This window comes from Streptomyces sp. NPDC004542 (assembly GCF_040610035.1).
Taxonomy (GTDB): domain Bacteria; phylum Actinomycetota; class Actinomycetes; order Streptomycetales; family Streptomycetaceae; genus Streptomyces.
Genome location: NZ_JBEXLP010000042.1, coordinates 1 through 56,154 on the forward strand (window position 1 = coordinate 1; position 56,154 = coordinate 56,154).

Here is a 56,154-nt window from a genome sequence, read left to right on the forward strand (position 1 = left end):
CACCGCCGCGTTGTCGCATCACCCGAGTACGTCCAGTACGCGGGCGATGCTCCGCCTTGCGAGGCACCGCACCGGACGCCGCGAGCTTCCCGGCACACCTTTCCGGCCACAGCACTAGCTAGCCGAGCGCCGACTTCACCGCGTCGGCCAGCCGGCCGGCGACCGAGCGGGCCTGGTCGATGTCGGCGGCCTCGACCATCACGCGCACCAGCGGCTCCGTGCCCGACGACCGGAGCAGTACGCGGCCGGTCGAGCCCAGCTCCCGCTCGGCCTCGGCGACCGCGGCGGCGAGGTCGGCGGAGGTCTTCACCCGGGACTTGTCGACGTCGGGCACGTTGATCAGCACCTGCGGCAGCCGTTCCATGACCGAGCCGAGGTCCCGGAGCGTGCGGCCGGTCTGCGCGACGCGGGCGGCGAGCAGCAGGCCGGTCAGGGTGCCGTCGCCGGTGGTGGCGTGGTCGAGGATGATGACGTGGCCGGACTGCTCGCCGCCGAGGGCGAAGTCGTGCTCCTTCATCTCCTCCAGGACGTACCGGTCGCCGACAGCCGTCTGCACGAGGCGGATGCCCTCGCGCTCCATGGCCAGCTTGAAGCCCAGGTTCGACATCACGGTCGCGACGACGGTGTCGGAGCGCAGTGCGGAACGCTCCCGCATCGCCAGCGCGAGCACGGCCAGGATCTGGTCGCCGTCGATCTCCTCGCCGGTGTGGTCCACGGCGAGGCAGCGGTCGGCGTCACCGTCGTGGGCGATGCCGAGGTCGGCGCCGTGTTCGACGACGGCGGCCTTGAGTGTGCCGAGGTGGGTGGAGCCACAGCCGTCGTTGATGTTCAGGCCGTCCGGCTCGGCGCCGATCGTGACGACCTCGGCACCGGCCCGCGCGAAGGCCTCGGGCGAGACGCGGGCGGCGGCGCCGTGCGCCTCGTCGAGGACGATCTTCAGCCCGTCGAGGCGGTTCGGGAGCACGCCCAGCAGGTGGCTCACGTACTGCTCACCCCCCTCGTCGTACGGCCGTACGCGTCCCACCCCGGCGCCCGTCGGCCGCTCCCAGGGCTCGCCGTGGCGGTGGGCGTCGTACACGGCCTCGATCCGGTCCTCCAGCTCGTCGGCGAGCTTGTGGCCGCCGCGGGCGAAGAACTTGATGCCGTTGTCGGGCATGGCGTTGTGGCTGGCGGAGAGCATGACACCGAGGTCGGCGCCGAGCGCCCCGGTGAGGTACGCCACCGCGGGCGTCGGCAGCACGCCGACGCTCAGGACGTCCACGCCGGCGCTCGCGAGGCCGGCGACCACGGCGGCCTCCAGGAACTCCCCGGACGCACGCGGGTCCCGTCCGACCACCGCCTTCGGCCTGTGCCCCTCGAAGGTGCCCGCCTCGGCCAGTACGTGCGCCGCGGCGACGGAGAGGCCGAGCGCCATCTCGGCGGTCAGATCCGCGTTGGCGACGCCGCGCACACCGTCCGTGCCGAAGAGTCGTCCCACTTGTCCTCCTGAGGAAGCGTCAGTTGCGATGGCGGTCGCCGCCTGAACATCCGGTCACACTAGCCTTTGAGCGTCTTGTGTCGTTATACGCCGTTGGCTGGAATAAACGAACGCCCCGACGGCACATGTGGCGTGCCGCCGGGGCGTTCGGAGTACGAGCAGGCAGCTGCTGGTTAGCGCTTGCTGTACTGCGGGGCCTTGCGGGCCTTCTTCAGACCGGCCTTCTTGCGCTCGACCGCGCGGTCGTCGCGCTTGAGGAAGCCGGCCTTCTTGAGCGGGCCACGGTTGTTGTCGACGTCGGCCTCGTTCAGCGCGCGGGCGACACCGAGACGGAGCGCACCGGCCTGACCGGAGACACCGCCACCCGCGATGCGGGCGATGACGTCGTAGCGGCCCTCGAGCTCGAGCACCTTGAAGGGCTCGTTCACTTCCTGCTGGTGCACCTTGTTCGGGAAGTAGTCCTCGAGGGTGCGACCGTTGATCTTCCACTTGCCGGTGCCCGGGACGATCCGGACGCGGGCGATGGCGTTCTTGCGGCGGCCCAGGCCGGCGGCGGGCTGGGGCTCACCGAAGCGCGAGGCGAGGGACTCGGAGGTGTACTCACCCTCCACCGGAACCTCGGACTCGGTGGTGTAGCTGTCGATGTCAAGCTCTTCGAGCGGCTGCTCGGCAGTGGTCTCGGCCACGATTCTCCTCAGATTCTGTTCAGTCTTAGGGGGTGGCCGGACTTACTGCGCGACCTGGGTGATCTCGAACGGCACCGGCTGCTGGGCGGCGTGCGGGTGCTGGTCACCCTTGTAGACCTTCAGCTTCGAGAGCATCTGACGGCCCAGGGAGTTCTTGGGGAGCATGCCCTTGACGGCCTTCTCGATGGCCTTCTCGGGGTTCTTGTCGAGGAGCTCGTCGTAGCGGACGGAGCGCAGACCACCCGGGTAGCCGGAGTGGCGGTACGCCATCTTCTGGGTCCGCTTGTTGCCGGAGAGGTGCACCTTGTCGGCGTTGATGATGATGACGAAGTCACCAGCGTCGACGTGCGGCGCGTAGATCGGCTTGTGCTTGCCCCGGAGAAGGGTCGCTGCGGTGGTGGCGAGACGACCCAGGACAACGTCCTGAGCGTCGATGACGTGCCACTGGCGCGTCACATCGCCGGGCTTGGGGCTGTACGTACGCACGGTTCGTAGCCTTCGCTTCGAGTGAATGGTCCTGAACAGGTCACCGAAACGATCACGACAGCCTAGACCGCACGGCGGCGACGCATACCGCGTACGTGGGGTCGCTGGTCATCGGCCCGGTGGACCGGTGTAAGGGCCCGTCCCGTGAGAATGAGCAAGCCAATACACAACGAACAGGCAGGATACCCGCGGCGCGGCACCGGGGTCAAAACGGCCCCGCCCGCCACCGCGCGGCTCCGCCGGTTCTCACCCCCAGTGTAGGCGCCCCCACCACGGGGCTGCCGCCCCCGAACGGGCTGGGGCGGAGCCCCAGGGTGGGCCACGTCCCCGTCGGCCCGCGCGAGCGGGTGGGTGGGAAACCCCCCGGGGCCAGGGCCGGCGACCTCCCAGCCCGCCGAAACGGCTGGCCAGGGCAGGAAACCCCCGCGCCGGAGGCGGAGCCCGGGGAGGGAAAACAAGGCCCCGCGACCGAGCCGGTCGTGCGTGGAGTTGCGCCGAAAGGTGCCCTATCGCACCTGGTAGAGCCGCACCAGCACCCCCCGCCGCCCGTCTAAGATGCTCCCCCATGAGCTATGGGCAGGGGGGACCCCAGTCCCAGTGGGATCCCTGGAAACCGAACTCGCAGCAGCCCTGGAACAGCGGCGGTGGCGGCCAGACCCCGGACTGGGCCGCGCTCGCCGAGGCCTCGGAGACGCGGAACAAGCGGCGCAAGGTGCTGTTCATCGGCGGCGGCGTGGCCGCCACCGTGGCGATCGGCACCGCCGTCGCCATGGGCGTCATGTCGGCGAACGGGGACGACAACGCCTCGAACCAGCCGTCCAACCTGCCCGCGAGCGCCTCGCTGCCCAGCGACTCCGCACCGGCGCCGTCCTTCGAGCCCACCAGCGCCCCGCCGCCGCTGGACCCGAAGGACTTCATAGCCAGCGCGACGAAGGACAAGGCCCCGCTCAGCGCCGAGACGCTCTTCCCCGGCACCCAGCTGACCATGGGCGAGACGGTCTACAAGAAGGGCCCCACGGCCGACACCACGAACTGCGCCTCGGCCGCCGGCGGCACCCTCCCCAAGGTGCTCACCGCCAACGGCTGCACCCGGCTGCTGCGGGTGAGCTACGTCAAGGACGATGTCGCGGTGACCGTCGGCGTCGCCGTCTTCGACACCGAGGCCAAGGCCACCAAGGCCAAGGGCGAGGCCGACACCAAGAGCATCGTGAAGTCGCTGGCGGGCGGGGGCGTCAAGGCGTTCTGCAACGCAGCCGTCTGCCGCTCCACGACCAACACCCTCGGCCGCTACGCCTACTTCACGATCGCCGGATTCACCAACGGCAAGAACGTGACCACGAAGGACACCACGGTCTTCCGGACCGGTGACGACCTGGCCGAGTTCACCTTCCGGCAGATCCGCCGCCGGGGCGAGGCACAGGCCTCCGCGGCGGCCCAGTAGCCCGGCAGCCGGCCGTCACCGCCATCTCAGGCGCAGCCTGATCGGTACCACCGCCGACTCCAGCTGCGGCGCAGGGTCGTCTTCGAGACGCCCTCCGTGCCCTCCTCGAAGTGGATCGGGACCTCGACGGCGCGCTGCCCCGCCCGCACGGCCTCGTACTTCAGCTCCACCTGGAAGCTCGCCGACCGGACACCGGCCCCGGGACGACCGTACGCACCTCTGCTCCCCGGCGGCCGTGCGCCACGCTCAGACGTGCACCTTGCGGCGGGCCGGGTCCTCCTTGCCGGCCGGGTCGCCGCTCGTCCCGCGCGTCCGCTCCAGCAGCAGGAGCCGCAGGCCGGTCAGCTCCCGGGTGCTCACCGTCCGGAAGTCCCTCCGGATCGTCCGGGCGGTCGCCTTGGGCATGCCGCTCAGCGGCTGACCACCGGACGGGGACACCAGCCACAGCCGGCGCGCCCTCGCCAGGCACGTCGCGGGGCGCGGGCACTCCTGCGCATCGTACGAGCCCAGCCGCTGCGGCGTGCGGTACATGAGCACGTCCCGCGGGCGGCCCGGGTCGTCACGCAGCTCGTAGGCCATGGCCCGCCGCGCCGCCGTCACCCCGCTGAACACGACCCCGTCACCCGTGCGCTGCCCGGCCTCGACGATCCGTGCCGCGCCCCGGAAGTCGGGCTCTCCCCGCTGGTCCGCGCGGGCCTCGCGAAGACCGGGCAGCGCCTGCCAGGTGAGTCCGGCGACCGCCGCCGCGGCGAGCACCCAGCCCATGCCCCGCCGGGCCGCCGCCCCCGCCCCGGCCCGCGGTCCGGCGACCGGCCCGGCGAGCCGGCCCACGGCGACCGCCGCGAGCAGCAGCCAGGCGGGAACGGTGCACAGCAGCGGGCCCGCCGGCAGCGGGAGACGCTGCTCCGGCGCGGTCACGCAGGCCGCCAGCGGAGGCAGTGCGATCCACACGATGGCCGGGAGCGCGTGCCGGCCGGCGAAGCACAGGCCGGTCAGGCCCAGAGCCAGCACCGGCACGGCCACCGCCCACGACCCGAAGAGGTCCTCCGGGAACGTCCCGGCGCCGGGACCGCGCACCGCGCCCGGCGTGCCCTGTCCCGCCCCCTGGACGGCCGTCGGGATGACGAAGCACAGGCCCGGCACGACGGCCGCCGTGTAGGCCCAGCCCGCGATCCGGTCGCCGGAGCGCCGGGCGGCCAGCACCATCGCCAGGTGTGCGCCGAGCACCGTGACCGCGGTCAGATCGCTCCAGCCGATCAACGGCACGGTCAGGGCGTAGCCGGCCCACACCTTGAGGCCGGGCTGTCGCAGCGCCCTGGCGAGCAGCAGGGTCGACAGAAGAACGGCGGCCACCGCGAAGGCGTACGGCAGGATCTCCTGGCCGTAGCGCGTCACCGAGGGCACGACGGCGAACGCGAAGCCGGCGAGGAGCCCGGTTCGCGTGGTGAACAGACGCCGCCCGAGGAGGGCGGTCAGCCCGGCCGCGGAGGCCATGGCCAGCGCGGCCGGGAGCCGCATGGCGGTCGGCGAGTCCCCGGCGACGGCGATCCAGGCGTGCATCAGCACGTAGTACGGGGTGCGGACCACGTCCTCGGTGCGGATCAGCAGGCTCAGGTCGTGGAGGGAGAGCGTCGCCGCCCACCAGGTGGCGTGCTCGTCCCGCCACAGCTGCCGTTCGCCGATCCCGCGCAGGACCACCGCCAGGGCGGCGGCCGCGGGCGGCAGGAAGACCAGCAGGGCCGCGAGGCGCCCGCCCCGGGCACCCGCGCGCCGCTCGGCCTCCCGCCGGGCGCGCCGCCCGGCGGGGGCGGCCTCGGGCGGGTCGGGGGCGTACCCGGCCGTCGTACCGCTCATCGCCTGACCCAGACCCGGTAGGCGTCGTCACCGTTGCTCGTCGTGAACGGCAGCACGGCGGCCAGCCGGTAGTGGGCGTTGTTCTCGAGCCCCTCCTTGACCGCCCGGTACGTGTCGGGCGTCACGCCGGCGCGCATGACGATCGCGTCGAAGCGTCCGTCGCGCACCGCCTGCCGGAAGGCGTCCGGTCCGCCGTACTGCCTGCCGTCCTTGCCCCGGTAGTCCATGTAGTAGGGGTTCTGCCACTGGTTCCAGCCGGTGACGTCGCGCAGGTAGTACGCGGGTACCTCCTGCTCCACGGCCAGGTAGTGGCCCGTGCGGTCGACGACGTTGCGCAGATAGGCGGTGAGCCGGGAGGAGTCCGGGAAGCTGTACACCCGCTGCGCCTGCACCATGCCGAACACCAGCGTGAGGACGTACAGCATGATGCCGAGCTGCGGGTGCCGGAAGTGCGGGCCGACCAGGCGGGCCATGCCCAGGCCCGCCATGGGCGCGGCGAAGAGCAGGCCGAAACCGACGTGCTTGAAGAGGGAGACCTCGGTCTGGAGGTGGACCTGGTACGCGGGAGCCAGCAGCGCGGTCCCGGTGAGCGTCAGCCCGAGCGCGGCACGCCGCCGGCGCCCCGGGGTGGTGGTACCGCCGATCCACGGCATCTCGCCCATGCGCCCGCGCAGCACGTACGCGACGGAGCCGCCGAGTGCCGCGAGGAAGAGCAGGCCGCCCCACTGGCCGCTGTCCCACAGCAGGGTCATGGCGGAATCGGTGCCGTGCGCGCGGCCGGTGGTGGTGGAGCCGATCCCGCCCAGCGGCCCGGACAGGGAGTAGCCGGCACCCAGCAGGGCCGCGGTGCCCGCTCCCAGCACGGTCCCCCGGCCCAGGGCCCTGGGCCCGCGGTGGCGGTGGGCGGTGACCACCGCGAGCACCACCAGGGTCGGCAGGTACAGGCCGGAGGCGTACTTCACCGCGACGGCCAGCGCGGCGGGCGGCGCGGCGAGCAGGACGGCGGCCGATCTCATCCGGTCGGTGCGCACCACCGCGTACATCGACAGCGCCAGCAGGAAGATCGCGGCCGCGTCGTAGGTGGCGAAGTTGCCGAGCACCGTCGTCGACTGCACGACGGAGAACAGCGCGGCCGCGCCGAGGGCCGCCCGCAGGTTGAACAGCCGCCTGGTCGTGGCGTACAGCAGCCCCGTGGCGCCCAGCATGAACAGCAGGCTGAGGATCCGGACCCCGGTCAGTCCGAGCCGGGAGTCCACGACGGCCGCGAGCACCGGGTACAGCTTCGGGTGGCCCGAGAAGTAGCCCGCGAAGTCGGCGGGCAGCCGCGTGCCGTGCAGCAGGTTGTCCAGTTCGTAGTGCCCGGACGCCACGTACAGGGCCTCGTCCTCGAACGCGGTCCCGTGCAGCCGCAGTGACAGCCCGGCCTGTACGAGCAGCAGCACCAGCAGCACGCCGCGTCCGAGCAGCTTGCCGCGGCGGGTGTCCACGGCCCAGGAGGCCTCGGGGACGGCGGGCAGCCGGTAGCCGGGCCGGGGCTCCGGCGCGGGGTCGGGTGCGAGCGCGACCGGATGCGGTGCGGGCTCCGGTGGGGGGTCGGCGTACGGGTCGTAGGGGTACGTCTCGTAGTACTCCGGGAGCGCCTGCCCGGCGGGCTGCGGGTACGGCCCCTGCGGCCACGGGTACGCCTGGTGCCCGTACAGCTGCTCGTACGGCTGCTGGGCGTATGCCTCGCGGTCGTACGGCTCCTGGCCCTGGGCCTGCTGGTCCCACGGAAGTGGCTGGAAACTGCTCATGGCTTGGTCACGTCGAATCCGAAGCGGCGGCCGGCGGCCTGTTGGCGGAACGTTTCAGCAGAGGCTGATCCGCTGGTGACTCGCCAGTCCGCCTCCTTGTCGAAGTCGAACCACACGAAACCGATCACGTCGTCGTGCGCGGCCGTGCCCCGGAAGAGGTCGGTGATGTCCGCGGGCTTGCGCGGACCGGCCTCGGCGGCCGTCTCCGCGATGATCACCGGTTTGCGTGTGAAGGCGCGGACCTGGTCCATGGTCGGCCCGTACAGGGTGTCGAAGGTGGCGGGTCCGTGGGCGGCGTAGTAACCGATGACACCCACCCAGTCGACGTACTCGTCACCCGGCCAGTACGGCTTCAGGCGGACGTCGGGCATGGGGTTGACGACGTTCGGGCTCCACACCCAGATGACCTGGGTGGCACCCACCTCGTCGAAGACCTCGTGGACGTGCCGGAACGCGGCGACGAACTGCGCGGCGGTGGCCTTCTTCGTCCCCCACGGGTACCAGAAGCCGTTCATCTCGTGCCCGAAGCTGATCGCCACCGGCAGGTCGAGGTCCCTGACGGCACGCGCGTAGGCGCGGATGTACGCGTCGCTCCCGCCCGCCGCGATCTCCTTCAGGCTCTTCTCGAAGGGCTCCCAGGCGATGTACGCGAGCGCTCCGTAGCGCCAGGCGTTGCGCACGGACCGCGTCTCGTACCGGTCGCCCCAGGCGGAGTAGAACTCGACCACGTTGGGCTTCTTGCCGGCGGTCTTCGCGAACGCCTCGACGTTCTTCATGCTCGCGGGAGCGCCCCTGGCCGCCAGGCCCAGGTACTTCTTCCGCCCGGCCGGCACCAGCAGCGGCAGCACGTCGTACGGGGCGGCGGGCTTCGCCGACTCCACGGCCGCCACACTGGGGTCGGCCGCCCCGCCCCGGGCCTGCTCGTACTGCGCCCGGCCCTTCGCGGAGAAGGTGGCGCAGCCCGCGAGGAGCGCGCAGGCGAGCAGCAACGCCGCCGTCGCGGCGATCCGGCGCGTCATGCGGTCCGCTCCCGGGGCCGCACGAGCACGCGCCCGACGACCAGGGCGTAGAACAGGCCCGCGGACAGCATCAGGGCGAAGTCCGGCGGATACAGCGTGAGCATGCGCCAGGCCGCGATCAGCACCCACAGCACCGCCGTCCCGCCGGTCCACACGATCATTCCGGTCCAGTAGCGCCGCATCCCGTTCTTCTTGGCGCCCTGCGAACCGGTGGGCTTCCAGCCCATCGGCCGGCCGCGCAGCACGTCCCAGACGGCGAACACGTGCGACCAGCCGTACATCAACCGCACCGCCCACGCCTCCAGCCGGTACGGCGCCCGGTGCCACAGCGGCAGCAGCAGGGTCACGTAGGCCACACTCGGCAGCACCCACAGCGAGTTCTCGGCGCGCAGCAGATCGGGGCGCAGGACCAGCAGCGCGAGCGGGATGAGCGGCGTGACGAAGGTCGCGAGGGCGGTCTGGAGGTAGTAGAGGAAACCGGAGACGTAGCACAGCCGTGTCTGGAACCTCAGGTCCAGTTCCCAGAACCTTCTGCCGGTGAGCAGTTCCAGCGAGCCCATGCACCAGCGGTACTGCTGGTTGTGGAAGGCGCCGGCCGTGTCCGGGCAGACCCCCGTCGACAGCGCCACCGGGACGTAGCGCAGCTTCCAGCCCAGGGCCCGCAGGTCGAAGCCGGTGTACATGTCCTCGGAGTGCTCGACCAGCGTGATGCCGCCGATCTGCGCGAGGGCCGAGCGCCGGTACACCGCGCACGAGCCGACACAGATCGAGCCGTCCTTGCCCTCACGGGAGGTCTGCACGGAGCGGTAGAACTGCTCCTGGACGGCACCGGCACCGCGCTCGATCCAGTTCTGCCGGTCGGTGATCCGGAAGAACTGCGGGGACTGCACGATCCCCACGCGTTCGTCGGCGTCCAGGTACGGCAGCAGTTCGTCGAGCAGGTCGGCGCGCGGCGCGAAGTCGGCGTCCAGGATGAGGATGTGCTCACCGCCGGTGATCCCGAAGGCGTGGTGCAGGTTGCCCGCCTTCTTGAACCAGCCCCGGTCGGGCCGCACCACGTACCGGAAGCCGAAGTCGCGCGCCATGGCCCCCACCTCGGAGTCGGCGGCGTCGTCGAGCACGTACACGTTCACTTCACCGCGATAGGTCCCCGCGAGCCGGTTCACGTGCACCCAGGTGTTGTGCAGCACCTCCAGCGGCTCCCCGCACACCGGCAGGAAGACGTCGACGCTCGGGTGGGCGGCCGGCCGCCAGCCGGCCACCAGCGCCTTGTGCGCCTTCAGGTCGAAGTCCTTGCTCAGGCCGTCCAGGTACAGGGAGATGAGGTAGTCCGCGACGACGAGCGCCAGCAGCGGCGTGGTCAGCCAGAACCACGGGCTCGACGCCGTGAACAGCACCTGGCTCACGGCGAGACAGGCGAAGCTGACCAGCGAGCCGGCCATCAGCACGGACAGATGGCGGCGCACGTACGCGTACTTCTCCGCGTCGTCCGGCGGTTGCGGGAGCAGTCCGTGGCTCTCGGCGATCCGTCTGCGTCTGCGATGCTGCGCGGCGCGCGCATCCCCGACGGCACTACTCATCTCGCGAACTCCCCGGGCCGGTAAGCCCGTTACCCTCACCGATGCCCGGACCGCACCTAATCGAATCTTTGACCGTACTGGGAAAGCATAACCGGGTTACGGGAGGTAAGTCCGAACAGTCGTGTTACAGGACGGTTGCACGGCCTCAGCAGCAGCCGGCTCCGGGCAGCGACCGCTTGTTCCGCGCCTCCCTGCTCCGCGCGGCCAGCAGCTCGTCCGCGGGGTAGCCGACCTCCTCGAGGGTCAGCCCGTGCGGCCGCACGACGTGCACCGCCGAGTCCCGCACCCCGGCCGCGAGCACCTTCCCCGGCCAGTCCGGCGGGCGGTGCCCGTCCCCCACGAACAGCAGCGCGCCGATGAGCGAGCGCACCATGTTGTGGCAGAAGGCGTCCGCACGGACGGTCGCGGTGATGATCCCGTCGGCGCCCTTGTCGAGCCACAGCTCCTGGAGCGTGCGGATCGTGGTCGCGCCCTCGCGCTTCTTGCAGTACGCGGCGAAGTCGTGCTCACCGAGGAGCCGGCGGGCGGCCTCGTTCATGGCGTCGACGTCCAGCGGCCAGTCGTGCCACAGGACGTGTCCCCGCAGCACCGGGTCGACCCCGCCGGGGTTGTCGGTGACGCGGTAGGCGTAGCGGCGCCAGATCGCGGAGAAGCGGGCGTGGAAGCCGCCGGGCGCCTCCCTGAGCGCCCACACCCGCACGTCCCTGGGCAGGCGCCCGGCGAGCCGCTTGAGCAGCTTCCCGTGGTGCTCGGCCCACACCTCCCCGGGCAGATCGACATGGGCGACCTGCCCGCGCGCGTGCACCCCGGCGTCCGTACGCCCGGCCACGGTCAGCTCGTACGTCTCCCGGGACCGCGTCACCGTACGCAGGGCGTCCTCGATCTCGCCCTGCACGGTCCGCCGGCCCCCGGCCTGCTTGGCCCAGCCGTGGAAGTCCGAGCCGTCGTAGGACAGGTCGAGGCGGACACGGACGCAACCGGGCTGTACTTCGTCACTCACTCCTGGATCCTCTCAGGGAACGCGGAACGGGCCCGCCCCCTGGGGGGTAGGCCCGTTCGGTGCGAGGCGGAGCCTCAGGCGTCCTTCGTGCTTTCGTCGGCCGCTTCCGCGGCGGGCTCGGCAGCGGCCTCCTCGGCCGGAGCCTCGGTGGCGTCCTCGGCCTTGGTCTCCTCGACCTTGGCCTCGTCGGCCTCCTTGACCGCACGCTTGGTGGCGGCCTCGGCCTCACCGGTCGCCTGCTGCGCCACCGTCAGCGCCTCGACCAGCTCGATGACGGCCATGGGCGCGTTGTCGCCACGGCGGTTACCGATCTTGGTGATGCGGGTGTAGCCACCCGGACGGTTCTCGTAGCGCGGGCCGATCTCGGTGAAGAGCGTGTGGACGACGCTCTTGTCCGTGATGACCTGGAGCACCTGGCGGCGGTTGTGAAGGTCGCCCTTCTTCGCCTTGGTGACCAGACGCTCGGCGTACGGGCGCAGGCGGCGGGCCTTCGCCTCGGTGGTGGTGATGCGGCCGTGCTCGAACAGCGACTTCGCGAGGTTCGCGAGGAGCAGCTTCTCGTGCGCGGCGCTGCCGCCCAGACGGGCACCCTTGGTGGGCTTCGGCATGGTTCTTCTCCTGTGTGTCTGCCCCGGCCGTATCAGGTACCGGGGTCAGTATCCGAGCAGGCGGTCGCCTGTCGGAGATCCGGGGTCCGCTGCCGCGGACCCCGGAGGTGGTGGAGATCAGTACTGCTCGGTCTCCACGAAGCCCGCGTCCGCGTCGTCGTCGGCGCCGAAGGCGTCCGCGGCAGCGGTCGGGTCGAATCCGGGCGGGCTGTCCTTGAGGGCCAGGCCCATGCCGGCCAGCTTCGCCTTGACCTCGTCGATGGACTTCGCACCGAAGTTGCGGATGTCCAGCAGGTCGGCCTCGGAGCGCGCCACGAGCTCACCCACGGAGTGGATGCCCTCACGCTTGAGGCAGTTGTAGGAGCGGACCGTGAGCTCCAGCTCCTCGATCGGCAGCGCGAGGTCGGCGGCCAGGGCGGCGTCCGTGGGGGACGGGCCCATGTCGATGCCCTCGGCGTCGATGTTCAGCTCGCGGGCGAGACCGAACAGCTCGACCAGGGTCTTGCCGGCGGAGGCCATGGCGTCACGGGGACGCATCGCCTGCTTGGTCTCGACGTCGACGATCAGCTTGTCGAAGTCGGTGCGCTGCTCGACACGCGTGGCCTCGACCTTGTACGTGACCTTCAGCACGGGGCTGTAGATGGAGTCGACCGGGATACGGCCGATCTCCTGGCCCACCTGCTTGTTCTGCACGGCGGAGACGTAACCGCGGCCACGCTCGACCGTCAGCTCCATCTCGAGCTTGCCCTTGCCGTTGAGCGTGGCGAGGACCAGGTCGGGGTTGTGCACCTCGACACCGGCCGGGGGCGCGATGTCGGCGGCGGTGACCAGACCCGGGCCCTGCTTGCGCAGGTACATCACGACGGGCTCGTCGTGCTCCGAGGAGACGACCAGCTGCTTGATGTTGAGGATCAGGTCGGTGACGTCCTCCTTGACGCCCGGCACGGTGGTGAACTCGTGCAGGACGCCGTCGATGCGGATGCTGGTGACAGCGGCACCGGGGATCGACGACAGGAGGGTGCGGCGGAGGGAGTTGCCGAGGGTGTAGCCGAAGCCCGGCTCCAGCGGCTCGATCACGAACCGGGAGCGGAACTCGTCGACGACCTCTTCGGTCAACGAGGGGCGCTGAGCGATCAGCATGTGTGGATCAGATCCTTCTTTCGTGGACGCCCGCTATTTGACGCCCGACGGAAACCGCACCCTTGAGAAGTGCGGGTACTGCAAGGGTACGGGCGGCACGCCCCTTACGGAGCCGTGCCGCCCGGCCAACCCTGCGAAGCGACGTCAGACGCGACGGCGCTTCGGCGGACGGCAGCCGTTGTGCGGGGTCGGGGTGACGTCCTGGATGGAGCCGACCTCGAGGCCCGTGGCCTGCAGGGAGCGGATCGCGGTCTCACGACCGGAGCCCGGACCCTTGACGAACACGTCGACCTTGCGCATGCCGTGCTCCTGGGCGCGGCGGGCAGCCGACTCGGCGGCCATCTGCGCGGCGAACGGCGTGGACTTCCGGGAGCCCTTGAAGCCGACGTGGCCGGCGGAGGCCCAGGAGATCACGTTGCCGGACGGGTCCGTGATCGAGACGATCGTGTTGTTGAACGTGCTCTTGATGTGCGCGTGGCCGTGAGCGACGTTCTTCTTTTCCTTGCGGCGCACCTTCTTGGCAGCGCCCTGACGACCCTTGGGGGGCATCTATAACTCCTACGGGAGGTGGTCGGTCCTGCAGCGAAGACCGTGGACAGGCGTCCGCTGAGGACTACTTCTTGCCCGGCTTCTTCTTGCCGGCGATGGCGCGACGCGGGCCCTTGCGGGTACGGGCGTTGGTGCTGGTGCGCTGACCGCGGACCGGCAGGCCGCGGCGGTGACGCAGACCCTGGTACGTGCCGATCTCGACCTTGCGGCGGATGTCGGCCTGGATCTCGCGACGGAGGTCACCCTCGGTCTTGATGTTGTTGTCGACGTACTCGCGGATCGCGACGAGCTGCTCCTCGGAGAGGTCGCGAACGCGGGTGTTCGGGTCGACGCCGGTGGCTGCCAGCGTCTGCTGCGAAAGCGTCCGGCCGATGCCGAACACGTAGGTGAGGGCGATCTCCACGCGCTTTTCGCGCGGGATGTCAACACCGGAAACGCGTGCCATTCAATGGCTCCTGGTGATCTTCGGAGGTCTTCGGCAGGACCGGCTCCCAGCCGCCGTACTAGGTACGAACTGGGTCCCCGGCCTCCGAACCGGGGGTGTCGAGCCGTGACCGGCTCGGGCCCTGCGTATGAACAAATTCAGCTTGCGTCGCGCGAATCTCTGCGTCGGGTGCAGAGGGATCGGTCGTGCGTCAGCCCTGGCGCTGCTTGTGGCGCGGGTTCTCGCAGATGACCATGACCCGGCCGTGACGGCGGATCACCCTGCACTTGTCGCAGATCTTCTTGACGCTCGGCTTGACCTTCATTGGTGAGGTTCTCCGGGTCAGTGCCATCGCTCCGGGCGGGCCCGGGGCGCGGGCAAGATCTACTTGTACCGGTAGACGATCCGGCCACGCGTCAGGTCGTACGGAGACAACTCCACCACGACCCGGTCGTCAGGGAGGATGCGGATGTAGTGCATACGCATCTTGCCGCTGATGTGTGCCAGGACCTGGTGGCCGTTCTGGAGCTCGACCTTGAACATGGCGTTCGGCAGAGACTCGACGACAGTGCCCTCGATCTCGATGGCACCTTGCTTCTTGGCCACGCTTCGCCCTTCGAATCGACTACCTTGATCGACTCTCCTGCTTCCCTTGCGGGCGCATGCGGACATGCGGGTGCACGAGAGCCGACGAGTCAGTCTACGTCAGCGCACCCGGAAACACGAATCGAGAGAGTCTGCCCGGCGCCCGGGATCGGTATGCACGAAGTGCCCGGCCGATGACGCACGCGTCGGCCGCGCCGCCGGGACCGGCGCCCGGGGCGTCTGCCGTGCTTCAAACGGCTGCGCCCGTGTCCGCCGGAGGGCGCCGGGAGGCGTCAGGCCGGACCCGCCGTCAGGCGAGCGGGTCCGGGGCCGCCGTCAGGCGAGCGGGTCCGGGGCCGCCGTCAGGCGAGCGGGTCCGGGGCCGCCGTGATGCCGTGCTCGGCCAGCTTGGCCTTGCCGCCGTCGGGGGCCGTGAGGACGAGGGGGCCCTCTTCCGTCAGGGCGACGGAGTGCTCCCAGTGGGAGGACCAGGTGCCGTCGGTGGTGATGACCGTCCAGTCGTCGGAGAGGACCTCGGTCCTGGGGGTGCCCAGGGACACCATGGGCTCAATGGCCAGGCAGAAGCCGGGGACCAGCTTGGGGCCCTTGCCCCGGCGGCGGTCGACGTAGTTCAGCAGGTGCGGGTCCATGTGCATCTCGGTGCCGATGCCGTGGCCGCCGTAGTCCTCGATGATGCCGTAGCGGCCGCCACCGGGCTTCGGCTGGCGGCGGATGTACGTCTCGATCGCCCGCGAGACGTCGACCAGGCGGCCGCCCTGCTTCATCGCCGCGATGCCGGCCCACATCGACTCCTCCGTGACCCGGGAGAGCTCGACCAGCTCCGGCGCGTGACCGGAGCCGACGAAGGCGGTGTAGGCCGCGTCACCGTGCCAGCCGTCGACGATCGCGCCGCAGTCGATGGAGATGATGTCGCCGTCCTTGAGGACGACGTCGTCGGAGGGGATGCCGTGCACGACGACCTCGTTCACCGAGGTGCAGATCGTCGCCGGGAAACCGCCGTAGCCGAGGAAGTTCGGCTTGGCGTTGTGCTCGGCGAGCACCTTCCGCGCGACCTCGTCCAGGTCCTTGGTGGTCGCCCCGGGCACCGCGGCCTCCCGGGTGGCCGCGTGGATCGCGGCGACGACCAGCCCCGCCGCACGCATCTTGGCGATCTGCTCCGGGGTCTTGATCTGCACCATGGGGGGCCTGCGCTCTCCGTCACTCACGTCGGCTCGGTTACCTGTACAACAGTACGGCCGCGGCACCCGCCAGGGCGCCGCGGCCGGAAGGACCGCGAACTACTTCTTCTCGGCCTTCTCGCGCTTGAGGGCGTCCATCGCGCGCTCGGTGACCTCGTCCACCGGGCCCAGCGAGGAGATCGTACGGACCAGCCCCTGAGCCTTGTAGTAGTCGATGATCGGCTCGGTCTGCGTGTGGTACACCTCCAGCCGCTTGCGGACCGTCTCCTCGGAGTCGTCGTCGCGCTGGTACAGCTCACCGCCGCACACGTCGCAGACACCCTCCTGCTTCGGCGGGCTGTACGTCACGTGGAAGACGTGGGAGGAGTCCTTGCGGCAGATCCGCCGGCCGGCGATCCGCTTCACGACCTCGTCCTCGGGTACTTCCAGGTCGAGCACCGCTTCCAGCTTGATGCCCTCGGTCTCGAGCAGCTCGTCCAGCGCCTCGGCCTGGGAGACGTTGCGCGGGAAGCCGTCCAGCAGGAAGCCGCCCTCGGCGTCCGGCTGCTCCATGCGGTCCTTGGCCATGGCGATGGTGACCTCGTCCGGGACGAGGTTGCCGGCGTCCATGTAGGACTTCGCGAGTTTCCCGAGCTCCGTCTGCTGGCTGATGTTGGCGCGGAACAGGTCACCCGTGGAGATGTGCGGGATGCGCAGCTTCTCGGCGAGGCGCACTGCCTGCGTTCCCTTACCGGCACCCGGCGGCCCGACGAGGACGATTCGCATCAGCGGAGGAACCCTTCGTAATTGCGCTGCTGGAGCTGGCTCTCGATCTGCTTCACCGTCTCCAGACCCACACCCACGATGATCAGGATGCTGGTCCCGCCGAACGGGAAGTTCTGGCTTGCGCCGAAGCCGACCAACGCCATTGTCGGTACGAGAGCGATCAGACCCAGATACAGCGAACCCGGCCAGGTGATCCGGTTGAGCACGTAGCTGAGGTACTCAGCGGTCGGTCGGCCAGCCCGGATGCCCGGGATGAAGCCACCATACTTCTTCATGTTGTCGGCGACTTCCTCGGGGTTGAAGGAGATCGCCACATAGAAGAACGCGAAGAACACGATGAGCAAGAAGTACAAAGTGATGTAAAGCGGGTGATCACCCTTGGTCAGGTTCTGCTGCACCCACTGCTTCCAGCCCGAGTTGCCGCCGGAGAACTGCGCCACCAGGGCCGGGATGTAGAGCAGGGACGAGGCGAAGATGACGGGAATCACACCCGCCTGGTTCACCTTCAAGGGGATGTAGGTGGACGTACCGCCGTACGAGCGACGGCCGATCATGCGCTTGGCGTACTGCACGGGGACGCGGCGCTGGGCCTGCTCGACGAAGACCACCAGGCCGACCATGACCAGGCCCACCAGGATCACGGTGCCGAACTCGATCCAGCCGCCCGCCAGGGTGCCCTGCTTCTTGATGGCCCACAGCGCGGACGGGAAGGTCGCCGCGATCGAGATGAACATCAGGATGGACATGCCGTTGCCGATGCCGCGGTCGGTGATGAGCTCACCGAGCCACATGACGACGGCCGTACCGGCGGTCATGCAGACGACCATCGTGATGGTGGTGAAGATGGCCCGGTCCGGGACGATGCCCGTGGCGACGGAGCAGCCGTTGAACAGGGCGCCGCTGCGAGCGGTGGCCACCAGGCCGGTGCCCTGGAGGATGGCGAGGGCCACGGTCAGGTAGCGGGTGTACTGCGTGATCTTCGTGGTACCCGCCTGGCCCTCCTTCTTGAGGGCTTCGAGGCGCGGGATGACCACGGTCAGCAGCTGGAGGATGATGCTCGCCGTGATGTACGGCATGATCCCGAGCGCGAAGATCGTGATCTGGAGCAGCGCGCCACCGCTGAACATGTTGACCAGACCGAACAGGCCCTGGTTGCCGGACGCCTCTTTGACGCACTGCTGGACGGCCTGGTAATTGACGCCGGGGATCGGGATGTGGGTACCGACCCGGTACACCACGATGATGCCCAGCGTGAAGAGCAGCTTCTTGCGCAGGTCGGGCGTCCTGAACGCCCGGGCGAACGCGGTGAGCACGGTGCCTCCTGCGACCCCCGCGCAACTGCGTCAAGGGTGAGTCTGAGGTTCGACAAATACGTAACGGTCAACTGCCGCTCAGAGTGCCCGAGGTGAGCACCCAGTGAAAGTAGGCAGTGCAGGCCACCTTACCGGCGAGACCGCCCCCTCGGAACGACCAACCGGGGATACCCCAAAATGTGGGGTATCCCCGGTCGGGATTTCGCTCACGTCATCGAGGCGCCTGACGGGATCAGACGAGCTCGGTGACCGTACCGCCGGCGGCGGTGATCTTCTCCTTGGCGGAGCCGGAGACGGCGTCGACCGTCACCTGCAGCGCCACGGAGACCTCGCCCTGGCCGAGGACCTTGACGAGGCTGTTCTTGCGAACGGCGCCCTTGGCCACCAGGCCCTCGACGGTGACCTCGCCACCCTCGGGGTAGAGCGCGGCCAGCTTGTCGAGGTTCACGACCTGGTACTCGGTCTTGAACGGGTTCTTGAAGCCCTTCAGCTTCGGGAGACGCATGTGGAGCGGCATCTGGCCACCCTCGAAGCGCTCCGGAACCTGGTAGCGGGCCTTCGTGCCCTTGGTACCACGACCGGCCGTCTTACCCTTCGACGCCTCACCACGACCGACACGGGTCTTGGCGGTCTTGGCGCCCGGGGCGGGACGGAGGTTGTGGATCTTGAGCGGGTTGTTCTCCGCCATGATCAGTCGACCTCCTCGACCGTCACGAGGTGGCGGACGGTGTGCACCATGCCGCGGAACTCGGGGCGGTCCTCCTTGACGACCTGCGTGTTGATGCCCTTGAGACCAAGGGAGCGCAGGGTGTCACGGTGGTTCTGCTTGCTGCCGATGTAGGACTTCACCTGCGTGATCTTGAGCTGCGCCATGATCACACACCCGCCCCGGCACGCGCACGCAGCAGGGCCGCGGGAGCGACGTCCTCGAGCGGCAGACCACGGCGGGCCGCGATCTCCTCGGGACGCTGCAGACCCTTCAGGGCCGCCACGGTCGCGTGCACGATGTTGATCGCGTTGTCGGAGCCGAGCGACTTCGACAGCACGTCGTGGATACCGGCGCACTCGAGCACGGCACGCACCGGACCACCGGCGATCACACCGGTACCGGGGGACGCGGGCTTGAGCAGCACGACGCCGGCCGCCTTCTCACCCTGGATGGGGTGCGGGATGGTGCCCTGGATCCGGGGGACCTTGAAGAAGTGCTTCTTGGCCTCCTCAACACCCTTGGCGATGGCGGCCGGCACCTCCTTGGCCTTGCCGTAACCGACACCCACGGTGCCGTCACCGTCGCCCACCACGACCAGCGCGGTGAAGCTGAAGCGACGACCACCCTTCACAACCTTGGCGACACGGTTGATCGCGACGACGCGCTCGACGTACGCGGTCTTCTCGGCGGCAGCAGCGCCGCCGTCACGGCCCTTCCGGTCCCGCCGCTCGCCGCCACCGGCACCGCCACCGCGGCGCTGGGGTCCAGCCATTGGAATTACCTCTCTCTGTTTCCGCTAGCTACGGCAGGCTCAGAACTTGAGCCCGGCTTCGCGGGCGGCGTCCGCCAGAGCGGCGATGCGCCCGGCGTACTGGTTGCCACCACGGTCGAACACGACAGCCTCGACACCGGCGGCCTTGGCACGCTCGGCGACCAGGGCGCCGACCTGCTTGGCCTGGGCCGACTTGTCGCCCTCGCCACCGCGGACGGAGGCGTCCAGGGTGGACGCCGACGCCAGGGTGTGGCCCTTGAGGTCGTCGATCACCTGCGCCACGATGTGGCGGTTGGAGCGGGTCACGACCAGACGGGGACGCTCCGCCGTGCCCGAGATCCGCTTGCGGATCCGGATGTGACGGCGCTTGATCGCGGCGCGCTTGTAGGCGTCGCCCTTGAGGATCTTCTGCCCGTATGCCATGGCTTACTTACCCGCCTTTCCGACCTTGCGGCGGATGACTTCGCCCTCGTACTTGACGCCCTTGGCCTTGTACGGGTCGGGCTTGCGCAGCTTGCGGATGTTGGCCGCAACCTCGCCGACCTTCTGCTTGTCGATGCCCTCGACCTGGAAGCGGGTCGGGGTCTCCACCTTGAAGGTGATGCCCTCGGGCGCCTCGACGGTGATCGGGTGGCTGTAGCCGAGCGCGAACTCGAGGTTCGAGCCCTTGGCGGTCACGCGGTAACCGACACCGCTGATCTCGAGCTTCTTCACGTAACCCTGGGTCACGCCGGTGATCATGTTCGCCACCAGCGTGCGGGACAGGCCGTGGAGGGCCTTGTTCTGACGCTCGTCGTTCGGGCGGGTGACGTTCAGGACGCCGTCCTCACCCTTGACGACCTCGATCGGTGCCACGACGGTGTGGGTCAGCTCGCCCTTGGGGCCCTTGACCGAGACCGTACGGCCGTCGATGGTGACGTCCACGCCGGCGGGAACCGCGATGGGGAGCTTGCCGATACGCGACATAGCTGTTTCCTCCGTTCCCTTCCGCTACCAGACGTAGGCGAGGACTTCCCCACCCACGCCCTTCTTGCCGGCCTGCTTGTCGGTGAGGAGCCCGTGCGACGTGGAGATGATCGCCACGCCGAGGCCGCCGAGCACCTTCGGCAGGTTGGTGGACTTCGCGTACACCCGGAGACCGGGCTTGGAGATCCGCTTGATGCCCGCGATGGAGCGCTCACGGTTCGGGCCGAACTTCAGCTCGAGGACGAGGTTCTTGCCGACCTCGGCGTCCTCGATCTTCCAGCCCGTGATGAAGCCCTCCTGCTGGAGGATCTCCGCGATGTGCGACTTGATCTTCGATGCCGGCATCGTCACGGAGTCGTGGTATGCCGAGTTCGCGTTCCGCAGACGCGTAAGCATGTCTGCGATCGGATCAGTCATGGTCATGAATTGGCCTTCGGCCTCTCTCGCCGGGGTTTCCTGGTGCGCCATCCCTCTCCCCGATCCGAGACGGGACGGGTGCGGCGCGGTGGACCTACGGCGTAGTAAGTCGTACGGGCGCGACAGACGCCCAACCCCGCAAGCCTAAGGCATGCGGAGAAGGGCCTCTGCCGACCCAGATGCTTACCGAGAGCTTCAGGAATCCCTAAAACAGGGATTACCAGGAGCTCTTGGTCACGCCCGGCAGCTCGCCACGGTGAGCCATCTCACGGAGGCACACGCGGCACAGGCCGAACTTGCGGTACACGGAGTGCGGGCGGCCACAGCGCTGGCAGCGGGTGTAGCCACGCACCCCGAACTTGGGCTTGCGAGCAGCCTTAGCGATCAGAGCCTTCTTCGCCATCTCGCTCACGCCTCCTTGAACGGGAAGCCGAGGTGACGAAGGAGCGCGCGGCCCTCAGCGTCGTTGGTCGCCGTGGTCACCACGGTGATGTCCATACCCCGGGTGCGGTCGATCTTGTCCTGGTCGATCTCGTGGAACATGACCTGCTCCGTGAGACCGAAGGTGTAGTTGCCACGGCCGTCGAACTGCTTGGGGGACAGGCCGCGGAAGTCGCGGATGCGCGGCAGCGCGAGCGACAGGGTGCGGTCCAGGAACTCCCACATGCGGTCGCCACGGAGCGTGACGTGGGCACCGATCGGCTGGCCCTCACGCAGCTTGAACTGCGCGATGGACTTGCGGGCCTTGGTGACGGCCGGCTTCTGACCGGTGATGGTGGTCAGGTCGCGGATCGCGCCCTCGATCAGCTTCGAGTCACGGGCGGCGTCGCCGACACCCATGTTGACCACGATCTTGACGAGGCCGGGGATCTGCATGACGTTCTCGTACTTGAACTCGTCACGCAGCTTGCCCGCGATCTCCTCGCGGTACTTCTGCTTCAGACGCGGAGTGGTGGTGGTAGCCATCAGATGTCCTCACCCGTCCGCTTGGCAACGCGGATCTTGTTGCCTTCGTCGTCGAAGCGGTAACCGACACGCGTGACGACCTTGTTGCCGTCCTTCTCCACGACGAGCTGAACGTTGCTCACGTGGATCGGGGCCTCGGTCGTGACGATGCCGCCGGCCTGCGAACCGCGAGCGGTCGGACCGGCCTTGGTGTGCTTCTTGACCCGGTTGACACCCTCGACCAGGACGCGGTCCTCGCGGGGGTAGGCCGCGATGACCTTGCCCTGCTTGCCCTTGTCCTTGCCGGTGATGACCTGGACCAGGTCGCCCTTCTTGATCTTCATGCTTACAGCACCTCCGGAGCCAGCGAGATGATCTTCATGAACTTCTTCTCGCGCAGCTCACGCCCGACCGGGCCGAAGATGCGGGTGCCGCGAGGGTCACCGTCGTTCTTCAGAATGACGGCGGCGTTCTCGTCGAAGCGGATGTACGAGCCGTCCGGACGACGGCGCTCCTTGACGGTGCGAACGATGACCGCCTTGACGACGTCACCCTTCTTCACGTTGCCACCGGGGATCGCGTCCTTGACGGTGGCGACGATGACGTCACCGATGCCCGCGTAGCGGCGACCGGAGCCACCGAGCACACGGATGCAAAGGATCTCCTTCGCACCAGTGTTGTCGGCGACACGCAGTCGCGACTCCTGCTGGATCACGTCTATCTCCTGATCGTCTGCCGGTTCCCTCCGGGAGTTGGACCGGAGAGCCTGGCGGAACTGTCCTGCGGGGTTGCTCCGCAGGAATTACTTACGCCTCCGAGGGCGGAAAACCGCGCCGGGGGCTTCACCGCGGCCAGGCCCTGGGGCCTGGCGCGGAGCCCCCGGCGGGGGCAGCGGGGGCCGGGCCCCCGCTTGATTACTTCGCCTTCTCGAGGATCTCGACGACGCGCCAGCGCTTCGTCGCGGACAGCGGCCGGGTCTCCATGAGGAGGACGCGGTCGCCGACACCCGCGGCGTTCTGCTCGTCGTGCGCCTTGAGCTTGTTGGTACGGCGGATGACCTTGCCGTACAGCGCGTGCTTGACGCGGTCCTCGACGGCGACGACGACGGTCTTGTCCATCTTGTCGCTGACGACGAGACCCTCACGGGTCTTGCGGAAGCCGCGGGCCTCTGCAGTCTGCTCAGTCACGTTGCTCTCACTCATCAGGCGCTCTCCACCGTCTCGATGCCCAGCTCGCGCTCACGCATCAGGGTGTAGATCCGCGCGATGTCCTTACGGACGGCCTTCAGCCGACCGTGGTTCTCGAGCTGACCGGTCGCCGCCTGGAAGCGGAGGTTGAACAGCTCTTCCTTGGCCTCGCGGAGCTTGCCCAGAAGCTCCTCGTTGCCCAGCTCGCGCAGCTCGGACGCCTTGGTACCGGCCGACATCACGCTTCACCTGCCTCGCGCTTGACGATCCGGCACTTCATCGGCAGCTTGTGGGCTGCGCGAAGGAGCGCCTCACGGGCGATCTTCTCGTTCGGGTAGGACAGCTCGAACATCACCCGACCCGGGTGAACGTTCGCGATCCACCACTCCGGCGAACCCTTACCGGAACCCATGCGGGTCTCGGCGGGCTTCTTGGTCAGCGGGCGGTCCGGGTAGATGTTGATCCAGACCTTGCCGCCACGCTTGATGTGGCGGGTCATCGCGATACGGGCCGCCTCGATCTGGCGGTTGGTCACGTACGCCGGCGTGAGGGCCTGAATGCCGTACTCGCCGAACGCGACCGTCGTACCGCCCTTGGCCTGACCACGGCGCTTCGGGTGGTGCTGCTTGCGGTGCTTGACCCTACGGGGGATCAGCATGTCGGTCAGGCCTCCGTTCCGCCAGTAGAAGAGGACGGCGCCTCAGCCGGAGCGGACGCGGGAGCCTCGGCCTTGGGGGCCTCGGCGCCGGCAGCCTGCTGCGGCTTGCGACCGCGCCGCTCGCCACCACGGCCACCACGGGCCGGGCGGTCGGCGCCACCGCGGGCCGGGCGGTTACCCGCACGGGCGGCAGCGTTCTCGGCGCGGACCTCGGCGATGTTCTTGACGTCGCCCTTGTAGATCCAGACCTTCACGCCGATGCGGCCGAAGGTCGTCTTGGCCTCGAAGAAGCCGTAGTCCACGTTCGCGCGGAGCGTGTGCAGGGGCACGCGGCCCTCGCGGTAGAACTCCGAGCGGGACATCTCGGCGCCGCCGAGGCGGCCACCGCACTGGATCTTGATGCCCTTGGCGCCGGCCTTCATCGCGGACTGCATGCTCTTGCGCATGGCCCGACGGAAGGAGACGCGGGAGGAGAGCTGCTCGGCGACGGCCTGCGCAACCAGCTGAGCGTCGGTCTCGGGGTTCTTGACCTCGAGGATGTTCAGCTGGACCTGCTTGCCCGTGAGCTTCTCGAGGTCGCCGCGGATGCGGTCGGCCTCGGCGCCACGGCGGCCGATGACGATGCCCGGACGAGCGGTGTGGATGTCCACCCGCACACGGTCACGGGTGCGCTCGATCTCGACCTTGGAGATGCCGGCGCGCTCCATGCCGGACGTCATCATCCGACGGATGGCGACGTCTTCCTTGACGTAGTCCTTGTACAGCTTGTCGGCGTACCAACGCGACTTGAAGTCGGTGGTGACACCGAGCCGGAACCCGTGCGGGTTTACCTTCTGGCCCATTACCGGGTTCCTTCCTTGCTGCTGACGACCACGGTGATGTGGCTGGTCCGCTTGCGGATCCGGTAGGCACGGCCCTGGGCACGCGGACGGAACCGCTTCAGGGTCGGGCCCTCGTCGACGTAGGCCTCGGAGACGAAGAGGCTGTCGACATCGGTGTGGTCGTAGTTGTGCGCGGCGTTGGCGATGGCGCTGTCCAGCACCTTGCCGACCGGCACGCTCGCGGCCTGCGGGGCGAAACGCAGGACCGCCTGAGCCTCCGTGGCGTCCATGCCACGGATAAGGTCCACCACGCGGCGGGCCTTCATGGGCGTGACGCGGATGTACCGCGCCTGGGCCCTGGCTTCCATGGTTGTCCTTCCAGTGTCTGTCATGGTCATTCCACCCCGCTACTAGCGGCGCTTCGACTTCCGGTCGTCCTTGACGTGACCCCGGAAGGTGCGCGTCGGCGAGAACTCGCCGAGCTTGTGGCCGACCATCGACTCGGTGACGAACACCGGAATGTGGGTCTTGCCGTTGTGCACCGCGATCGTGTGACCCAGCATGCTGGGGATGATCATCGAGCGTCGGGACCAGGTCTTGATGACGTTCTTGGTACCGGCTTCGTTCTGGGCGTCCACCTTCTTGATCAGGTGGTCGTCGACGAAGGGTCCCTTCTTCAAGCTACGAGGCATCTCAACCCGTCCTTAGCGCTTCTTGTTCGTCTTGCGGCGGCGGACGATGTACTTGTTCGACGCCTTCTTGGGCGAACGAGTACGGCCTTCCTTCTTGCCCCACGGGGACACGGGGTGGCGGCCACCGGAGGTCCGGCCCTCACCACCACCGTGCGGGTGGTCGACCGGGTTCATGACCACACCACGGACGGTCGGGCGAACGCCCAGCCACCGCTTGCGGCCCGCCTTGCCCCAGTTGATGTTGCTCTGCTCGGCGTTGCCGACCTCACCGACGGTGGCGCGGCAGCGCGCGTCCACCATGCGGATCTCGCCGGACGGCATACGGAGGGTCGCCATGGCGCCCTCACGCGCCAGCAGCTGCACCGAGGCACCCGCGGAACGGGCGAGCTTGGCGCCACCGCCGGGACGGAGCTCGATCGCGTGGATCGTGGTACCGACCGGGATGTTGCGCAGGGCCAGGTTGTTGCCCGGCTTGATGTCGGCCCCGGGACCGTTCTCGACGCGGTCACCCTGCTGCAGGTTGCGCGGGGCGAGGATGTAGCGCTTCTCGCCGTCGGCGTAGTGCAGCAGCGCGATGCGCGCGGTGCGGTTGGGGTCGTACTCGATGTGCGCGACCTTCGCCGGCACGCCGTCCTTGTCGTGACGACGGAAGTCGATCACTCGGTAGGCGCGCTTGTGTCCGCCACCCTGGTGGCGAACGGTCACACGACCGGCGTTGTTACGGCCGCCCTTGCTGTGCAGGGGGCGGACCAGCGACTTCTCCGGCGTGGACCGCGTGACCTCGACGAAGTCGGCGACGCTGGCGCCACGACGGCCCGGCGTAGTCGGCTTGTACTTGCGGATTCCCATTTCTCAGTCCTCGTCCGATATCGGACGATCCGACCCGCTTACGCGGTCGGACCGCCGAAGATGTCGATACGGTCGCCCTCGGCGAGGGTCACGATCGCGCGCTTGCTGCCGGCACGCTGACCGAAACCGGTCTTGGTGCGCTTGCGCTTGCCCTGACGGTTGATCGTGTTGACCCCGGTGACCTTGACGTCGAAGACCGCCTGGACGGCCTGCTTGATCTGGGTCTTGTTGGCGTTCGGGTCGACGATGAACGTGTACTTGTTCTCGTCGAGGAGCGCGTAGCTCTTCTCGGAGACGACCGGCTTGAGCAGGACGTCACGGGGGTCCGTGTACGACTTGCTCAGCGGGGTCTCGACGGTGTTCTTGCCCTCGGTGGCGTGGCGACGCGCCTTGGCGACGCGCGCGGCCTTGGCGGCCTTGGCGGCCTTCGAGGCGATAGCGGGGTGACGGATGGCCATCAGACCTCGCTCCCTTCGGTGTCGTTGGCCTTCGGGCCGGCGACGAAGGACTCGAAAGCGGCCTGGGTGAAGACCACGTCGTCCGAGACGAGAACGTCGTACGTGTTCAGCTGGCCCGGCTCCAGGATGTGGACCTGGGGCAGGTTGCGGGCGGACAGCCACGCGGCCTCGTCGGCGCGCTCGACGACCAGGAGCAGGTTCTTGCGCTCGCTGATCTTGCCGAACAGGCTCTTGGCGGCCTTGGTGCTGGGGTTCTCGCCCTCGACCACGCCGGAGACGACGTGGATGCGGTTGTGGCGCGCCCGGTCGGTGAGGGCACCGCGCAGGGCGGCGGCCTTCATCTTCTTCGGGGTGCGCTGCGAGTAGTCGCGCGGCTGGGGGCCGTGCACGACGCCACCGCCGGCGAACTGCGGCGCGCGGGTCGAACCCTGGCGGGCGCGACCGGTGCCCTTCTGGCGGTACGGCTTCTTGCCACCGCCGCGGACCTCGCCACGCGTCTTGGTCTTGTGGGTGCCCTGGCGGGCAGCGGCCAGCTGTGCGACGACGACCTGGTGGATCAGCGGAACGCTGACCTTGGCGTCGAAGATCTCCGCGGGGAGCTCGACGGAACCGGCCTTGTCGCCCGCCGGCGAAAGGATGTCAACAGTGCTCATCGGTTACCTCAGGCCCCCTTGGCCGCGGTGCGGACCAGGACGAGGCCGCCGTTCGGACCGGGAACCGCGCCCTTGATGAGCAGCAGACCCTTCTCCGCGTCAACGGCGTGGACGGTCAGGTTCTGGGTGGTGACCCGCTCGTTGCCCATGCGACCCGCCATGCGGAGGCCCTTGAACACGCGGCCCGGGGTGGCGCAGCCACCGATGGAACCGGGCGAGCGGTGCTTGCGCTGGGTGCCGTGTCCGGCGCCGAGGCCCTTGAAGTTGTGACGCTTCATGACACCGGCGAAGCCCTTGCCCTTGCTCTTGCCGGTCACGTCGACCTTGATGCCGGCCTCGAACACCTCGGCGGTGATCTCCTGGCCGAGGGTGTACTCGCTGGCGTCAGCGGTACGGATCTCGACGAGGTGGCGGCGGGGAGTGACGTCGGCCTTGGCGAAGTGGCCCTTGAGGGGCTTGTTCACCTTGCGCGGGTCGATCTCGCCGAACGCGATCTGGACGGACTCGTAGCCGTCGACGTCGTTCGTGCGGACCTGGGTGACGACGTTGGGGCCGGCCTTGACGACGGTGACCGGAACAACGCGGTTGTTCTCGTCCCACACCTGCGTCATGCCGAGCTTCTCGCCCAGGATGCCCTTGATCTGCTTAGCCATTCTCAGATCACCGGCCTCAGAGCTTGATCTCGATGTCGACACCGGCCGGGAGGTCGAGTCGCATCAGAGAGTCAACGGTCTTGGGGGTCGGGTCGAGGATGTCGATCAGGCGCTTGTGCGTGCGCATCTCGAAGTGCTCGCGCGAGTCCTTGTACTTGTGCGGCGACTTGATGACGCAGTACACGTTCTTCTCAGTGGGCAGCGGCACCGGGCCCGCGACCGACGCACCAGTGCGGGTCACCGTCTCGACGATCTTCTTCGCCGAGGAGTCGATGACCTCGTGGTCGTAGGCCTTGAGCCGGATGCGGATCTTCTGTCCCGCCATGGCTACTCAGTAGTCCTGTCTCTCTTACGCTCTGGAACCCGGCGGATTCCTTCTGCTGCCTTCGTTTCTCCGACCCACGCGGTCGGGCGTGTCGCGCTTCCGCTGACACAGATGCCCCTTGTTCGAACATCCCTGCGGGATCACGACGGCCCTTCCGGAACCGCGGACCGGGGACCTCGGGCCCACCGGGCGCCTGGCCGGTGCCGCGCCCACACTTCCCGGAAGATTCCCGTACGTCCGCCCCAGCGCTGCCATCAGGCAGTTAGGGCGACGAGTACTGTGGGACTCGCTTCCGGTCCTCCCGGCGGGAGGCGCGCAGCATCAACACTCGACCGAGCAACTCGGACAGTCTGCCACAGGGGACGGGGCCTTCGCCAATCGAGCCGAAGAGATTACCCCGAAGGTGATGTAGGTCAAACCGTGAGCGCGCCGCGCGGTCGGCTGAGTCTTCACCGAAGGCGGCTGCGGGACCGGCCCCGCGGCCACTGCCCGGCCCGCTTGCTCTCCAGCGGCCCCGGGTACGTCGGCTCCAGCCCGCCCGTGTCGATCACCAGCCGCTGGAGCACCGCTGTCGGGTCCACCCTCCAGAACTTCAGCCGGTGGACCCCGGCCCGGGTCACCCGGTGCCGCGTCGCCGTGCGGTTGACGTTGTCGGAGGCGCTGCGGGCCCCGACCGCGTTGAGCAAGCCGTCGTCCGCGCCCACGTCGATGTCGACCGTCCGGATGTCGCCCTCGTCGAGGGACACCCCGTACTGGAGGCCTCCCGTCGGCAGCGCCGGGTTCCGCGGGGACAGGTAGGCCCACACCGTCACCTCGTCCGGTCCCGTCCCCGACCCCGCCGACAGCAGGCTCACCTCGTACTCCAGCCGCGGCGAGGATCCCCCGGGCACCCTGCGCGCTCCCGTCACCGGCCACGGCGTCATCCCCGCCCCCGTGCGGCCGATCCCCTCCAGCCGCCGCCACGCCCCCACCGCGCGGTCGTAGTGCTCCGCGTCGATCGCCACGTAGCCGCCCGCCTCGACGAAGCCGCGCAGGCCCCGGCGGGGAGGGTTGTCCGTGACGCAGGTGACGGTCACCGGGCTTCCCGAGCCGGTCACCGTCAGCGAGGCCTCCGACCGGCCGCGCGGAGCCCTCGGCCAGTCCACGCCCACCTCCACCCCGAGTGTGGTCAGCGGCATGCCGAATGCTGGGGTGAGTGGCGCGGGGGGACAACGGGTCGTGCGCGGCGAATGGTTTCGAAGGGCCGGCGGACACCGGCGGAACGGCGAAGAGGCCCGTACGACCGAAGTCGTACGGGCCTCTCCAGAGCTACCGGGCAGAGACCTGCCGGGTCAGTTCAAGATCACTTGTTGATCTTGGTGACCTGGCCGGCGCCCACCGTCCGGCCACCCTCACGGATGGCGAACTTCAGGCCCTCTTCCATGGCGACGGGCTGGATGAGCTCCACCTTCATCTCGGTGTTGTCACCCGGCATGACCATCTCGGTGCCCTCGGGGAGGGTCACGACGCCGGTCACGTCCGTCGTACGGAAGTAGAACTGCGGACGGTAGTTGTTGAAGAACGGCGTGTGGCGGCCACCCTCGTCCTTGGAGAGGATGTAGGCCTGGGCCTCGAACTCGGTGTGCGGGGTGACCGAGCCCGGCTTGATGATGACCTGGCCGCGCTCGACGTCCTCGCGCTTGATGCCGCGGAGCAGCAGACCGACGTTCTCACCGGCCTGGCCCTCGTCGAGCAGCTTGCGGAACATCTCGATGCCGGTGACCGTGGTGGTGGTCTTCTCGGTCTTGATGCCGATGATGTCGACGGTCTCGTTGACCTTGAGGACACCACGCTCGATACGGCCGGTGACGACCGTACCGCGACCGGTGATCGTGAAGACGTCCTCGATCGGCATCAGGAACGGCTTGTCGACGTCGCGCTCCGGCTCCGGGATCGCGGTGTCGACGGCGTTCATGAGGTCCAGGACGGACTGCGTCCACTCCTTGTCGCCCTCGAGCGCCTTCAGAGCGGAGACACGGACGACCGGCAGGTCGTCGCCCGGGAACTCGTACTCGGAGAGGAGCTCACGGACCTCGAGCTCGACGAGCTCCATGATCTCCTCGTCGTCCACCATGTCGGCCTTGTTCAGGGCGACGACGATGTACGGAACGCCGACCTGGCGGGCCAGGAGCACGTGCTCCTTGGTCTGCGGCATCGGGCCGTCGGTCGCGGCGACCACCAGGATCGCGCCGTCCATCTGGGCGGCACCGGTGATCATGTTCTTGATGTAGTCCGCGTGACCCGGGCAGTCGACGTGGGCGTAGTGACGCGCCTCGGTCTGGTACTCGACGTGCGCGATGGAGATGGTGATACCGCGCTGGCGCTCCTCGGGCGCCTTGTCGATGTTGTCGAACGGGGTGGCCTCGTTCAGCTCCGGGTACGCGTCGTGCAGCACCTTGGTAATGGCGGCCGTGAGGGTCGTCTTACCGTGGTCGATGTGACCGATGGTGCCGATGTTGACGTGCGGCTTAGTCCGCTCGAACTTCGCCTTCGCCACTGGGGTCCTCCTGTGGAGTGGTTCTGTACGCCTTACTTCATCGGCGCCAGGTGATCTTTGCTGGATGTCCCGGATCCCCGGGGCACTCCTTCCGCGATTGCGGTGGAATGCCCCGCGAGGCTCCGGAGTCAAGCCTACGGCGTGTAAACGGAGAGTGTTACTCGCCCTTGGCCTTCGCGATGATCTCCTCGGCGACGTTCCGCGGAACCTCGGCGTAGGAGTCGAACTGCATCGAGTAGCTTGCGCGACCCGACGTCTTGCTGCGGAGGTCGCCGACGTAGCCGAACATCTCCGACAGGGGCACGAGGCCCTTGACGACGCGGGCACCGGCCCGCTCCTCCATGGCCTGGATCTGGCCACGGCGGGAGTTGATGTCGCCGATGACCTCACCCATGTAGTCCTCGGGCGTGGTGACCTCGACGGCCATCATCGGCTCGAGCAGCACGGGGCTGGCCTTGCGCGCGGCCTCCTTGAAGGCCTGCGAACCGGCGATCTTGAAGGCGAGCTCGGAGGAGTCGACCTCGTGGTAGGCGCCGTCGTGCAGGATCACGCGGACACCGGTCATCTCGTAACCGGCGAGGATGCCGAACTGCATGGCCTCCTGCGCACCGGCGTCGACCGAAGGGATGTACTCCTTCGGGATGCGACCACCGGTCACCTTGTTCACGAACTCGTACGACGTGTCGCCGCCCTCGAGCGGCTCGATGCCGATCTGCACCTTCGCGAACTGGCCGGTACCACCGGTCTGCTTCTTGTGCGTGTAGTCGACGCGCTCGACGGCCTTGCGGATCGTCTCGCGGTAGGCGACCTGCGGCTTGCCGACGTTGGCCTCGACCTTGAACTCACGGCGCATACGGTCGACCAGCACCTCGAGGTGCAGCTCGCCCATGCCGCCGATGATGGTCTGGCCGGTCTCCTCGTCCGAGTGGACCTGGAAGGACGGGTCCTCCTCGGCCAGGCGCTGGATCGCGACGCCCAGCTTCTCCTGGTCGCCCTTCGACTTGGGCTCGATGGCGACCTGGATGACCGGCGCCGGGAAGTCCATGGACTCCAGGATCACCGGGTTCTTGTCGTCGGACAGCGTCTCACCGGTGGTGGTCTGCTTCAGGCCCATGACGGCGACGATGTCACCGGCACCCACCGACTCGATCTCCTCACGCTTGTTGGCGTGCATGCGGTAGATCTTGCCGATGCGCTCCTTCTTGCCCTTGACGGAGTTGAGCACCGAGGTGCCGGACTCCAGGCGGCCCGAGTAGACCCGGACGAAGGTGAGCTTGCCGAGGTGCGGGTCGCTCATGATCTTGAACGCCAGCGCCGAGAGGGGCTCGTCGTCGGACGGCTTGCGCTTGACGACGACCTCGGGGTCCTTGACGTCGTGGCCCTCGATGGCCTCGATGTCGACCGGGGACGGCAGGTAGCGCACGACCGCGTCGAGCAGGGGCTGGACGCCCTTGTTCTTGAACGCGGTGCCGCAGAACACCGGGGTCACGGTGGTGCCGGTGCCCTTGCCGGACGCGATGGTGATACGACGGATCGCGGCGTACAGCTGCTCCTCGGTGGGCTCCTCGCCCTCCAGGTACAGCTCCATCAGCTCTTCGTCGTTCTCGGCCACGGCCTCCAGCAGCTTGCCGCGGTACTCCTCGGCAGCCTCGGTGTGCGTGTCCGGGATGTCGACGACGTCGTACATCTCGCCCTTGGTGGCCTCGGCGGACCACACGAGCGCCTTCATGCGGACCAGGTCCACGACGCCCTTGAAGTCGGCCTCGGCACCGATCGGCAGCTGCATGACGATCGGCTGCGCGCCCAGGCGGTCGCTGATCATGTCGACGCAGCGGTGGAACTCCGCACCGGTGCGGTCGAGCTTGTTGACGAAGCAGATACGCGGAACGCCGTAGCGGTCCGCCTGACGCCACACGGTCTCGGACTGGGGCTCCACGCCGGCGACGCCGTCGAACACCGTCACGGCACCGTCGAGCACGCGCAGGGAGCGCTCCACCTCGACGGTGAAGTCGACGTGGCCCGGGGTGTCGATGATGTTGATGGTGTGGTCGACGTCTTCCAGCGGCCAGTGACAGGTGGTGGCAGCAGAGGTGATCGTGATGCCACGCTCCTGCTCCTGCTCCATCCAGTCCATGGTGGCAGCGCCGTCGTGGACCTCACCGATCTTGTAAGACACACCGGTGTAGAACAGGATCCGCTCGGTGGTGGTCGTCTTGCCCGCGTCGATGTGGGCCATGATGCCGATGTTGCGCACCTTGGCCAGGTCAAGTGAAGTGGTAGCCATGAGGCTTCGGTCTTCTCTCGGTCTCGATGTGGGGAGCGACTACCAGCGGTAGTGCGCGAAGGCCTTGTTGGACTCGGCCATCTTGTGGGTGTCCTCGCGCTTCTTCACAGCGGCACCGAGGCCGTTGGAGGCGTCGAGAAGCTCGTTGAGCAGACGCTCGGTCATGGTCTTCTCGCGACGGGCGCGGGAGTAACCGACGAGCCAGCGCAGCGCGAGCGTGTTGGCGCGACCGGGCTTGACCTCGATCGGAACCTGGTACGTCGCACCACCGACACGGCGGGACTTGACCTCGAGGGTCGGCTTGATGTTCTCCAGCGCGCGCTTCAGCGTGATGACCGGGTCGTTGCTGGTCTTCTCGCGCAGGCCCTCCATGGCGCCGTACACGATGCGCTCTGCGGTGGAGCGCTTGCCGTTCAGCAGCACCTTGTTGATGAGGGAGGTCACCAGAGGAGAACCGTAGACCGGGTCGATGATGACCGGGCGCTTCGGGGCGGGGCCCTTACGAGGCATTCTTACTTCTCCTTCTTGGCGCCGTAGCGGCTGCGGGCCTGCTTGCGGTTCTTGACACCCTGGGTGTCGAGCGAACCGCGGATGATCTTGTAGCGAACACCGGGCAGGTCCTTCACACGGCCGCCGCGCACGAGCACGATGGAGTGCTCCTGCAGGTTGTGTCCCTCACCCGGAATGTAAGCGGTGACCTCGATCCCGCTGGTCAGACGCACACGCGCGACCTTACGCAGGGCCGAGTTCGGCTTCTTCGGGGTGGTCGTGAACACGCGCGTGCAGACGCCACGACGCTGAGGGGAACCCTCGAGTGCGGGCGTCTTGTTCTTCTCGACCTTGTCCTGCCGGCCCTTGCGGACCAGCTGCTGGATCGTAGGCACTACTTCTCCGGTTTCTGTGTGCCGATAGGTAAAGCTAACCTGGAACTTCGCCGACCCACGCGGTCGGGTGTGTCGAATCCGGCAGACTCCCGCCGCGAGGCGAAAAGGGCGCAGATTACGGTGGCCGATGACGGCTCGCTATGCGGTGTGAAGGCACGCACGAGAGCCAGGGCACACCCCAGGCACAAGGTCTGAGCGTACCTACCGCACGGACTTCGGTCAAAACAAATGGAGTGCGCCTCGACACGCCCGGTTTCCCGTCCACCCTGCCACGATTCACCCGGATTGTCCGCACCGCGGGAATGATCTTCGGTCAATGGCCGGTTCGCGCTCTTCCACGCTCCGCGTCCGCACGCTTTCTGTACGTTGATCCGTCCACTGCGGGTATTCGGGGGGCCGAACATGACGACGTGGACGCCGGCGTACTCACCGGACGACGGAGGTCTGGACGACCGCGTGCCGTTCCTCGCCCGGCTGGAGAGCGAGGACCGCTCGGGCCTGCTCGGCCTCGGCCACACCATGGACTTCACTCCCCGCACCGTCCTGATCCGGCAGCACGAGCCGTCATCGCACGTGCTGTTCCTGGTCACCGGCTGGACGAAGGTGACCGCGTCGGCGGCCAACGGCTACGAAGCCCTGCTGGCCCTGCGCGGTCCCGGTGACATCGTCGGCGAGTCGGCCGCGCTGACCGGGCGGTCCCGGTCGGCCACGGTCACCGCGCTGGAGCGGGTGCGGGCGGTGGCGGTGGACCGCGAACGCTTCCGGGAGTTCCTGGGCCACTCCCCCGCCGTCTCCTTCGCGCTGCTCGGCCTCACCGCGGACCGCACCCGCGCGGCCGACCGGCGCCGGCTGGAGTTCGCGTCGCTGAGCGTGCGGGAGCGGTTCGCGATCCTGCTCCTCGACCTGGCCCGCACCCACGGCCGCCGGACGTCGGCGGGCATCGAGCTGGCCGTACCGCTGAGCAAGCAGGAACTCGCCGGTTCGGTGGGCGCCTCCCGGGAGATGGTGCAGCGCCTGCTGAAGGAACTGCGCGACAAGGACGCCGTCGCCACGGGCCGCCGCACGATGCTGATCATGCGCCCCGACATCCTGCGCCGCATCGCGGCGACGGACCCGGCGGCGGGCATCCCGTCACCACCGGGTCCCAGGGAACCCTGACGCGCCGGTCGCGGAGTCACGTCCGTCACATCGGTCACAGCAGCCACACCCGCCCCGGTAACGCCTTCTGTGTACCCCGTCACACTCCGAGTGGGTCATCCGCCCTCACGGGGGTCTCCCTTCGGCCAGCAGGCTTCTGCCCTGCCCGGCCGACCCTCGAGAGGCGACGATGACCGACCCCGTGATCCGGACGATCCTGCTGCTGGACATCGAGAGGTTCAGTGACCGGGACGACGTGGAGCAGGCTTATCTGCGGCGGATGCTCTACGACATCACCGACCGCACGCTGCAGAGCGCGGGCATCGACGAGACCCGGCGGCTGCGGGCCGACCGCGGCGACTCGGTGATGGAGCTGATCGACGCGGGCGCCCCGGTGACCGCACTGCTGCGGGCCCTGCTCACCGAGGTGCCGGCCCAGCTGCGGACGGTCAACCGCATGGCGTCCCGCTCCGCGCAGATCCGGCTGCGCGGCGTCCTGGGCACCGGCTGGGTGGCCGTCGACGCACACGACGGCTGGGTCGGCTCCGACCTCAACCACGCCTGCCGCCTTCTGGACGCCGACGTGCTGCGCGCCGCCCTGCGCGAGCGCGCCGGCGACTTCGCCCTGTGCGTCTCGAACGCGCTGTACGAGGGCGTCGTCCGCCACGACCACCCCGGCATCCCGGCCGCCGACTTCCACGAGGTGATCGTGACCAGCAAGAACGGCCCGTTGACGGCCTGGTTGCACGGCCCGGTCCCGGGCGCCGGCCGAAAGGCCGGGGACCCGGCCGGCACGCCGCACACTGCGGACGCTGAGCACACTGCGAACGCTGACAGGTCGAACACTGAGCACAAGTCGAACACTGAGCACACGACGAACGTGACGGACCTGACGGACCACCGTGGTACGGGGGAGGGGGAGGCGCCGGGCGGATCGGGGGACCGCCCGGCGCCGCGGGTGCCCCTGCAGGGCGGGCCCCCCGAGGACCGCCCGGCGCCGGAAGGACACCGGGGAGCCCCGGCGCCGGGTGCCGTCTTCCACTTCACCGGCGGCGCGCCCTCCTTCGGCGGCAGCCTGGTCGCGGGCGACCAGCACGGCGTCAGCGGCGGCAGCGTCACCGGCGACGTCAGCCTGGGCGGCCGCGAGCGGGGTGAGAGCGCTTGAACGGCCCCGAGCAGCCGGAGAGCGGCAGACCGGCCGGCCCGGCTCCCGGCGCGGCCGCTCCCGAGACCGGTGAGTCGCCCGCCCCCGAGGAGGAGCGGCCGCGCCCCGCCGAGGCCGACGAGGAGCGTGACCAGCCGCAGGACGCCTGGGCCGCCCGGCGTGACCTGATCGACCACAGCCCGCGCACGATGAAAGTCGGCGACCGGTCCCGCTTCGGCGGCGGTCTGGCGGGCGGTGACCAGCACGCCGTGAGCGGCGGCCGGGTCACCGGCGACGTCATCATGGGCAGCAAGACGGAGTACCACTTCGCGATACCCGGCCCCTCCGCGCCCGCCGCCGCGTCCGGCGAGGTGCCGCGGGTCACCCTGGAACGCCTGGCGCGGACCTTCGTCGCCGACGCGGAGGCCATGGCCGGCCTCCTCGAACGGCTGCGCCGCGACCGTGTGCTGGTCCTGTCCGGCGCCCGGTTCACCGGCCGCCGCACCGCCGCCCTGATGCTGCTGCACCGCCTGGGCGCGTCCCCGGTGCGCACCCTGGTCCGCGACACCGACCCGAGCGCCCTCGCCGAACGGTTCACCGCGGAGGAACCGGCCCGCGGCTACGTCCTGTGCGACCTCGCCACCCGCCGCGACCGCCCGCTGCGCGAGCCGCACCTGCTCGCCGCCCGGGACCGCCTCGCCGAGCGGGACGCCTACCTGGTCGTCACCCTCGGCCCGAGCGCCGTACTGGAGGACGTGACGGCCGTCGAGTGGCGGCCGCCCGCCACCGGCGAGGTCCTCGCCGCGCACCTGCGCACCCGGACCGACGAGGTGACCGCCGAGAAGCTGCTCGGGCTGACGGCCGTGACCGAGTTCCTGGAGCGCGGACACCAGCTGCGCGAGGTCACCGCCTTCGCCCAGGTCCTCGCCCAGTACGCGGCCGGGGAGAAGTCCGAACGGGCCGTCGCCGACTTCTCGCTGGTCTCGCTGGAGAACCAGGTCCAGGAGTGGTTCGAGGAGGACGAGAGCGCGGTCCACCTGCGGGACAAGGCGTTCCTCGTCGCCCTGGCCGCCTTCGACGGCGGTCCCTACGCGCTCACCGCCGAACTGAGCGACCTGCTCTACCGCTTCCTCCAGGAGACCGAGAACCCGTCCCGGGTCCCGGAGGTCCCCGTCTTCGGCACGCACGTCGGCAAGCGGCTGCAACTCGCCCGCGCACGCACGTACGAGGAGGACGAACACACCGAGTGGGGTCCGGTGACCCAGCAGAAGGCCGCGTTCCGCGACGAACGGGCCTCCCTCGTCCTGCTGCGCGAGGTGTGGACCGGCCACCCCTCCGCCCGGCCCGCCCTCATCCACTGGCTGCGCCGGCTCGCCGACGACGGCCGCCCGCTGGTGCGCACCCGCGCCGCCTCCACCGTCGCCGTCCTCGCCCGCACCGACCTGCCCTCGGCGATGGCCCTGGTCATCGAAGCGTGGGCGACCTCCAAAAGGTTCCGGCAGCGGCTCGTCGCGGTCAACGCGCTCACCCTCGCCCACCTCATCGACACACCCAACATCCCGCGCATCCTCGACGCCTGGTGCGAGGGCGACGACGCGCGGCTGCGCTGGGTGGCGGTGCGGTCGTACGGGCTCATCGGCCCGGAGCGTCCGGAACAGGCGCTGGCGGCGCTGCGCGGCGCGGTACGGCGGCTGTACGAGGACGGCCCCGGTGACCTCGACGATGCGATGGCCCGGGAACTGGCCGAGGCAGTGGAGCTGTTGCTGCTGTCCCCGGCGAGCGAGCGCGTCCTCACCGAACTGCGCGGCCACCTCGACGACGACCGTGCGGTGCGCGACCTCACCCTCGCCGGTTTCGTCGGCGCCTGCCGCCGCAAGGAGGACGACGAACGCTACGGCACCCCGCTGGTCCTCGCCTGGTACGCCCGCGCGGCGACCGCCGGGGACACCCCGGCGCGGGACCTCCCGTACCTGTGGCGCGGCGCGCTGGCCGACCCGGGCTCCACCCGGCCGGCGCTCGACGTGCTGCGCGAGTGGGTGCTGATCGCCGACCGCTCCACCGCCGCCGAGTGGGCGCTGGCCGCCCTGCTGCCCACGCTCGTCACCACGCCCGCCGAGCACCAGCGGCTGAGCCATCTGCTGCGCACCATGCCCGGCGAGGACGGCAAACCCCCGCCCTCGGTGGCGGCCCGCCTGCTCACCACGCTTCCCACCCGCTGACCCACCTCGCCACCACGCCCGCGCCCGGCCGCGGGCCGCACCAGGAGATCCGCCCATGCCCACCTTCCGCCAGCCCGAGTGGCAGCAGCAGGCCGACCGGCACTCGCACCTGGTCGACCCGGTGCTGACCGTGCGCCAGCTGTCCCGCTTCGACTTCAACCTCAAGTCGTACGTCCGTATCGACAACGCCCTGGTCTTCTCCACCGCCCAGGGCCAGTACAAGGCGTACCTGCCGCCGCAGCGGCCGACACGGCCCGAGATCGTGGCGAACCACTACACGGCCGTGTACGAGGTCGACATGGGTGTGCACCGGCACACCTCCGACCTGCTGCTGCCCAGCGACAACGACGCGCTCGAGTTCACGGCCGCGGTCGACCTGGACTGGCAGGTGCTGGACCCGGCCCGGTTCGTGGCCACCGGGCACCGGGACGTGCCCGCGCTGCTGCTGGGCGAACTCCAGCAGACGGCGCGACCGGTGACCCGACGGTTCGCCGTGACCGACAGCGCGGCGGCGGAGGCCGAACTGCTGGAGCGGATGCGGCTGCTGGGCCCGCTCGGCGCCACCGCCGGTCTCCAGGTCACCTGGACGCTGCGGGTCCGCCGGGACCAGGCCAACATCGAACACGAGCTGCGCAAACAGGCCATCGGGCACTCCGCCGAGGAGCAGATCCTCGCGGCCCGGCGGGGCATGGACATCGACGTGGCGGTCGACCTGCGGGGCCGGCAGCAGGACGCGCTGCAGATCGAGCGGGCCATGGCCTACGGCCACCAGCAGCAGGCCTACCTCCTCCAGCAGCAGCAATGGCAGCACCAGCAGGCGCTGCTGGCGGGACAGCAGCAGTTCGAGCTCCAGCGTCTGGAGGCCGAGAAGATCAACTTCTACCAGTACCACCTCCAGCAGGGCGGTGTGCACGCCTGGGCGTTGCACCTGGCCCAGCACCCCGAGGACTCCCGGCTCGTCATGAACAGCATGCGTGAGGACCAGCTCCGCATGATCCAGGCGCAGATGGAGCTGGTGAAGCAGCTGCTGAACGGTGACGCGGCGGAGAACTGGGAGCTGGAGGGGCCCAAGCAGCTGGCCCTGCGGACGGTCAACGACATCCTCAACCAGCGCCTGCCGGGGGTGCCGCAGACGGCTCCGCCGCTGGCGCCGGGCGAGGGTCCGGTCCACCCCGGGGCCCCCGAGGAGACGGGGCAGCAGCACGCGGCGCCGGGGACGCCCGACGCGGCCGGCTTCCCGGGCCCGTACGGGATGCCCGCCGCGCCGGCCGTCCCGGGGCCGTACGGGATGCCCGCCGCGCCACCCGTCATGCCGCCCGTCACCGGCCCCTACGGCGCTCCCGCCATGCCGACCGTCCCGGGCCCGTACGGGATGCCCGGTCCGGGCACCTCCCCCGTGCCCCCGCCCCCGGCCGCGGCCCCGTCTCCTCCGTCCTCGCCGATCGCACCGCCCGTCGCACCACCGGCCGCGCCCGCCGCACCACCGGCCAGGCCGTCACCGGATCCTCAGCCCCCCACCGCGCCGTCACCGGATCCTCAGCCCCCCACGGTCGTCACCCCCATGGCCGCCCCGGCCGCCGTGCCCGCTCCCCCGCCCGAGTCGGCCGCCTGGCAGCCGCCGCCCGGATACGGGAGCGCTCCGACCCGGCCCGACCGGGCCGCGGAGGGCGGCGGCTCATGACCGGCCCCGCCCCCGGCCCCACGCCGACCGTGCCGCCGTCCGGTCCCCCCTCCCCGGCCGATCTCGTCCCCTTGTGCGAGCGGCTGCTGACCGAGTTGCGCAACGAGGTGGCCCGGGCGGACAGCAAGGCGTCTGTGCTGGTCGCGGCGCTGGGCATGACCGCGGGCGTGTTCAGCGGCCTGCTGGCCGGACGGGACTGGACGCCCTCGGAGCTGTCGAGCCCGGCCACGGCGCTGTGGTGGACCGGCACCCTGGCGCTCGGCCTGTCGCTCTTCGCCCTGCTGCTCGCCGTCCTGCCCCGCTTCCACCCCGGGACGTGGGAGCCGGGCCGGCCCCTGTCGTACTTCGGCGACATCCGGCAGGCCGTCCGGATGGACCTGCTGGAGGCCGCGCTCGCGGACACCCGGCGCGACCCGACGACCGGGCTGACGGCCGCCCTCGCCGAGATGAGCCACATCGCCGCGCGCAAGCACCAGTGGATCCGTACCGGCCTGATCGCCTTCTGCACCGGCACGGTCCTGCTGCCCGCCTCCCTGCTGATCGGCTGACCCGCGCACATCGCACACCGCACACCGCACACCGCTCGAGAAGCACGAACGTAAGGAACGACCATGACCCAGCCGCCGCCGTCCCCGTCGGAGTACCCGGGACACCCGTCCCCGCCGCAGTACCCGCAGGCCGCGCCCCCCTTCCCGCAAGCCGCCGCCCCGCAGTACCCGCAGGCGGCGCCCCAGTACCCGCAGGCGGCCCCGCAGTACCCGCAGGCGGCGCCCGGCGCCCCCATACCGCCCCAGTACCCGCAAGCCGCCGCGTACCCGCAGCCCCCGCAGTACCCGTTCACGCCCCCCGTCGCCCCGCCGACGCCACCGCCGCCTGCCCCGCCGGCCTCGGAGGACCCTTCCCACCCGCACCACATCAGCACCGACGCCCGCCGGGTCCACATCTCCAGCCAGCAGCGCCGCACGGACGCCACGGCGGTCGGTGCCCTGCTGCTCAATCTGCCGAACTTCCTGTGCAGCCTCTGCGTCGTCGGCCTGTTCTCCGCCTTCTTCGGCAAGCTCGCGTTCCTGGTCGTCCTGCTCTGGATCGCCAGCGGCGCGCTCGTCTTCCACCGCCCCACGGAAAGCGCACTCGCGCGCCGTCTGCTCCGTTTGCGCTACCCCACTCCACAAGAACGAGCCAAACTCGAACCGGTCTGGCGGGAAGTCACGGCTCGCGCCGGCGTCGAGGGCCGCACGTACGAGCTCTGGGTCGAGGACAGCGACGCCCTGAACGCGGTCGCCGCGGCCGGCCACATCGTCGGCGTCACCCGGTTCGCCGTGAACAACCTCCCCAACGGCGAACTCGCCGCCGTCCTGGCGCACGAGCTCGGCCACCACGTCGGCGGCCACGCCTGGGCCGGGCTGCTCGGCTACTGGTACGCGCTGCCCGGCCGCATGGCCTGGCGGGTCCTGAAGGCCGTGTCCACCATCGCCTTCCACGTCTCCAAGGCCTTCGGCTGCTTCGGTGTCGCCTTCGTCCTCCTGGGCGTCGGCGGCCTCGCCATGGCGACCATCAGCACGCTCTACGGCCTCCCGCTGCTGATCCTCGGCGTGCCGTACGCCCTCGCCGCCGTCGGCCGCCGCTCCGAGTTGCGCGCCGACGAGCACGCGGCCGCGCTCGGCTTCGCGCCCATGCTGGTCGGCGTACTGCACAAGCTCCACCAGCAGGAGGAGCAGGAGAAGGCCCGGGTCACCGCGCTCAACGGCGGCGTCCCCGTCGAGGAGAGCTCCCTGGCCAAGCTGCTGTCCTCGCACCCGGACCACCACACGCGACTGCACCACCTCCAGCCGTACCTCCAGCAGTACGGCTGACACCCCCGCGCACACCGGAGTCACGCACACCGAAGCCACGCACGCCGAAGGGCGGCCACCCCGCAACGGGATGACCGCCCTTCATGCTGCTCGCTTACTGGTTGTACGGACCGTAGTCGTAGTCCTCCAGCGGAACGGCCTGGCCGGAGCCCGTGCCGAACGGCGAGTAGTCGATGTCGTCGTAGCCGACGGCCGAGTACATCGCGGCCTTGGCCTCCTCGGTCGGCTCGACCCGGATGTTGCGGTAGCGGGACAGGCCCGTACCGGCCGGGATGAGCTTACCGATGATGACGTTCTCCTTGAGGCCGATCAGGGAGTCGGACTTGGCGTTGATCGCCGCGTCCGTGAGGACCCTGGTCGTCTCCTGGAAGGACGCCGCCGACAGCCAGGACTCGGTCGCCAGCGAGGCCTTGGTGATACCCATGAGCTGCGGACGACCGGAGGCCGGGTGACCGCCCTCCTGGACCACACGACGGTTCTCGTGCTCGAACTTCGAGCGCTCGACCAGCTCGCCGGGCAGCAGCTCGGCGTCGCCGGACTCGATGATCGTCACACGGCGCAGCATCTGCCGGATGATGATCTCGATGTGCTTGTCGTGGATCGACACACCCTGCGAGTTGTACACCTTCTGGACCTCGCCGACCAGGTGAACCTGGACGGCACGCTGGCCCAGGATGCGCAGCACGTCGTGCGGGTTGGTGGCACCCACCGTGAGCTTCTGGCCCACCTCGACGTGCTCGCCCTCGCTGACCAGGAGACGGGCGCGCTTCGAGATCGGGTAGGCCGTCTCGTCGCTGCCGTCGTCCGGCGTGATGACGATCTTCTTGGTCTTCTCGGTCTCCTCGATCCGCACGCGGCCGGAGGCCTCGGAGATCGGGGCGACACCCTTCGGGGTACGGGCCTCGAAGAGCTCGACGACACGCGGCAGACCCTGGGTGATGTCGTCACCGGCCACACCACCGGTGTGGAAGGTACGCATCGTCAGCTGGGTACCGGGCTCACCGATGGACTGGGCGGCGATGATGCCGACCGCCTCACCGATGTCGACCAGCTTGCCGGTGGCCAGCGAACGGCCGTAGCACATCGCGCAGGTGCCGACGGCGGACTCGCAGGTCAGGACCGAGCGGGTCTTGACCTCCTCGACGCCACGGGCCACGAGCTCCTCGATGAGGACGTCACCGAGGTCGGTGCCGGCCGGGGCCAGGACCTGACCGTCGACCACGATGTCCTCGGCGAGGCAGCGCGCGTACACGGACGTCTCGACGTTCTCCGCCTTGCGCAGCACGCCGTCCGCGCCGCGCTCCGCGATGTGCAGCTTGAGGCCGCGCTCGGTGCCGCAGTCCTCCTCGCGGATGATGACGTCCTGCGAGACGTCGACCAGACGACGGGTGAGGTAACCCGAGTCGGCGGTACGCAGGGCGGTGTCCGCCAGACCCTTACGGGCACCGTGCGTGGAGATGAAGTACTCCAGCACGGACAGACCCTCACGGAACGAGGCCTTGATGGGCCGCGGGATCGTCTCGTTCTTCGCGTTCGACACCAGACCACGCATACCGGCGATCTGACGCATCTGCATCATGTTGCCTCGTGCACCCGAGTTCACCATCATGAAGATCGGGTTGGTCTTCGGGAAGTTCTCGTTCATCGCCTCGGCGACCTCGTTGGTCGCCTTGGTCCAGATCGCGATGAGCTCCTGCGTGCGCTCGTCCTTGGTGATCAGACCGCGCTCGTACTGCTTCTGGACCTTCTCGTCCTGCGCCTCGTACCCGCGGACGATCTCCTTCTTCGCCTCGGGGACGACGACGTCGGAGATGGCGACGGTGACGCCGGAACGGGTGGCCCAGTAGAAGCCGGCCGCCTTCAGGTTGTCGAGCGTCGCCGCCACGATGACCTTCGGGTAGCGCTCGGCGAGGTCGTTGACGATCTCGGAGAGCTGCTTCTTGCCGACCTCGTAGTCGACGAACGGGTAGTCCTCGGGCAGCAGCTCGTTGAAGAGCGCGCGGCCCAGCGTGGTCTTCAGCCGGAAGCTGTCACCCTGCTGCCACTCGGGCTCGCCCTCCTCGCGCACCGGCGGGGTCCAGCCGCGCGGCGGGATGGTGCCCACCGGGAAGCGGATGTCGACCGGCGCCTGGAGCGAGAGCTCGCCGGCGTCGAAGGCCATGATCGCCTCGGCGACGGACGCGAAGGAGCGGTCCTCGCCCTTGACGTCGCGGCCCTCGGCGTCCGTGGTGAGGAAGAACGTACCGAGCACCATGTCCTGGGTCGGCATCGTCACCGGACGGCCGTCGGCCGGCTTGAGGATGTTGTTCGAGGACAGCATCAGGATGCGGGCCTCGGCCTGCGCCTCCGCGGACAGCGGCAGGTGCACGGCCATCTGGTCACCGTCGAAGTCCGCGTTGAACGCGGTGCAGACGAGCGGGTGGATCTGGATGGCCTTGCCCTCGACCAGCTGCGGCTCGAAGGCCTGGATGCCGAGGCGGTGCAGGGTGGGAGCACGGTTCAGCAGAACCGGGTGCTCGGCGATGACCTCTTCGAGGACGTCGTACACGACCGTACGGCCGCGCTCCACCATGCGCTTGGCGCTCTTGATGTTCTGCGCGTGGTTCAGGTCGACCAGGCGCTTCATCACGAACGGCTTGAAGAGCTCCAGCGCCATGGCCTTGGGCAGACCGCACTGGTGCAGCTTCAGCTGCGGGCCGACGACGATCACGGAACGCGCCGAGTAGTCGACTCGCTTGCCGAGCAGGTTCTGACGGAAACGGCCCTGCTTGCCCTTCAGCATGTCGCTGAGGGACTTCAGCGGACGGTTGCCGGGGCCCGTGACCGGGCGGCCGCGGCGGCCGTTGTCGAAGAGCGCGTCGACGGCCTCCTGGAGCATGCGCTTCTCGTTGTTCACGATGATCTCGGGCGCGCCGAGGTCGAGAAGCCGCTTCAGGCGGTTGTTGCGGTTGATGACACGGCGGTACAGGTCGTTCAGGTCGGAGGTCGCGAAGCGGCCACCGTCCAGCTGCACCATCGGACGCAGGTCCGGCGGGATGACCGGCACGCAGTCGAGCACCATGCCCTTGGGGCTGTTGGACGTCTGCAGGAACGCGGAGACGACCTTCAGCCGCTTGAGCGCACGGGTCTTCTTCTGGCCCTTGCCGGTACGGATGATCTCGCGGAGCCGCTCGGCTTCCTCGTCGAGGTCGAAGGACTCCAGGCGCTTCTGCAGCGCCGCGGCACCCATCGAGCCGTCGAAGTACGTGCCGAAGCGGTCACGCAGCTCGCGGTAGAGCAGCTCGTCGCCCTCGAGGTCCTGGACCTTGAGGTTCTTGAACCGGGTCCACACCTCGTCGAGGCGGTCGATCTCGCGCTGCGCGCGGTCGCGCAGCTGCTTCATCTCGCGCTCGGCACCCTCGCGCACCTTGCGGCGCACGTCGGCCTTGGCACCCTCGGCCTCGAGCTCGGCCAGGTCGGACTCGAGCTTCTTGGCGCGGGCCTCCAGGTCGGCGTCGCGGCGGTTCTCGATCTGCTGGCGCTCGACGGAGACGTGCGCCTCCAGGGAGGGCAGGTCGCGGGTACGGCGCTCCTCGTCGACGTACGTGATCATGTACGCGGCGAAGTAGATGACCTTCTCGAGGTCCTTGGGAGCCAGGTCGAGCAGGTAGCCCAGCCGGCTCGGGACACCCTTGAAGTACCAGATGTGCGTGACGGGCGCGGCCAGCTCGATGTGGCCCATCCGCTCGCGGCGCACCTTGGCGCGGGTGACCTCGACGCCACAGCGCTCACAGATGATGCCCTTGAAGCGGACGCGCTTGTACTTGCCGCAGTAGCACTCCCAGTCCCGGGTCGGACCGAAGATCTTCTCGCAGAAGAGTCCGTCCTTCTCGGGCTTGAGGGTGCGGTAGTTGATGGTCTCGGGCTTCTTGACCTCGCCGTGGCTCCACTGACGGATGTCGTCAGCGGTGGCCAGGCCGATCCGGAGCTCGTCGAAGAAGTTGACGTCGAGCACTATGCGTCAATCCCTCTCAGGGTCGTGAGTCTGTGGTCTGAAACGGGGGCCTGGGGGTCGGCGGGGCCCTGGTGGGTCAGGGCCCCGCCGGCTCCCGTCAGACCTCTTCGACGCTGCTCGGCTCGCGCCGGGACAGGTCGATGCCGAGCTCCTCCGCAGCGCGGAAGACGTCCTCGTCGGTGTCACGCATCTCGATGGACATACCGTCGCTGGACAGCACCTCCACGTTCAGGCAGAGCGACTGCATCTCCTTGATGAGCACCTTGAAGGACTCGGGGATGCCGGGCTCGGGGATGTTCTCGCCCTTGACGATGGCCTCGTAGACCTTCACGCGGCCGGTGACGTCGTCGGACTTGATGGTCAGGAGCTCCTGGAGCGCGTAGGCGGCACCGTAGGCCTCGAGTGCCCACACCTCCATCTCGCCGAACCGCTGGCCACCGAACTGGGCCTTACCACCCAGCGGCTGCTGGGTGATCATCGAGTACGGGCCGGTGGAGCGGGCGTGCAGCTTGTCGTCGACCAGGTGGTGCAGCTTCAGGATGTACATGTAGCCGACCGAGATCGGCTCCGGGAACGGCTCACCCGAGCGGCCGTCGAACAGCGGTGCCTTACCGGTCGGGAGCACCATGCGCTCGCCGTCGCGGTTCGGGATCGTGTGCTCGAGCAGACCGGCGAGCTCGTCCTCACGGGCGCCGTCGAAGACCGGGGTGGCGACGTTGGTGCCCGGCTGGACACTGTCGGCGCCGATGGCCTGGAGGCGCTGCGCCCACTCGTCGGCGAGGCCGGAGACGTCCCAGCCGCGGCTGGCGAGCCAGCCGAGGTGGATCTCCAGGACCTGTCCCGGGTTCATCCGGGACGGGACGCCGAGCGGGTTGAGGATGATGTCGACCGGGGTCCCGTCCTCGAGGAACGGCATGTCCTCGATGGGCAGGATCTTGGAGATGACACCCTTGTTGCCGTGGCGGCCGGCGAGCTTGTCACCGTCGGTGATCTTGCGCTTCTGCGCCACGTACACGCGCACGAGCTGGTTCACACCGGGGGGAAGCTCGTCACCCTCCTCGCGGTCGAAGACGCGCACGCCGATGACCTTGCCGGTCTCGCCGTGCGGCACCTTCAGCGAGGTGTCACGGACCTCACGGGCCTTCTCACCGAAGATCGCCCGCAGCAGGCGCTCCTCGGGGGTCAGCTCGGTCTCACCCTTCGGGGTCACCTTGCCGACGAGGATGTCACCGGCGATGACCTCGGCACCGATGCGGATGATGCCGCGCTCGTCGAGGTCGGCCAGGACCTCCTCGGAGACGTTCGGGATGTCCCGGGTGATCTCCTCGGGGCCGAGCTTGGTGTCACGGGCGTCGACCTCGTGCTCCTCGATGTGGATCGAGGAGAGGACGTCGTCCTGCACGAGGCGCTGCGACAGGATGATCGCGTCCTCGTAGTTGTGACCCTCCCACGGCATGAACGCCACGAGCAGGTTCTTGCCGAGCGCCATCTCGCCGTTCTGGGTGGCCGGACCGTCGGCGAGGACCTGGCCCTCGATGATCCGGTCGCCCTCGTTGACGATGACCTTCTGGTTGACCGAGGTGCCCTGGTTGGAGCGGGCGAACTTGGCCAGGCGGTACGTGATGTACGTGCCGTCGTCGTTGGCGGTGGTGATGTAGTCCGCGGAGACCTCCTGGACCACACCGGCCTTCTCGGCCTTGACCACGTCGCCGGCGTCGACCGCGGAGCGGTACTCCATGCCGGTGCCGACGAGCGGCGCCTCGGACTTGATGAGCGGCACGGCCTGGCGCATCATGTTCGCGCCCATGAGGGCACGGTTGGCGTCGTCGTGCTCGAGGAAGGGGATCATGGCGGTCGCGACCGACACCATCTGGCGCGGCGAGACGTCCATGTAGTCCACGTCCTCGGGGCCGACGTAGTCGACCTCGCCGCCACGGCGGCGGACCAGCACCCGGGCCTCGGCGAAGCGGAGGTCGTCGCCCAGCGTGGCGTTGGCCTGCGCGATGACGAACCGGTCCTCTTCGTCGGCGGTCAGGTAGTCCACCTCGTCGGTGACCTGGCCGTCCACGACCTTGCGGTACGGGGTCTCGACGAAACCGAACGCGTTGACCCGGCCGTACGAGGCGAGCGAACCGATCAGACCGATGTTCGGGCCTTCCGGCGTCTCGATCGGGCACATGCGGCCGTAGTGCGAGGGGTGCACGTCACGGACCTCGAAGCCGGCCCGCTCACGGGAGAGACCACCCGGGCCGAGCGCGGACAGACGACGCTTGTGCGTCAGCCCGGACAGCGGGTTGTTCTGGTCCATGAACTGGGACAGCTGGCTGGTGCCGAAGAACTCCTTGATGGAGGCGACGACCGGCCGGATGTTGATCAGGGTCTGCGGCGTGATCGCCTCGACGTCCTGCGTGGTCATGCGCTCGCGCACCACGCGCTCCATACGGGCCAGACCCGTACGGACCTGGTTCTGGATGAGCTCGCCGACGCTGCGCAGACGACGGTTGCCGAAGTGGTCGATGTCGTCGGTCTCGACGACGATCGTCTCGCCGCTGTCCCCGGTCGTCTCGGTCTCGCCGGCGTGCAGCTTCACCAGGTACTTGATCGTCGAGATGACGTCCTCGACGGTCAGGATGCCCGCGTCGAGCGGAGCGTCCGCACCCAGCTTCTTGTTGACCTTGTAGCGGCCGACCTTGGCGAGGTCGTAGCGCTTGGGGTTGAAGTAGAGGTTCTCGAGCAGCGTCTGCGCGGCCTCGCGCGTGGGGGGCTCGCCCGGGCGCAGCTTGCGGTAGATGTCGAGCAGCGCGTCGTCCTGGCCCTGGGTGTGGTCCTTCTCCAGGGTGGCGCGCATCGACTCGTACTCGCCGAACTCCTCGAGGATCTGCTCGGTCGTCCAGCCGAGCGCCTTGAGCAGGACGGTGACGGACTGCTTGCGCTTGCGGTCGATGCGGACACCGACCATGTCACGCTTGTCGATCTCCATCTCCAGCCAGGCACCCCGGGACGGGATGATCTTGGCCGAGAAGATGTCCTTGTCGGACGTCTTGTCGATGCTGGAGTCGAAGTAGACACCCGGCGACCGGACCAGCTGCGACACCACGACACGCTCGGTGCCGTTGATGACGAAGGTGCCCTTGTTCGTCATGAGCGGGAAGTCGCCCATGAAGACGGTCTGGGACTTGATCTCGCCGGTCTCGTTGTTGGTGAACTCGGCCGTCACGAAGAGGGGCGCGGCGTACGTGAAGTCGCGCTCCTTGCACTCGTCGATCGAGTTCTTCGGCGGCTCGAAGCGGTGGTCGCGGAAGGTCAGCGACATCGACCCGGAGAAGTCCTCGATCGGGGAGATCTCCTCGAAGATCTCCTCGAGGCCGGACTTGGTGGGGACGTCCTGACCGTTCTCCAGAGCCTCCTCGACCCGACTCTGCCAAGCGGTGTTGCCGAGCAGCCAGTCGAAGCTCTCGGTCTGCAGCGCGAGCAGGTTCGGAACCTCGAGAGGCTCCTTGATCTTTGCAAAGGAGATGCGCAGCGGGGCGGTGCTGGCGCCGTTGTTCGTATTCGCGGTCGAGGCGTTGCGCGAGGCGGCCAAGAGGGGGTCCTTCCGAGGGCTCGGACTCACTACGCGCGTACCGGCCCCTCTCCCGCGCATAGAGACAGACTGTGCCCGTTTGGCCAAAAGACCAGGTCGGGAAAGGTTTGTCGTCGATGCTCGGATGAGGGCAGACCCCTGGTGACGGGCAGGGGACAGCTAACAGGCAGCGCAAAGGGTCAGTGTAGCCACTTGGCCCACTGATGTCCAGTGCGGGTTTCCTGAGACCCTCGCTGTGCTCACCGCTCTTCTCAACGCCCTCGGCATGCTGCCCTCAACGCACGTTGATACTGCCCTCTTCGCCGTCGATCCATGCCTCGGATTCGGATCCTTGTGACGACGCGTCCTGAGAATTGCGCGCTGCGTGCGGTTCGTCAAGGCCCCCCTGGCCCGAACCGGGGTACCCGGGGACAAGACGAAGATCACCTTACCCCTCACCATCACGGGCGCAAGGCAACCGTGGCCGGACCCCGGAAACGACGAAGAGCGACCACCCGGATGGATGATCGCTCTTCGGTGCGTGACCGTTACAGCCCTACGGGACCGTTCCGGCCGGCGCGCGGGTCGTGGCCGACCCGTGAGGTCTTACTTGACCTCGACGGAGGCGCCGGCGCCCTTGAGGGCCTCGGCGGCCTTGTCGGCGGCGTCCTTGGCGACCTTCTCGAGAACGGGCTTCGGGGCGCCGTCCACGAGGTCCTTGGCCTCCTTCAGGCCCAGGGAGGTCAGCTCACGCACGACCTTGATGACCTGGATCTTCTTGTCACCGGCGGCGGTGAGGACGACGTCGAACTCGTCCTTCTCCTCGGCGGCCTCGGCGGCCGGGGCGCCCGGGGCACCGGCGGCGGCAACGGCGACCGGGGCGGCGGCGGTGACGTCGAACTTCTCCTCGAAGGCCTTCACGAACTCGGAGAGCTCGATGAGGGTCATCTCCTCGAACTGCGCGAGCAGGTCTTCCTGGCTGAGCTTCGCCATGATGGGCGATCCTTCCACTAATTCGGCAGGTGCCGGATGTACATGAGTGGCGGGCGTACGTTGGCCCGCTGTGACCTCTGCCGCCTCATGCGGCCGGGGTCAGAAAGCGAGCCGAATTACTCGGCACCGCCCTGCTCGTCCTGCTTGGCACGAAGCGCTTCCACGGTGCGGACGAGCTTCGAGGGGAGCGCCTGGAAGAGCGCGGCAGTCTGGGACTGCTTGCCCTTCATGGCACCCGCCAGCTTGGAGAGCAGAACCTCGCGGGACTCGAGGTCCGCAAGCTTCTTGATCTCGTCGGCGGACAGCGCCTTGCCGTCAAGGACACCGCCCTTGATGACGAGATTCGGGTTGTCCTTGGCGAAGTCACGGAGACCCTTCGCCGACTCCACCGGGTCACCGGTGACGAAGGCGACAGCCGTCGGACCGTTGAAGAGGTCGTCCAGCGTCGTGATCCCGGCCTCGTTGGCCGCAATCTTGGTCAGCGTGTTCTTCACCACGGCGTACTGGGCGTTCTCACCGAGCGACCGGCGCAGCGTCTTGAGCTGCGCCACGGTGAGACCGCGGTACTCGGTCAGCACGGCAGCGCTGGAGTTGCGGAACTGCTCCGTCAACTCGGCCACTGCGGCAGCCTTGTCGGGCCTCGCCATAGAGCCTCGGCCTCCTTCCGGGTGATTCTGACCGCGCGGACCCGAAGGAGGACTGGGGAAAACGAAACGCCCCGGCGCAGGCGCACGGGGCGGACTCGACCGGTCGCATGCGCGGCTACGCACCTGCTCCGGGAGTTCTTCCACTGACACCTGCGCGGGTCGCCCGCATTTTCAGCGGATCCTTCGGCCACCGCACCCTCTCGGCGAGCGCACGGCAACGACCAGCGGTCTTTGGCTTCTGCAAGAGAGTACGCGAACGGGTCGCGGCCAAGCAAATCCACCCGCTCCCCCCGTTCGGCACGGCCCGCCGGGACCCGGCACGGGACCGCTCGGCGCGGGACCGCCCTGCGCGACCCGGGGTCGCCCGGTGTCCACCCGGCCCGACCCGGCACCGGCCCGGTGCGACGCGGCCCGGCGACCCGGCATGCCCCCGTTCGCCCGGCGCGCGCGGACCGGGGACCGTCAGTCCGGGCGGCCGGCGCGGTCGTGCGGCTCAGGAGCTGGTGCCGGCGCCGCCCGCCACGGTCCCGGAGGACTTCATGAGGTCCTTGAAGTCCTTGGTGTCACCGGCCGGGGGCTCCTCGGCGGAGACCTTCACGCCGTAGTCGGTGTAGTACGCCGTGCTGGTCATCCTGCCGGTCGCCATGTCCGCCTTCTCGACCTTCTTGACCAGCAGGTTCTGGTCGTCGATCCAGATGTCGACGGTGTCCGTGGTGACGCCGGCCTGGCTGAGCTGCTTCTTCAGGTCGGCGAGCTGGCCGGCGCTGAGATTGCTGCTCTTGCCGGCGAGGTCGGCGACGTTCACCGTGCCCGAGTAGTGCGTGGTCTGCACACCGGCCACCTTCTCCTCGCCGACCTTCTTCACGTCGCCGGAGGCCAGCAGCAGCTTCACCGACTGGTTCGGCGTGGTGTTCTGCATCTGGTCCTTGAGGTACGCGCCCGAGCCGCCGGCGATCTTGGCGAGGTCGTCGTACGCGTACTTGATCCAGTGCTTGCCGCCGAACTGCTGGGCGAACTTCTCGCTCATCTTCGCGTAGTAGGCGTCCGGCAGATAGCGGGCCTCCATCGACGTCGAGCCGGCCTTGCGCATCGCGTCGGCCATCTGGCCGCCGGTGTACTCGATGGTGAGGTTGCCCCGCATGCCGTCGCCCCAGGAAAGGGCGCCGTCGGCCGTCATGGACATCGTGTCGCCCATGGTCGTGCTGGAACGGACCTTGGCCGAGTCGGCCTTGTCGGTGGACTTCTCGGCCGAGCGCAGGGCGGCGATGGGGCTGAGGTGCGTGACGCCGGTGCCGCCCGCCTTGTCGCCCTTTCCGGGGTTCCCGTCGTCGGTGCCGCAGGCGGCCACCCCGGTGAGCGCGGTCAGCACCACGGCGGAAAGGGTCACCCGGCGCACGGTCGTGCTCTTCATCTCGTCCCACCCCTAAGCGAGTTGTGTGCCTGCACCGTAGCCCAGGCCACTGACGGTCGTACGAAAGGCCGTACGGGAAAAGGGACGGGCCCCGCACCTCGAAAGGTTGCGGGGCCCGCCCTTTATCGTCACGTCGCTGACGCGGCTACCGGGGTGAGCGCGGGGCTCAGACGGCGGCCGGGTCCTCCTCGACGAGGAGGTTGCGGGTGCGGTTCGGGTCGACCGGGATGCCGGGGCCGATCGTGGTGCTGATCGCGGCCTTCTTGATGTAGCGACCCTTGGCGGCGGACGGCTTCAGACGGAGGATCTCCTCCAGCGCGGCGCCGTAGTTCTCCACCAGCTTGCTGTCGTCGAACGACACCTTGCCGATGATGAAGTGCAGGTTCGAGTGCTTGTCGACGCGGAACTCGATCTTGCCGCCCTTGATCTCGGTGACGGCCTTGGCGACGTCGGGGGTGACGGTGCCGGTCTTCGGGTTCGGCATCAGACCACGCGGGCCGAGGACGCGGCCGAGGCGACCGACCTTGCCCATGAGGTCCGGGGTGGCGACGACGGCGTCGAAGTCCAGACGGCCCTTCGAGACCTCGTCGATCAGTTCGTCGGAGCCGACGATGTCGGCGCCCGCGGCCTCCGCGGCCGCAGCACGGTCACCGGTCGCGAAGACCAGGACCCGGGCGGTCTTGCCGGTGCCGTGCGGAAGGTTCACGGTGCCACGGACCATCTGGTCGGCCTTGCGCGGGTCGACACCCAGACGGAAGGCGACCTCGACGGTGCCGTCGAACTTGGTCGTGGAGGTCTCCTTGGCGAGACGGACGGCCTCGAGCGGGGCGTAGAGCTTCTCCCGGTCGATCTTGGCGTCCGCAGCGCGGAGGGCCTTGCTGCGCTTGCTCACAACTGCTCCTGTGTGTTCTGAAAGGAGTCGTGGTACGGGCCGAGCAGGCCCTGCCACGTGCGACCGGCCACGGCCGCATGACTGCTACGGGGTGGGGATCAGCCCTCGACCGTGACGCCCATGGAACGCGCGGTACCGGCGATGATCTTCGCCGCGGCGTCCAGGTCGTTCGCGTTGAGGTCGGGCAGCTTGGTCTGGGCGATCTCGCGGACCTGCGCCTCGGTGATCTTGGCGACCTTGGTCTTGTGCGGCTCGCCGGAGCCCTTCTCGATGCCCGCGGCCTTGAGGATCATCTTGGCGGCCGGCGGCGTCTTGGTCACGAAGGTGAAGGAACGGTCCTCGTAGACCGTGATCTCCACCGGGATGACCCAGCCACGCTGCGACTCGGTCGCGGCGTTGTAGGCCTTGCAGAACTCCATGATGTTGACGCCGTGCTGACCCAGCGCCGGGCCGACCGGCGGAGCCGGGTTGGCGGCACCGGCCTGGATCTGGAGCTTGATGAGCCCCGTGACCTTCTTCTTCTTGGGAGGCATAGCTCTCCGGGTCCTTTCGGTTCGGGTCCTGCCCGCTTCCGGGGACCACCCGGACGCAGGCATACCGCACAACGATAACGGGTATAGATGCGCGGCTTAAAACCGTGCAGGTCAGGCGCCGCTCAAGCGTCGCCTGACCTGCACGGAAGCGGTACGTCCAGAAGGAACTAGTTCTTCTGGATCTGGTCGAAGGAGAGCTCGACCGGCGTCTCCCGGCCGAAGATCTCCACCAGGCCCTTGACCTTCTTGGAGTCGGGGTTGATCTCGTTGATGGTCGCCTGGAGCGTGGCGAACGGGCCGTCGGTGACGGTGACCGAGTCGCCGACCTCGAAGTCCAGGACCTGGACCTCGACCTTGCGCTGCGGGGCCGGCTTGCCCTCGGCCTCGGCGGCCTCGCGGGCGGCCTTCTCCTCCGCCTCCGGGGCGAGCATCTTGACGATCTCGTCCAGGGTCAGCGGGTAGGGGTCGTAGGCGTTGCCGACGAAGCCGGTGACGCCCGGGGTGTTGCGGACGACGCCCCAGGACTCGTTGGTCAGGTCCATGCGGACCAGGACGTAACCCGGCAGCTTGTTCTGCTTGATCGTCTTGCGGTCGCCGTTCTTGATCTGGACGACCTCTTCCTGCGGCACCTCGGCCTGGAAGATGTAGTCCTCGACGTTCAGCGAGACGGCACGCTGCTCCAGGTTGGTCTTCACGCGGTTCTCGTAACCGGCGTAGGTGTGGATCACGTACCACTCGCCGGGCAGGGTCCGCAGTTCCTCGCGGAGGGCCTCGATCGGGTCGACGGGCTCGGCCTCCTCCTCGGCCTCGGCCTCGTCGGCCACGGCCGGGGCGCCGGTGTCCTCGTCGGACTCCTCGTCACCGGACTCGTCCTCGACGTGCAGGGCGGCTTCCTCGGCAGCCTCACCCAGTGCGGCTTCCGCAGCCTCGAACTCGTCCTGCTCATCCGCGCCCTCGACGATGTCGAGCTCGTCGTCCACCGTCTCGGCGGCATTCTCGCGAGGCTCGGTGGCGTCGTTCAGGTTCGGGTCAGACACGATGGCTGCTTCTTCCTGGATACATAGGGGTGGAACATGCGAAAACGGGCGCCGGTACCACGGCGCCCTTCGCTCTTGGCTCAGCCGAAGACGTACTTGGCCGCGTGGTTGAGCCCATAGTCAATCACGGTCACCAGCGCGATCATGATGGCGACGAAGAAGATCACCACGGTGGTGTACGACGTCAGCTGGTTGCGCGTGGGCCAGACGACCTTGCGGAGTTCCGCGATGATCTGGCGGTAGAAGGTAGCGAGGCGCTTCAGCGGGCCCTTCTTGGCACGCTTGCCGCCCTTGCGGGCCTTCTTGGCCTCCTGCACCTCATCGGCGTCAGGCGTGTCGATGGAGCCCACGGCGTCCGTCATTCGTCCTCACCTGATCCCGGGTCGTGGCCGTGCCGCGCCCGGTTCCAGAGCCGCACGGCGGTGCATTGCTGTACGTACATGCGCACACATCCTGGCGGTGTGTGTAGCAGGGCCGGAGGGACTTGAACCCCCAACCGCCGGTTTTGGAGACCGGTGCTCTACCAATTGAGCTACGACCCTTTGTGTGCTCCCCAACGTACCGCATCCGACCGGGTGCTCGGTGTGCACCGGCTGTGCCGCGGCGGCTGGAGGCCAACGAGGTGAGAGTGTACGTGGTCGCGGGCCCGGCGTCGAACAGAAAGTGCCCGTACGGGTTCTCCGGCCGGGAGATCGTCCTGCCCCCGGTACGGATTCGAACTGCTGTTCACGGGTCGGCACGATCTGTTCAGTGGGTGAAACCCGTGTGCCGGGCAGGTTTCCGGTCTGAAACCATGGGCCCCATGAGCGCTGCAACCCCTCCCACCGAGCGCCGGGTCTCCGCCCGAGTCGGCGCGATCTCCGAGTCCGCCACCCTCGCCGTGGACGCCAAGGCCAAGGCCCTGAAGGCCGCCGGGCGTCCGGTGATCGGCTTCGGCGCGGGCGAGCCCGACTTCCCGACCCCGGACTACATCGTCGAGGCGGCCGTCGAGGCCTGCAAGAACCCCAAGTACCACCGCTACACCCCGGCCGGCGGTCTGCCCGAGCTGAAGGCCGCGATCGCCGCGAAGACGCTGCGCGACTCCGGCTACGAGGTGGACCCCGCGCAGATCCTGGTCACCAACGGCGGCAAGCAGGCCATCTACGAGGCCTTCGCCGCGATCCTCGACCCGGGCGACGAGGTCATCGTCCCGGCGCCGTACTGGACGACGTACCCGGAGTCGATCCGGCTGGCCGGCGGCGTGCCGGTGGAGGTCGTCGCGGACGAGACGACCGGCTACCGGGTGAGCGTGGAGCAGCTGGAGGCGGCCCGCACGGAGCGGAC

At 68.9% G+C, this 56,154-nt stretch carries 59 protein-coding genes, 1 tRNA gene and 2 pseudogenes (1 of these 62 only partly in view); 8 read left to right on the top strand and 54 right to left on the bottom strand.

What is annotated here, in order from left to right:
• Positions 1-118 precede the first annotated feature (118 nt).
• From glmM to rplM, 3 genes are all read right to left on the bottom strand, one after another.
• Positions 119-1,477 (bottom strand): phosphoglucosamine mutase, encoded by a 1,359-nt coding sequence (gene glmM, locus ABZX30_RS22515; RefSeq protein WP_355936062.1) that lies wholly within the window; start codon positions 1,475-1,477, stop codon positions 119-121.
• A gap of 173 nt (positions 1,478-1,650) precedes the next feature.
• Complete coding sequence (rpsI, locus tag ABZX30_RS22520) at positions 1,651-2,163, bottom strand: 30S ribosomal protein S9 (RefSeq protein ID WP_103812805.1); 513 nt, start codon at positions 2,161-2,163, stop codon at positions 1,651-1,653.
• Positions 2,164-2,205: 42 nt separating this feature from the next.
• Complete coding sequence (rplM, locus tag ABZX30_RS22525; RefSeq protein WP_014674395.1) at positions 2,206-2,649, bottom strand: 50S ribosomal protein L13; 444 nt, start codon at positions 2,647-2,649, stop codon at positions 2,206-2,208.
• Positions 2,650-3,214: 565 nt separating this feature from the next.
• On the opposite strand from rplM, the gene ABZX30_RS22530 reads away from it, so the two are divergent.
• On the top strand, positions 3,215-4,090 hold the full coding sequence (locus ABZX30_RS22530) for a hypothetical protein (protein WP_355936066.1): 876 nt from the start codon (positions 3,215-3,217) through the stop codon (positions 4,088-4,090).
• A 15-nt stretch (positions 4,091-4,105) separates the two neighbouring features.
• Here ABZX30_RS22530 and ABZX30_RS22535 read toward each other — a convergent pair.
• The 41 genes and pseudogenes from ABZX30_RS22535 to rpsL all read right to left on the bottom strand — a co-directional run.
• Positions 4,106-4,269, bottom strand: a pseudogene (locus ABZX30_RS22535) (polyprenol monophosphomannose synthase); the annotation flags it as partial.
• A 67-nt stretch (positions 4,270-4,336) separates the two neighbouring features.
• A complete protein-coding gene (locus tag ABZX30_RS22540; RefSeq protein ID WP_355936068.1) occupies positions 4,337-5,944 on the bottom strand; it encodes a glycosyltransferase family 39 protein in 1,608 nt (535 codons plus the stop codon).
• Entirely contained in the window at positions 5,941-7,737 is a 1,797-nt protein-coding gene (locus ABZX30_RS22545; protein WP_355936071.1) for a glycosyltransferase family 39 protein, read from the bottom strand. The genes ABZX30_RS22540 and ABZX30_RS22545 overlap by 4 nt, the downstream gene beginning before the upstream one ends.
• On the bottom strand, positions 7,734-8,756 hold the full coding sequence (locus ABZX30_RS22550) for a glycosyl hydrolase (RefSeq protein ID WP_355936073.1): 1,023 nt from the start codon (positions 8,754-8,756) through the stop codon (positions 7,734-7,736). The genes ABZX30_RS22545 and ABZX30_RS22550 overlap by 4 nt, the downstream gene beginning before the upstream one ends.
• The gene (locus ABZX30_RS22555; RefSeq protein ID WP_355936075.1) at positions 8,753-10,336 is read right to left on the bottom strand and encodes a cellulose synthase catalytic subunit; all 1,584 of its coding nucleotides are present in this window, start codon (positions 10,334-10,336) and stop codon (positions 8,753-8,755) included. Before ABZX30_RS22555 ends, ABZX30_RS22550 begins: the two co-directional genes overlap by 4 nt.
• Before the next feature lie 145 nt (positions 10,337-10,481).
• Positions 10,482-11,336 carry a tRNA pseudouridine(38-40) synthase TruA gene (gene truA / locus ABZX30_RS22560; RefSeq protein WP_355936077.1) on the bottom strand — a complete coding sequence of 285 codons (855 nt, stop codon included), beginning with the start codon at positions 11,334-11,336 and terminating at the stop codon, positions 10,482-10,484.
• A 74-nt stretch (positions 11,337-11,410) separates the two neighbouring features.
• Entirely contained in the window at positions 11,411-11,944 is a 534-nt protein-coding gene (gene rplQ, locus ABZX30_RS22565; protein WP_355936079.1) for a 50S ribosomal protein L17, read from the bottom strand.
• A gap of 117 nt (positions 11,945-12,061) precedes the next feature.
• The gene (locus ABZX30_RS22570) at positions 12,062-13,084 is read right to left on the bottom strand and encodes a DNA-directed RNA polymerase subunit alpha (protein WP_003966937.1); all 1,023 of its coding nucleotides are present in this window, start codon (positions 13,082-13,084) and stop codon (positions 12,062-12,064) included.
• A gap of 144 nt (positions 13,085-13,228) precedes the next feature.
• Entirely contained in the window at positions 13,229-13,633 is a 405-nt protein-coding gene (rpsK, locus tag ABZX30_RS22575) for a 30S ribosomal protein S11 (RefSeq protein WP_003956432.1), read from the bottom strand.
• Between the two features lie 64 nt (positions 13,634-13,697).
• Positions 13,698-14,078: a 30S ribosomal protein S13 gene (gene rpsM, locus ABZX30_RS22580; RefSeq protein ID WP_004984507.1), complete on the bottom strand. Its 381-nt coding sequence runs from the start codon at positions 14,076-14,078 to the stop codon at positions 13,698-13,700.
• Between the two features lie 190 nt (positions 14,079-14,268).
• Positions 14,269-14,382 (bottom strand): 50S ribosomal protein L36, encoded by a 114-nt coding sequence (gene rpmJ / locus ABZX30_RS22585; RefSeq protein WP_003998809.1) that lies wholly within the window; start codon positions 14,380-14,382, stop codon positions 14,269-14,271.
• A gap of 59 nt (positions 14,383-14,441) precedes the next feature.
• Positions 14,442-14,663, bottom strand: coding sequence for a translation initiation factor IF-1 (gene infA / locus ABZX30_RS22590; RefSeq protein WP_003948620.1), 222 nt, complete (start codon positions 14,661-14,663; stop codon positions 14,442-14,444).
• A 341-nt stretch (positions 14,664-15,004) separates the two neighbouring features.
• A complete protein-coding gene (gene map / locus ABZX30_RS22595) occupies positions 15,005-15,841 on the bottom strand; it encodes a type I methionyl aminopeptidase (RefSeq protein WP_355936081.1) in 837 nt (278 codons plus the stop codon).
• 99 nt (positions 15,842-15,940) lie between these two features.
• Positions 15,941-16,606, bottom strand: coding sequence for an adenylate kinase (locus tag ABZX30_RS22600; RefSeq protein WP_355936083.1), 666 nt, complete (start codon positions 16,604-16,606; stop codon positions 15,941-15,943).
• On the bottom strand, positions 16,606-17,919 hold the full coding sequence (gene secY / locus ABZX30_RS22605; RefSeq protein WP_355936085.1) for a preprotein translocase subunit SecY: 1,314 nt from the start codon (positions 17,917-17,919) through the stop codon (positions 16,606-16,608). The genes ABZX30_RS22600 and secY overlap by 1 nt, the downstream gene beginning before the upstream one ends.
• A gap of 232 nt (positions 17,920-18,151) precedes the next feature.
• Positions 18,152-18,607 (bottom strand): 50S ribosomal protein L15, encoded by a 456-nt coding sequence (gene rplO / locus ABZX30_RS22610; protein ID WP_006140897.1) that lies wholly within the window; start codon positions 18,605-18,607, stop codon positions 18,152-18,154.
• A gap of 2 nt (positions 18,608-18,609) precedes the next feature.
• A complete protein-coding gene (gene rpmD, locus ABZX30_RS22615) occupies positions 18,610-18,792 on the bottom strand; it encodes a 50S ribosomal protein L30 (RefSeq protein WP_003974250.1) in 183 nt (60 codons plus the stop codon).
• A 2-nt stretch (positions 18,793-18,794) separates the two neighbouring features.
• Entirely contained in the window at positions 18,795-19,400 is a 606-nt protein-coding gene (gene rpsE, locus ABZX30_RS22620; protein ID WP_030860989.1) for a 30S ribosomal protein S5, read from the bottom strand.
• A 39-nt stretch (positions 19,401-19,439) separates the two neighbouring features.
• The gene (gene rplR, locus ABZX30_RS22625) at positions 19,440-19,823 is read right to left on the bottom strand and encodes a 50S ribosomal protein L18 (protein ID WP_100827758.1); all 384 of its coding nucleotides are present in this window, start codon (positions 19,821-19,823) and stop codon (positions 19,440-19,442) included.
• A 3-nt stretch (positions 19,824-19,826) separates the two neighbouring features.
• Positions 19,827-20,366, bottom strand: coding sequence for a 50S ribosomal protein L6 (gene rplF, locus ABZX30_RS22630; protein WP_355936089.1), 540 nt, complete (start codon positions 20,364-20,366; stop codon positions 19,827-19,829).
• 24 nt (positions 20,367-20,390) lie between these two features.
• Positions 20,391-20,789, bottom strand: coding sequence for a 30S ribosomal protein S8 (rpsH, locus tag ABZX30_RS22635; protein ID WP_007494756.1), 399 nt, complete (start codon positions 20,787-20,789; stop codon positions 20,391-20,393).
• 211 nt (positions 20,790-21,000) lie between these two features.
• On the bottom strand, positions 21,001-21,186 hold the full coding sequence (locus ABZX30_RS22640) for a type Z 30S ribosomal protein S14 (RefSeq protein ID WP_003948630.1): 186 nt from the start codon (positions 21,184-21,186) through the stop codon (positions 21,001-21,003).
• 5 nt (positions 21,187-21,191) lie between these two features.
• A complete protein-coding gene (gene rplE, locus ABZX30_RS22645) occupies positions 21,192-21,749 on the bottom strand; it encodes a 50S ribosomal protein L5 (RefSeq protein WP_023547375.1) in 558 nt (185 codons plus the stop codon).
• Positions 21,749-22,072, bottom strand: coding sequence for a 50S ribosomal protein L24 (rplX, locus tag ABZX30_RS22650; protein ID WP_030671805.1), 324 nt, complete (start codon positions 22,070-22,072; stop codon positions 21,749-21,751). Before rplX ends, rplE begins: the two co-directional genes overlap by 1 nt.
• 2 nt (positions 22,073-22,074) lie before the next feature.
• Complete coding sequence (rplN, locus tag ABZX30_RS22655; RefSeq protein ID WP_003998823.1) at positions 22,075-22,443, bottom strand: 50S ribosomal protein L14; 369 nt, start codon at positions 22,441-22,443, stop codon at positions 22,075-22,077.
• A 199-nt stretch (positions 22,444-22,642) separates the two neighbouring features.
• Positions 22,643-22,930 (bottom strand): 30S ribosomal protein S17, encoded by a 288-nt coding sequence (gene rpsQ, locus ABZX30_RS22660; RefSeq protein ID WP_003992363.1) that lies wholly within the window; start codon positions 22,928-22,930, stop codon positions 22,643-22,645.
• Positions 22,930-23,154 (bottom strand): 50S ribosomal protein L29, encoded by a 225-nt coding sequence (gene rpmC / locus ABZX30_RS22665; protein WP_030174543.1) that lies wholly within the window; start codon positions 23,152-23,154, stop codon positions 22,930-22,932. The genes rpsQ and rpmC overlap by 1 nt, the downstream gene beginning before the upstream one ends.
• A complete protein-coding gene (rplP, locus tag ABZX30_RS22670; protein ID WP_132857211.1) occupies positions 23,154-23,573 on the bottom strand; it encodes a 50S ribosomal protein L16 in 420 nt (139 codons plus the stop codon). Before rplP ends, rpmC begins: the two co-directional genes overlap by 1 nt.
• A gap of 5 nt (positions 23,574-23,578) precedes the next feature.
• Positions 23,579-24,415, bottom strand: coding sequence for a 30S ribosomal protein S3 (rpsC, locus tag ABZX30_RS22675; protein ID WP_355936094.1), 837 nt, complete (start codon positions 24,413-24,415; stop codon positions 23,579-23,581).
• The gene (rplV, locus tag ABZX30_RS22680) at positions 24,415-24,762 is read right to left on the bottom strand and encodes a 50S ribosomal protein L22 (protein WP_030778516.1); all 348 of its coding nucleotides are present in this window, start codon (positions 24,760-24,762) and stop codon (positions 24,415-24,417) included. The genes rpsC and rplV overlap by 1 nt, the downstream gene beginning before the upstream one ends.
• A gap of 42 nt (positions 24,763-24,804) precedes the next feature.
• On the bottom strand, positions 24,805-25,086 hold the full coding sequence (gene rpsS, locus ABZX30_RS22685) for a 30S ribosomal protein S19 (protein WP_132857210.1): 282 nt from the start codon (positions 25,084-25,086) through the stop codon (positions 24,805-24,807).
• Between the two features lie 12 nt (positions 25,087-25,098).
• Positions 25,099-25,935, bottom strand: a complete 837-nt coding sequence (gene rplB / locus ABZX30_RS22690; RefSeq protein ID WP_061920724.1) for a 50S ribosomal protein L2 — start codon at positions 25,933-25,935, stop codon at positions 25,099-25,101.
• A gap of 38 nt (positions 25,936-25,973) precedes the next feature.
• Complete coding sequence (rplW, locus tag ABZX30_RS22695; protein ID WP_030601206.1) at positions 25,974-26,393, bottom strand: 50S ribosomal protein L23; 420 nt, start codon at positions 26,391-26,393, stop codon at positions 25,974-25,976.
• Positions 26,393-27,046, bottom strand: a complete 654-nt coding sequence (gene rplD / locus ABZX30_RS22700) for a 50S ribosomal protein L4 (RefSeq protein ID WP_061920726.1) — start codon at positions 27,044-27,046, stop codon at positions 26,393-26,395. Before rplD ends, rplW begins: the two co-directional genes overlap by 1 nt.
• A gap of 8 nt (positions 27,047-27,054) precedes the next feature.
• The gene (gene rplC, locus ABZX30_RS22705; protein WP_020135811.1) at positions 27,055-27,699 is read right to left on the bottom strand and encodes a 50S ribosomal protein L3; all 645 of its coding nucleotides are present in this window, start codon (positions 27,697-27,699) and stop codon (positions 27,055-27,057) included.
• 16 nt (positions 27,700-27,715) lie between these two features.
• Complete coding sequence (gene rpsJ, locus ABZX30_RS22710) at positions 27,716-28,024, bottom strand: 30S ribosomal protein S10 (RefSeq protein ID WP_003948644.1); 309 nt, start codon at positions 28,022-28,024, stop codon at positions 27,716-27,718.
• A gap of 449 nt (positions 28,025-28,473) precedes the next feature.
• A pseudogene (locus ABZX30_RS22715) lies at positions 28,474-29,187 on the bottom strand (glycosyl hydrolase); the annotation flags it as partial.
• 179 nt (positions 29,188-29,366) lie between these two features.
• Complete coding sequence (gene tuf / locus ABZX30_RS22720; RefSeq protein WP_355936100.1) at positions 29,367-30,560, bottom strand: elongation factor Tu; 1,194 nt, start codon at positions 30,558-30,560, stop codon at positions 29,367-29,369.
• A 157-nt stretch (positions 30,561-30,717) separates the two neighbouring features.
• On the bottom strand, positions 30,718-32,844 hold the full coding sequence (gene fusA, locus ABZX30_RS22725) for an elongation factor G (protein WP_355936102.1): 2,127 nt from the start codon (positions 32,842-32,844) through the stop codon (positions 30,718-30,720).
• Between the two features lie 39 nt (positions 32,845-32,883).
• On the bottom strand, positions 32,884-33,354 hold the full coding sequence (rpsG, locus tag ABZX30_RS22730; protein ID WP_005481264.1) for a 30S ribosomal protein S7: 471 nt from the start codon (positions 33,352-33,354) through the stop codon (positions 32,884-32,886).
• Between the two features lie 2 nt (positions 33,355-33,356).
• Positions 33,357-33,728, bottom strand: a complete 372-nt coding sequence (gene rpsL, locus ABZX30_RS22735; RefSeq protein ID WP_003948652.1) for a 30S ribosomal protein S12 — start codon at positions 33,726-33,728, stop codon at positions 33,357-33,359.
• 402 nt (positions 33,729-34,130) lie between these two features.
• Here rpsL and ABZX30_RS22740 point away from each other — a divergent pair, with 402 nt between their 5' ends.
• From ABZX30_RS22740 to ABZX30_RS22765, 6 genes are all read left to right on the top strand, one after another.
• A complete protein-coding gene (locus tag ABZX30_RS22740; protein ID WP_355936105.1) occupies positions 34,131-34,886 on the top strand; it encodes a Crp/Fnr family transcriptional regulator in 756 nt (251 codons plus the stop codon).
• A gap of 169 nt (positions 34,887-35,055) precedes the next feature.
• Positions 35,056-36,030 carry a hypothetical protein gene (locus tag ABZX30_RS22745; protein WP_355936107.1) on the top strand — a complete coding sequence of 325 codons (975 nt, stop codon included), beginning with the start codon at positions 35,056-35,058 and terminating at the stop codon, positions 36,028-36,030.
• The gene (locus ABZX30_RS22750) at positions 36,027-38,228 is read left to right on the top strand and encodes a hypothetical protein (RefSeq protein ID WP_355936110.1); all 2,202 of its coding nucleotides are present in this window, start codon (positions 36,027-36,029) and stop codon (positions 38,226-38,228) included. Before ABZX30_RS22745 ends, ABZX30_RS22750 begins: the two co-directional genes overlap by 4 nt.
• Before the next feature lie 55 nt (positions 38,229-38,283).
• Positions 38,284-39,909, top strand: coding sequence for a hypothetical protein (locus ABZX30_RS22755; RefSeq protein ID WP_355936112.1), 1,626 nt, complete (start codon positions 38,284-38,286; stop codon positions 39,907-39,909).
• Positions 39,906-40,457: a Pycsar system effector family protein gene (locus ABZX30_RS22760; protein ID WP_355936114.1), complete on the top strand. Its 552-nt coding sequence runs from the start codon at positions 39,906-39,908 to the stop codon at positions 40,455-40,457. The genes ABZX30_RS22755 and ABZX30_RS22760 overlap by 4 nt, the downstream gene beginning before the upstream one ends.
• A 63-nt stretch (positions 40,458-40,520) precedes the next feature.
• Complete coding sequence (locus ABZX30_RS22765) at positions 40,521-41,762, top strand: M48 family metalloprotease (protein ID WP_355936117.1); 1,242 nt, start codon at positions 40,521-40,523, stop codon at positions 41,760-41,762.
• 94 nt (positions 41,763-41,856) lie between these two features.
• Here the strand turns inward: ABZX30_RS22765 and ABZX30_RS22770 are convergent, their stop codons facing one another.
• The 10 genes from ABZX30_RS22770 to ABZX30_RS22815 form a co-directional block, all read right to left on the bottom strand.
• A complete protein-coding gene (locus ABZX30_RS22770; RefSeq protein ID WP_355936119.1) occupies positions 41,857-45,756 on the bottom strand; it encodes a DNA-directed RNA polymerase subunit beta' in 3,900 nt (1,299 codons plus the stop codon).
• A gap of 97 nt (positions 45,757-45,853) precedes the next feature.
• Complete coding sequence (gene rpoB, locus ABZX30_RS22775; protein ID WP_355936121.1) at positions 45,854-49,339, bottom strand: DNA-directed RNA polymerase subunit beta; 3,486 nt, start codon at positions 49,337-49,339, stop codon at positions 45,854-45,856.
• 585 nt (positions 49,340-49,924) lie between these two features.
• Positions 49,925-50,311, bottom strand: a complete 387-nt coding sequence (rplL, locus tag ABZX30_RS22780; protein WP_355936124.1) for a 50S ribosomal protein L7/L12 — start codon at positions 50,309-50,311, stop codon at positions 49,925-49,927.
• A 116-nt stretch (positions 50,312-50,427) separates the two neighbouring features.
• Entirely contained in the window at positions 50,428-50,958 is a 531-nt protein-coding gene (gene rplJ / locus ABZX30_RS22785) for a 50S ribosomal protein L10 (RefSeq protein WP_355936126.1), read from the bottom strand.
• A 493-nt stretch (positions 50,959-51,451) separates the two neighbouring features.
• Entirely contained in the window at positions 51,452-52,369 is a 918-nt protein-coding gene (locus ABZX30_RS22790) for a hypothetical protein (protein WP_355936127.1), read from the bottom strand.
• A gap of 166 nt (positions 52,370-52,535) precedes the next feature.
• Positions 52,536-53,261: a 50S ribosomal protein L1 gene (gene rplA, locus ABZX30_RS22795; RefSeq protein WP_355936130.1), complete on the bottom strand. Its 726-nt coding sequence runs from the start codon at positions 53,259-53,261 to the stop codon at positions 52,536-52,538.
• A 98-nt stretch (positions 53,262-53,359) separates the two neighbouring features.
• Positions 53,360-53,794: a 50S ribosomal protein L11 gene (gene rplK, locus ABZX30_RS22800; protein ID WP_316750050.1), complete on the bottom strand. Its 435-nt coding sequence runs from the start codon at positions 53,792-53,794 to the stop codon at positions 53,360-53,362.
• Between the two features lie 167 nt (positions 53,795-53,961).
• Positions 53,962-54,831, bottom strand: coding sequence for a transcription termination/antitermination protein NusG (gene nusG, locus ABZX30_RS22805; RefSeq protein WP_355936133.1), 870 nt, complete (start codon positions 54,829-54,831; stop codon positions 53,962-53,964).
• Between the two features lie 80 nt (positions 54,832-54,911).
• Entirely contained in the window at positions 54,912-55,193 is a 282-nt protein-coding gene (gene secE / locus ABZX30_RS22810; protein ID WP_355936134.1) for a preprotein translocase subunit SecE, read from the bottom strand.
• 107 nt (positions 55,194-55,300) lie between these two features.
• Positions 55,301-55,373, bottom strand: a tRNA-Trp gene (locus ABZX30_RS22815).
• A gap of 260 nt (positions 55,374-55,633) precedes the next feature.
• Between ABZX30_RS22815 and ABZX30_RS22820 the strand changes: the two genes are divergently transcribed.
• A protein-coding gene (locus ABZX30_RS22820) for a pyridoxal phosphate-dependent aminotransferase (RefSeq protein WP_355936136.1) crosses the window boundary here: on the top strand, positions 55,634-56,154 show its start. It continues 706 nt past the right edge of the window; only the first 521 of its 1,227 coding nucleotides appear in the window; it begins with the start codon at positions 55,634-55,636; its stop codon lies beyond the right edge, outside the window.

Bases quoted from the DNA above. Each gene is read 5' to 3' on its own strand.
- ABZX30_RS22530 (WP_355936066.1), top strand. From the start codon at position 3,215: ATGAGCTATGGGCAGGGGGGACCCCAGTCCCAGTGGGATCCCTGGAAA.
- ABZX30_RS22540 (WP_355936068.1), bottom strand. From the start codon at position 5,944: ATGAGCGGTACGACGGCCGGGTACGCCCCCGACCCGCCCGAGGCCGCC.
- ABZX30_RS22545 (WP_355936071.1), bottom strand. From the start codon at position 7,737: ATGAGCAGTTTCCAGCCACTTCCGTGGGACCAGCAGGCCCAGGGCCAG.
- ABZX30_RS22550 (WP_355936073.1), bottom strand. From the start codon at position 8,756: ATGACGCGCCGGATCGCCGCGACGGCGGCGTTGCTGCTCGCCTGCGCG.
- ABZX30_RS22555 (WP_355936075.1), bottom strand. From the start codon at position 10,336: ATGAGTAGTGCCGTCGGGGATGCGCGCGCCGCGCAGCATCGCAGACGC.
- rplQ (WP_355936079.1), bottom strand. From the start codon at position 11,944: ATGCCGAAGCCCACCAAGGGTGCCCGTCTGGGCGGCAGCGCCGCGCAC.
- ABZX30_RS22570 (WP_003966937.1), bottom strand. From the start codon at position 13,084: ATGCTGATCGCTCAGCGCCCCTCGTTGACCGAAGAGGTCGTCGACGAG.
- rpsK (WP_003956432.1), bottom strand. From the start codon at position 13,633: ATGCCCCCCAAGGGTCGTCAGGGCGCTGCCAAGAAGGTGCGCCGCAAG.
- rpsM (WP_004984507.1), bottom strand. From the start codon at position 14,078: ATGGCACGCGTTTCCGGTGTTGACATCCCGCGCGAAAAGCGCGTGGAG.
- rpmJ (WP_003998809.1), bottom strand. From the start codon at position 14,382: ATGAAGGTCAAGCCGAGCGTCAAGAAGATCTGCGACAAGTGCAGGGTG.
- map (WP_355936081.1), bottom strand. From the start codon at position 15,841: ATGGTGCAGATCAAGACCCCGGAGCAGATCGCCAAGATGCGTGCGGCG.
- ABZX30_RS22600 (WP_355936083.1), bottom strand. From the start codon at position 16,606: ATGCGAATCGTCCTCGTCGGGCCGCCGGGTGCCGGTAAGGGAACGCAG.
- rplO (WP_006140897.1), bottom strand. From the start codon at position 18,607: ATGGCGGAGAACAACCCGCTCAAGATCCACAACCTCCGTCCCGCCCCG.
- rpmD (WP_003974250.1), bottom strand. From the start codon at position 18,792: ATGGCGCAGCTCAAGATCACGCAGGTGAAGTCCTACATCGGCAGCAAG.
- rpsE (WP_030860989.1), bottom strand. From the start codon at position 19,400: ATGGCTGGACCCCAGCGCCGCGGTGGCGGTGCCGGTGGCGGCGAGCGG.
- rplR (WP_100827758.1), bottom strand. From the start codon at position 19,823: ATGGCATACGGGCAGAAGATCCTCAAGGGCGACGCCTACAAGCGCGCC.
- rplF (WP_355936089.1), bottom strand. From the start codon at position 20,366: ATGTCGCGTATCGGCAAGCTCCCCATCGCGGTTCCCGCCGGCGTGGAC.
- rpsH (WP_007494756.1), bottom strand. From the start codon at position 20,789: ATGACCATGACTGATCCGATCGCAGACATGCTTACGCGTCTGCGGAAC.
- ABZX30_RS22640 (WP_003948630.1), bottom strand. From the start codon at position 21,186: ATGGCGAAGAAGGCTCTGATCGCTAAGGCTGCTCGCAAGCCCAAGTTC.
- rplE (WP_023547375.1), bottom strand. From the start codon at position 21,749: ATGGCTACCACCACCACTCCGCGTCTGAAGCAGAAGTACCGCGAGGAG.
- rplX (WP_030671805.1), bottom strand. From the start codon at position 22,072: ATGAAGATCAAGAAGGGCGACCTGGTCCAGGTCATCACCGGCAAGGAC.
- rpsQ (WP_003992363.1), bottom strand. From the start codon at position 22,930: ATGAGTGAGAGCAACGTGACTGAGCAGACTGCAGAGGCCCGCGGCTTC.
- rpmC (WP_030174543.1), bottom strand. From the start codon at position 23,154: ATGTCGGCCGGTACCAAGGCGTCCGAGCTGCGCGAGCTGGGCAACGAG.
- rplP (WP_132857211.1), bottom strand. From the start codon at position 23,573: ATGCTGATCCCCCGTAGGGTCAAGCACCGCAAGCAGCACCACCCGAAG.
- rpsC (WP_355936094.1), bottom strand. From the start codon at position 24,415: ATGGGCCAGAAGGTAAACCCGCACGGGTTCCGGCTCGGTGTCACCACC.
- rplV (WP_030778516.1), bottom strand. From the start codon at position 24,762: ATGGAAGCCAGGGCCCAGGCGCGGTACATCCGCGTCACGCCCATGAAG.
- rpsS (WP_132857210.1), bottom strand. From the start codon at position 25,086: ATGCCTCGTAGCTTGAAGAAGGGACCCTTCGTCGACGACCACCTGATC.
- rplB (WP_061920724.1), bottom strand. From the start codon at position 25,935: ATGGGAATCCGCAAGTACAAGCCGACTACGCCGGGCCGTCGTGGCGCC.
- rplW (WP_030601206.1), bottom strand. From the start codon at position 26,393: ATGGCCATCCGTCACCCCGCTATCGCCTCGAAGGCCGCCAAGGCCGCC.
- rplD (WP_061920726.1), bottom strand. From the start codon at position 27,046: ATGAGCACTGTTGACATCCTTTCGCCGGCGGGCGACAAGGCCGGTTCC.
- rplC (WP_020135811.1), bottom strand. From the start codon at position 27,699: ATGGCTAAGCAGATCAAGGGCATCCTGGGCGAGAAGCTCGGCATGACG.
- rpsJ (WP_003948644.1), bottom strand. From the start codon at position 28,024: ATGGCGGGACAGAAGATCCGCATCCGGCTCAAGGCCTACGACCACGAG.
- fusA (WP_355936102.1), bottom strand. From the start codon at position 32,844: ATGGCTACCACTTCACTTGACCTGGCCAAGGTGCGCAACATCGGCATC.
- rpsG (WP_005481264.1), bottom strand. From the start codon at position 33,354: ATGCCTCGTAAGGGCCCCGCCCCGAAGCGCCCGGTCATCATCGACCCG.
- ABZX30_RS22740 (WP_355936105.1), top strand. From the start codon at position 34,131: ATGACGACGTGGACGCCGGCGTACTCACCGGACGACGGAGGTCTGGAC.
- ABZX30_RS22745 (WP_355936107.1), top strand. From the start codon at position 35,056: ATGACCGACCCCGTGATCCGGACGATCCTGCTGCTGGACATCGAGAGG.
- ABZX30_RS22755 (WP_355936112.1), top strand. From the start codon at position 38,284: ATGCCCACCTTCCGCCAGCCCGAGTGGCAGCAGCAGGCCGACCGGCAC.
- ABZX30_RS22760 (WP_355936114.1), top strand. From the start codon at position 39,906: ATGACCGGCCCCGCCCCCGGCCCCACGCCGACCGTGCCGCCGTCCGGT.
- ABZX30_RS22765 (WP_355936117.1), top strand. From the start codon at position 40,521: ATGACCCAGCCGCCGCCGTCCCCGTCGGAGTACCCGGGACACCCGTCC.
- rplL (WP_355936124.1), bottom strand. From the start codon at position 50,311: ATGGCGAAGCTCAGCCAGGAAGACCTGCTCGCGCAGTTCGAGGAGATG.
- rplJ (WP_355936126.1), bottom strand. From the start codon at position 50,958: ATGGCGAGGCCCGACAAGGCTGCCGCAGTGGCCGAGTTGACGGAGCAG.
- ABZX30_RS22790 (WP_355936127.1), bottom strand. From the start codon at position 52,369: ATGAAGAGCACGACCGTGCGCCGGGTGACCCTTTCCGCCGTGGTGCTG.
- rplK (WP_316750050.1), bottom strand. From the start codon at position 53,794: ATGCCTCCCAAGAAGAAGAAGGTCACGGGGCTCATCAAGCTCCAGATC.
- secE (WP_355936134.1), bottom strand. From the start codon at position 55,193: ATGACGGACGCCGTGGGCTCCATCGACACGCCTGACGCCGATGAGGTG.